Annotated in this window: 56 protein-coding genes and 1 pseudogene (1 of these 57 running past the window's edge); 4 read left to right on the forward strand and 53 right to left on the reverse strand. The window is 44.8% G+C overall.

From position 1 onward, the window contains the following. Window positions 1-66: 66 nt before the first annotated feature. The 3 genes from OCV69_RS04750 to greA form a co-directional block, all read right to left on the reverse strand. Window positions 67-333 (reverse strand): hypothetical protein, encoded by a 267-nt coding sequence (locus tag OCV69_RS04750; protein WP_331485638.1) that lies wholly within the window; start codon window positions 331-333, stop codon window positions 67-69. Between the two features lie 88 nt (window positions 334-421). After that, window positions 422-1,753 carry a 2-hydroxycarboxylate transporter family protein gene (locus OCV69_RS04755; RefSeq protein WP_262563006.1) on the reverse strand — a complete coding sequence of 444 codons (1,332 nt, stop codon included), beginning with the start codon at window positions 1,751-1,753 and terminating at the stop codon, window positions 422-424. A gap of 38 nt (window positions 1,754-1,791) precedes the next feature. Beyond that, complete coding sequence (greA, locus tag OCV69_RS04760; RefSeq protein ID WP_022273568.1) at window positions 1,792-2,295, reverse strand: transcription elongation factor GreA; 504 nt, start codon at window positions 2,293-2,295, stop codon at window positions 1,792-1,794. A 289-nt stretch (window positions 2,296-2,584) separates the two neighbouring features. Between greA and OCV69_RS04765 the strand changes: the two genes are divergently transcribed. Then, the gene (locus OCV69_RS04765) at window positions 2,585-3,142 is read left to right on the forward strand and encodes a hypothetical protein (protein WP_158358203.1); all 558 of its coding nucleotides are present in this window, start codon (window positions 2,585-2,587) and stop codon (window positions 3,140-3,142) included. A 410-nt stretch (window positions 3,143-3,552) separates the two neighbouring features. Here OCV69_RS04765 and OCV69_RS04770 read toward each other — a convergent pair whose 3' ends face one another. The 8 genes from OCV69_RS04770 to OCV69_RS04805 form a co-directional block, all read right to left on the reverse strand. Next, window positions 3,553-4,245 (reverse strand): hypothetical protein, encoded by a 693-nt coding sequence (locus OCV69_RS04770; RefSeq protein ID WP_262563007.1) that lies wholly within the window; start codon window positions 4,243-4,245, stop codon window positions 3,553-3,555. Continuing rightward, window positions 4,229-5,188 carry a helix-turn-helix domain-containing protein gene (locus OCV69_RS04775; protein ID WP_158358201.1) on the reverse strand — a complete coding sequence of 320 codons (960 nt, stop codon included), beginning with the start codon at window positions 5,186-5,188 and terminating at the stop codon, window positions 4,229-4,231. The genes OCV69_RS04770 and OCV69_RS04775 overlap by 17 nt, the downstream gene beginning before the upstream one ends. A gap of 391 nt (window positions 5,189-5,579) precedes the next feature. After that, window positions 5,580-6,791, reverse strand: coding sequence for a tyrosine-type recombinase/integrase (locus OCV69_RS04780; RefSeq protein ID WP_158358199.1), 1,212 nt, complete (start codon window positions 6,789-6,791; stop codon window positions 5,580-5,582). 146 nt (window positions 6,792-6,937) lie between these two features. Further along, the gene (locus OCV69_RS04785) at window positions 6,938-8,146 is read right to left on the reverse strand and encodes a tyrosine-type recombinase/integrase (protein WP_158358197.1); all 1,209 of its coding nucleotides are present in this window, start codon (window positions 8,144-8,146) and stop codon (window positions 6,938-6,940) included. A gap of 71 nt (window positions 8,147-8,217) precedes the next feature. Then, window positions 8,218-8,448, reverse strand: coding sequence for a MerR family transcriptional regulator (locus OCV69_RS04790; RefSeq protein WP_002576363.1), 231 nt, complete (start codon window positions 8,446-8,448; stop codon window positions 8,218-8,220). Further along, entirely contained in the window at window positions 8,441-8,863 is a 423-nt protein-coding gene (locus OCV69_RS04795) for a type II toxin-antitoxin system PemK/MazF family toxin (protein WP_002576364.1), read from the reverse strand. The genes OCV69_RS04790 and OCV69_RS04795 overlap by 8 nt, the downstream gene beginning before the upstream one ends. A 648-nt stretch (window positions 8,864-9,511) precedes the next feature. Beyond that, window positions 9,512-10,030 carry a hypothetical protein gene (locus tag OCV69_RS04800; protein WP_002576365.1) on the reverse strand — a complete coding sequence of 173 codons (519 nt, stop codon included), beginning with the start codon at window positions 10,028-10,030 and terminating at the stop codon, window positions 9,512-9,514. Window positions 10,031-10,042: 12 nt separating this feature from the next. Beyond that, window positions 10,043-11,194, reverse strand: a complete 1,152-nt coding sequence (locus OCV69_RS04805) for an AAA family ATPase (protein ID WP_008396556.1) — start codon at window positions 11,192-11,194, stop codon at window positions 10,043-10,045. A 145-nt stretch (window positions 11,195-11,339) separates the two neighbouring features. On the opposite strand from OCV69_RS04805, the pseudogene OCV69_RS16970 reads away from it, so the two are divergent. Then, window positions 11,340-11,522, forward strand: a pseudogene (locus OCV69_RS16970) (ATP-binding protein); the annotation flags it as partial. 277 nt (window positions 11,523-11,799) lie between these two features. Here the strand turns inward: OCV69_RS16970 and OCV69_RS04815 are convergent. From OCV69_RS04815 to OCV69_RS04830, 4 genes are all read right to left on the reverse strand, one after another. Then, window positions 11,800-12,090, reverse strand: a complete 291-nt coding sequence (locus OCV69_RS04815; RefSeq protein WP_002576367.1) for a helix-turn-helix domain-containing protein — start codon at window positions 12,088-12,090, stop codon at window positions 11,800-11,802. Between the two features lie 605 nt (window positions 12,091-12,695). After that, window positions 12,696-13,295, reverse strand: a complete 600-nt coding sequence (locus OCV69_RS04820) for an ImmA/IrrE family metallo-endopeptidase (protein WP_262563008.1) — start codon at window positions 13,293-13,295, stop codon at window positions 12,696-12,698. Continuing rightward, on the reverse strand, window positions 13,292-13,552 hold the full coding sequence (locus OCV69_RS04825; protein ID WP_008396548.1) for a hypothetical protein: 261 nt from the start codon (window positions 13,550-13,552) through the stop codon (window positions 13,292-13,294). The genes OCV69_RS04820 and OCV69_RS04825 overlap by 4 nt, the downstream gene beginning before the upstream one ends. An 81-nt stretch (window positions 13,553-13,633) precedes the next feature. Further along, complete coding sequence (locus tag OCV69_RS04830) at window positions 13,634-14,869, reverse strand: DNA polymerase Y family protein (protein ID WP_158358191.1); 1,236 nt, start codon at window positions 14,867-14,869, stop codon at window positions 13,634-13,636. A 201-nt stretch (window positions 14,870-15,070) separates the two neighbouring features. On the opposite strand from OCV69_RS04830, the gene OCV69_RS04835 reads away from it, so the two are divergent. Both OCV69_RS04835 and OCV69_RS04840 read left to right on the forward strand, forming a co-directional pair. After that, window positions 15,071-15,487: a helix-turn-helix domain-containing protein gene (locus OCV69_RS04835; RefSeq protein WP_002576372.1), complete on the forward strand. Its 417-nt coding sequence runs from the start codon at window positions 15,071-15,073 to the stop codon at window positions 15,485-15,487. 45 nt (window positions 15,488-15,532) lie between these two features. Continuing rightward, a complete protein-coding gene (locus OCV69_RS04840) occupies window positions 15,533-16,045 on the forward strand; it encodes an ImmA/IrrE family metallo-endopeptidase (RefSeq protein ID WP_257360077.1) in 513 nt (170 codons plus the stop codon). Between the two features lie 71 nt (window positions 16,046-16,116). Here OCV69_RS04840 and OCV69_RS04845 read toward each other — a convergent pair whose 3' ends face one another. From OCV69_RS04845 to OCV69_RS05035, 38 genes are all read right to left on the reverse strand, one after another. Further along, window positions 16,117-16,548: a hypothetical protein gene (locus OCV69_RS04845; RefSeq protein WP_158358187.1), complete on the reverse strand. Its 432-nt coding sequence runs from the start codon at window positions 16,546-16,548 to the stop codon at window positions 16,117-16,119. Continuing rightward, window positions 16,517-16,945: an MmcQ/YjbR family DNA-binding protein gene (locus OCV69_RS04850; protein WP_158358185.1), complete on the reverse strand. Its 429-nt coding sequence runs from the start codon at window positions 16,943-16,945 to the stop codon at window positions 16,517-16,519. The genes OCV69_RS04845 and OCV69_RS04850 overlap by 32 nt, the downstream gene beginning before the upstream one ends. 92 nt (window positions 16,946-17,037) lie before the next feature. Continuing rightward, on the reverse strand, window positions 17,038-17,376 hold the full coding sequence (locus OCV69_RS04855; RefSeq protein ID WP_158358183.1) for a hypothetical protein: 339 nt from the start codon (window positions 17,374-17,376) through the stop codon (window positions 17,038-17,040). Window positions 17,377-17,471: 95 nt separating this feature from the next. Then, the gene (locus OCV69_RS04860) at window positions 17,472-18,131 is read right to left on the reverse strand and encodes a phospholipase D-like domain-containing protein (protein ID WP_158358181.1); all 660 of its coding nucleotides are present in this window, start codon (window positions 18,129-18,131) and stop codon (window positions 17,472-17,474) included. After that, window positions 18,113-19,870: a DUF1998 domain-containing protein gene (gene drmB / locus OCV69_RS04865; RefSeq protein ID WP_158358179.1), complete on the reverse strand. Its 1,758-nt coding sequence runs from the start codon at window positions 19,868-19,870 to the stop codon at window positions 18,113-18,115. The genes OCV69_RS04860 and drmB overlap by 19 nt, the downstream gene beginning before the upstream one ends. A gap of 1 nt (window position 19,871) precedes the next feature. Beyond that, window positions 19,872-23,201: a DISARM system helicase DrmA gene (gene drmA, locus OCV69_RS04870; protein ID WP_158358177.1), complete on the reverse strand. Its 3,330-nt coding sequence runs from the start codon at window positions 23,199-23,201 to the stop codon at window positions 19,872-19,874. Between the two features lie 3 nt (window positions 23,202-23,204). Continuing rightward, a complete protein-coding gene (locus tag OCV69_RS04875; RefSeq protein ID WP_158358175.1) occupies window positions 23,205-25,862 on the reverse strand; it encodes a DEAD/DEAH box helicase in 2,658 nt (885 codons plus the stop codon). Continuing rightward, a complete protein-coding gene (locus OCV69_RS04880) occupies window positions 25,863-27,542 on the reverse strand; it encodes a site-specific DNA-methyltransferase (protein WP_158358173.1) in 1,680 nt (559 codons plus the stop codon). 19 nt (window positions 27,543-27,561) lie between these two features. Further along, window positions 27,562-30,183, reverse strand: coding sequence for a DISARM system SNF2-like helicase DrmD (drmD, locus tag OCV69_RS04885; RefSeq protein WP_158358171.1), 2,622 nt, complete (start codon window positions 30,181-30,183; stop codon window positions 27,562-27,564). 5 nt (window positions 30,184-30,188) lie between these two features. Continuing rightward, window positions 30,189-31,469 carry a DNA cytosine methyltransferase gene (locus tag OCV69_RS04890; protein ID WP_158358169.1) on the reverse strand — a complete coding sequence of 427 codons (1,281 nt, stop codon included), beginning with the start codon at window positions 31,467-31,469 and terminating at the stop codon, window positions 30,189-30,191. Window positions 31,470-31,489: 20 nt separating this feature from the next. After that, window positions 31,490-31,717, reverse strand: a complete 228-nt coding sequence (locus OCV69_RS04895) for a helix-turn-helix domain-containing protein (RefSeq protein ID WP_119297759.1) — start codon at window positions 31,715-31,717, stop codon at window positions 31,490-31,492. A 273-nt stretch (window positions 31,718-31,990) separates the two neighbouring features. After that, entirely contained in the window at window positions 31,991-33,457 is a 1,467-nt protein-coding gene (locus OCV69_RS04900) for a relaxase/mobilization nuclease domain-containing protein (RefSeq protein WP_262563009.1), read from the reverse strand. A 60-nt stretch (window positions 33,458-33,517) separates the two neighbouring features. Beyond that, the gene (locus OCV69_RS04905; RefSeq protein ID WP_008396502.1) at window positions 33,518-33,787 is read right to left on the reverse strand and encodes a hypothetical protein; all 270 of its coding nucleotides are present in this window, start codon (window positions 33,785-33,787) and stop codon (window positions 33,518-33,520) included. A 16-nt stretch (window positions 33,788-33,803) separates the two neighbouring features. Further along, entirely contained in the window at window positions 33,804-34,109 is a 306-nt protein-coding gene (locus OCV69_RS04910; RefSeq protein WP_158358165.1) for a hypothetical protein, read from the reverse strand. A gap of 155 nt (window positions 34,110-34,264) precedes the next feature. Further along, window positions 34,265-34,597 (reverse strand): plasmid mobilization protein, encoded by a 333-nt coding sequence (locus tag OCV69_RS04915; protein WP_158358163.1) that lies wholly within the window; start codon window positions 34,595-34,597, stop codon window positions 34,265-34,267. Next, window positions 34,594-40,851 carry a DEAD/DEAH box helicase family protein gene (locus OCV69_RS04920; protein ID WP_262563016.1) on the reverse strand — a complete coding sequence of 2,086 codons (6,258 nt, stop codon included), beginning with the start codon at window positions 40,849-40,851 and terminating at the stop codon, window positions 34,594-34,596. Before OCV69_RS04920 ends, OCV69_RS04915 begins: the two co-directional genes overlap by 4 nt. 5 nt (window positions 40,852-40,856) lie before the next feature. Next, entirely contained in the window at window positions 40,857-41,594 is a 738-nt protein-coding gene (locus tag OCV69_RS17175; protein ID WP_331485639.1) for a TnpV protein, read from the reverse strand. A 409-nt stretch (window positions 41,595-42,003) separates the two neighbouring features. Continuing rightward, a complete protein-coding gene (locus OCV69_RS04935; protein WP_158358159.1) occupies window positions 42,004-42,210 on the reverse strand; it encodes a transposon-transfer assisting family protein in 207 nt (68 codons plus the stop codon). Next, on the reverse strand, window positions 42,211-42,804 hold the full coding sequence (locus OCV69_RS04940; RefSeq protein ID WP_158358209.1) for a YodL domain-containing protein: 594 nt from the start codon (window positions 42,802-42,804) through the stop codon (window positions 42,211-42,213). It lies immediately after the preceding gene. After that, complete coding sequence (locus OCV69_RS04945; protein ID WP_158358157.1) at window positions 42,791-43,099, reverse strand: immunoglobulin; 309 nt, start codon at window positions 43,097-43,099, stop codon at window positions 42,791-42,793. Before OCV69_RS04945 ends, OCV69_RS04940 begins: the two co-directional genes overlap by 14 nt. Next, on the reverse strand, window positions 43,096-43,983 hold the full coding sequence (locus OCV69_RS04950) for an LPD16 domain-containing protein (RefSeq protein WP_158358155.1): 888 nt from the start codon (window positions 43,981-43,983) through the stop codon (window positions 43,096-43,098). Before OCV69_RS04950 ends, OCV69_RS04945 begins: the two co-directional genes overlap by 4 nt. Continuing rightward, window positions 43,980-44,633, reverse strand: coding sequence for a DNA topoisomerase (locus OCV69_RS04955; protein ID WP_262563012.1), 654 nt, complete (start codon window positions 44,631-44,633; stop codon window positions 43,980-43,982). Before OCV69_RS04955 ends, OCV69_RS04950 begins: the two co-directional genes overlap by 4 nt. Before the next feature lie 65 nt (window positions 44,634-44,698). Continuing rightward, window positions 44,699-44,896: a hypothetical protein gene (locus tag OCV69_RS04960; RefSeq protein ID WP_054330662.1), complete on the reverse strand. Its 198-nt coding sequence runs from the start codon at window positions 44,894-44,896 to the stop codon at window positions 44,699-44,701. Between the two features lie 248 nt (window positions 44,897-45,144). After that, window positions 45,145-46,521, reverse strand: coding sequence for a virulence-associated E family protein (locus OCV69_RS04965; protein ID WP_158358153.1), 1,377 nt, complete (start codon window positions 46,519-46,521; stop codon window positions 45,145-45,147). Continuing rightward, window positions 46,433-47,071: a CHC2 zinc finger domain-containing protein gene (locus OCV69_RS04970; protein ID WP_158358151.1), complete on the reverse strand. Its 639-nt coding sequence runs from the start codon at window positions 47,069-47,071 to the stop codon at window positions 46,433-46,435. The genes OCV69_RS04965 and OCV69_RS04970 overlap by 89 nt, the downstream gene beginning before the upstream one ends. Before the next feature lie 62 nt (window positions 47,072-47,133). After that, window positions 47,134-48,669, reverse strand: a complete 1,536-nt coding sequence (locus OCV69_RS04975; protein ID WP_262563013.1) for a serine/arginine repetitive matrix protein 2 — start codon at window positions 48,667-48,669, stop codon at window positions 47,134-47,136. Window positions 48,670-48,849: 180 nt separating this feature from the next. Beyond that, window positions 48,850-49,233, reverse strand: coding sequence for a hypothetical protein (locus tag OCV69_RS04980; protein ID WP_158358149.1), 384 nt, complete (start codon window positions 49,231-49,233; stop codon window positions 48,850-48,852). A gap of 61 nt (window positions 49,234-49,294) precedes the next feature. Next, complete coding sequence (locus tag OCV69_RS04985) at window positions 49,295-49,864, reverse strand: DUF6560 family protein (RefSeq protein ID WP_262563014.1); 570 nt, start codon at window positions 49,862-49,864, stop codon at window positions 49,295-49,297. 365 nt (window positions 49,865-50,229) lie between these two features. Continuing rightward, window positions 50,230-50,676, reverse strand: a complete 447-nt coding sequence (locus tag OCV69_RS04990; RefSeq protein WP_003023134.1) for a hypothetical protein — start codon at window positions 50,674-50,676, stop codon at window positions 50,230-50,232. Between the two features lie 28 nt (window positions 50,677-50,704). Next, complete coding sequence (locus OCV69_RS04995) at window positions 50,705-51,085, reverse strand: hypothetical protein (protein WP_003023131.1); 381 nt, start codon at window positions 51,083-51,085, stop codon at window positions 50,705-50,707. A 293-nt stretch (window positions 51,086-51,378) separates the two neighbouring features. Further along, a complete protein-coding gene (locus OCV69_RS05000) occupies window positions 51,379-51,948 on the reverse strand; it encodes a DUF6560 family protein (protein WP_035393633.1) in 570 nt (189 codons plus the stop codon). Between the two features lie 264 nt (window positions 51,949-52,212). Then, a complete protein-coding gene (locus OCV69_RS05005; protein ID WP_005930793.1) occupies window positions 52,213-52,503 on the reverse strand; it encodes a hypothetical protein in 291 nt (96 codons plus the stop codon). Next, complete coding sequence (locus OCV69_RS05010) at window positions 52,481-52,729, reverse strand: hypothetical protein (RefSeq protein WP_005930789.1); 249 nt, start codon at window positions 52,727-52,729, stop codon at window positions 52,481-52,483. Before OCV69_RS05010 ends, OCV69_RS05005 begins: the two co-directional genes overlap by 23 nt. 109 nt (window positions 52,730-52,838) lie before the next feature. Continuing rightward, entirely contained in the window at window positions 52,839-53,222 is a 384-nt protein-coding gene (locus OCV69_RS05015; protein ID WP_005930786.1) for a TnpV protein, read from the reverse strand. Further along, the gene (locus OCV69_RS05020; RefSeq protein ID WP_158358145.1) at window positions 53,219-55,141 is read right to left on the reverse strand and encodes a recombinase family protein; all 1,923 of its coding nucleotides are present in this window, start codon (window positions 55,139-55,141) and stop codon (window positions 53,219-53,221) included. The genes OCV69_RS05015 and OCV69_RS05020 overlap by 4 nt, the downstream gene beginning before the upstream one ends. Beyond that, window positions 55,138-56,601, reverse strand: coding sequence for a DNA topoisomerase (locus OCV69_RS05025; protein ID WP_158358143.1), 1,464 nt, complete (start codon window positions 56,599-56,601; stop codon window positions 55,138-55,140). Before OCV69_RS05025 ends, OCV69_RS05020 begins: the two co-directional genes overlap by 4 nt. A gap of 130 nt (window positions 56,602-56,731) precedes the next feature. Next, complete coding sequence (locus tag OCV69_RS05030) at window positions 56,732-57,184, reverse strand: VOC family protein (protein WP_158358141.1); 453 nt, start codon at window positions 57,182-57,184, stop codon at window positions 56,732-56,734. Between the two features lie 171 nt (window positions 57,185-57,355). Continuing rightward, window positions 57,356-57,671, reverse strand: the final stretch of a protein-coding gene (locus tag OCV69_RS05035; protein WP_158358139.1) for a CD1107 family mobile element protein. 848 nt of this gene lie beyond the right edge of the window; 316 of the gene's 1,164 nt are visible here — the last part of the coding sequence; the start codon falls outside the window, past its right edge; its stop codon occupies window positions 57,356-57,358.

Below are 57,671 nucleotides of genomic sequence, written 5' to 3' on the forward strand. Positions count from 1 at the left end.
CACATGCCACACGGTGTGTAGCATGTGTCCCAACTTACTGAACCTGGACGGTTTTAAATGATACCCTTATGCGGCCGGGCCCTTGATCCCGGTGGTGGCGTTCACGTTTCCCAGCATCCACTGCATGGCTCCCGCCTGGATCGTGACCGGAGACTGGCTCAGATCACAGACCAGCTGACGCTTTTTCACATTCATCTGGGCGCTGTAAAAGGCTGTGACTGCCGATGACGGAGTGATGCTGAGATCCCGCTGGTATTCGATCACCTGGAACGCCCCAAGCCTGGAAATGATCTTCACATCGTCGTTGTCTGTAAAATTAGAAATCTGATACATAGGCTCCCTCCCTTAAGAAATCTGATAACATTGTTTTTGAATTACGGATATCTTATCATATAAGGAAGTTTCTGGCAAGAAAAACGTGCTATCCCACCAGCTGCACCAGGATCCCTCCCAGGGTCAGCATCAGAGCCCCGCAGGACCTGGTAACGATCTGGGCAAATGGAAGGAGCTCCATGCGGTGGGCGCTGCTTAAAACGGCCACATTTCCAGAGCCTCCCATGTTGGTGGTGCACATACCGGCCGCAATGGCAGATTCCAGAGGATAAAATCCCGCCAGCTTTCCCAGAACTGCCGCCGTCAGCGTGATCACAGCCACCACTGCCGCCACCGCAAGCAGATAGGGAACCGTCAGCGTCTTCAGGATCGAATTCAGGTCGATCAGCGTGAATCCGATCCCCGTAAGGGCTGCCGCCGTCCAGCTGTGGATGGCAAACTGCCCCCACTCCCTGGCCGCGTCCTCCAGGGTCTCTGACAGGATCCCCGTTCCCTTCACCAGGACCACTGCCAGGATCATCCAGGCGTAGGTGGGGATCATGGGCAGAAATTTATGGAGCACCGCCCCCAGCTGGTAAAAGGCAAAGGCTATGACCATTCCCGTACACAAGGAGCCAAAGGACGGCTTCATGGGAGGCGTTTTCTTCACCGGCCGGCCGTCGTTGACCAGGATCCCGTTTCCCGTAAGCTCCGGCCGCCTCTTTCCAAGATTATTGAGCAGGCCGCCGAAAATAATGGCCACGCAGTTTCCAAGGACTGTGGCAGGAGCCATTTTCGTCAGCATGGCCGAGGAGTCGGCTCCCAGGGCCTGGGCATATATATCCGAAAGGGGAACTGTGCCCGCAGTCATGCCGCCGCTGGTCATGGGCACTCCCAGGTACAGGATCCCGCCCCAGAAGCCCTGGCCCAGAAGGATGCCAAAGAGTCCCGAAGCCAGGATCCCCACAGCCAGAGAAGCCGCCGCCACCGGAAGAAGCCGCACCGTGGCCCGCAGCAGAAGCTTCCGGTCAATGTTAAACAGGCTCCCCGTAATCAGCGCTGAAATATAAAAGATCAGGAACCCGCTGTCATTGATGAAAAAATCCATGGTCGCATACGTCTGCTCCGGCAGTAATCCCACCGCCTGGATGGCCGCCGCGCCCAGGATGCAGATCACTGAACCACCCAGATACGTTTTCACCACCGGCACCGCATTTCCAATGGCATTCAGCCCTTCCCCGAACACCATCAGCACCAGAAATGCCGGTACCAGGCTTTTGGGTACACAGCCCGTATACATACAGGCCGATGTCAGCGCCAGTACCCCCAGATACAGCCCCAGGGGCATTTCCAGGATCGTCCGGCCATGGTCCTTATGACCCGCTCCCATCCCTGCCTTGCCTTCCTGTCTTCTTTCCAAAGCTTCCCTGCACGTTTCCAAAGCCTTTTCCTCCCTCTTAAAGCCGTCCGCTGCCGTTTTTAAAAGCTCCTCAGAGCGTCGCTGCCATCGTCCACCGTTTTTTCGATCCTTTTTACGATTACATCATACCCTGCCTTATCATTGATCTGTACATGGACCCGGTCGCCCACCTTATGGCCCAGCAGCGCCTTTCCCAGAGGCGACTCGGAGCTGATCAGGTTTTTAAGGGAATTTCCCCGGACTGTGGTGACGATCTTGTACGTTTCTGTTTCGTCGTCCTCCTCAAAATACACATCCACCGTATTATAAAGCCCGATCTCATCCTCTTTTGAATCGTCGGATATCACCTTTGCGGTCCTTATCATCCGTTCCAGGTACCGGATCCGGCTCTCATTTTTGTTTTTATCCTTTTTGGCTGCGTAATACTCAAAGTTTTCGCTGAGATCTCCCTGGGCCCTGGCCTCCTTTACCGCTTCAATGGCCTCCTTACGGACCACCAGCTTCCGGTACTCGATCTCCTCCTCCATCTTTTTTATGTCATTTTTAGTCAGTTCATTATACATGTCTGTGTTCCTCCTGTCATGAAAGGCGGCCCTTTCCTCTGCCGCCGTGCTACCATCTTACCGCGGACCGGGGAAAAAATCAACCGGCAGAAGAGAGCCGGCGCAGTCCCCTGTACCGGCCCTGAAACAGCAAAGGCTTTTTATGGGTATACATGTGGAAATCTCACCCGCTTGTTCCGGACTGGTATTTATGCTACAATGTCTGCAATACCCATTCGCCGGGTGCCTTCTGGAGTTTCTTCCTTTTACATGGGATCCGGCGTAAGAATTTCCAGAAAAGGAGAACTCCATGCTGATCACGTTCACTGCCTATATCCTGATCCCCGTTTACACCCTCCTCTTTGTGGCGGGAAGCGACTGGTTTACCACAAACTTCTCCGTTCTCGGAAATATTGCGGGCCGGAACGAGGCCTTTGTCCTCTGGGGTCTTATGGTCGGGATCTATTTCTTCGTCTGTTTAAGAAAGATCTTCCGCCACATGCCGGAAAAGCCCGCGGGAACCTGGCTGGTGCCTCTGGCCCTGGTGCTCCTGGACTTTGCCGTCACCACGCCCTATCTGCCGGAAATGTTCCCCTTAAAGGCTTACCTTCACATCGTCTTCGCCTTTCTGGCCGCCGCATGTCTGATCCTCTGCGTATTCCTTACGGTCCTAAAGCTTTACCAGAGGGATCCCAGGGAATACAGGCCATATCTCTGGGGGATCGGAATCATCGTGGCCGTCTCTGCCTTTCTTTTTATCCTGGCAGGGATCGTCAGCAGCGCCCTGGAGATCTTCTTTACGGTCTCCATGACCTGGATGGTCTATGGGCTTTATAAAAATATGACAGCAGGGGACGGCGTTTCGTAACGTCCCCTGACTGTACAGACAGCCTATTCTCTGTTTCACTGGATCAATTTGCTTCCACCTGCGATATTGTCATTACAGAATATACGTTCATGGCCTACAAACATTCTTTATTAAAGCAAGAAGGTGTCGCCATCTGGCAGCACCTTCCATGTTTTTCTTTATACAATTGGTGCTTATCCGTTGGAAAACCAGAATAACTGCCTGGAAACCTCTGAATTATTATTTAAGTGTTGGCAGCATTGACGATTGCGTCAACGCTCATTTTTGTAATATCGTTTCTGATAATCTGCAACGGCATGAAGCATACCTCCCATTCGTCAGATCAATGCTCTTGTCTGTTCAAATATCTACTTAAAGTGTCTCATACATTGCTTCCAATTCTTCCAGAAGCTTCTCCTTTGTTCTGCCAACTAACCCCAATTGCTTAATATCCACGTTTTCATCCGCTGGACAAACTCTTGAATATCGGCATAAACTCCTTGGGGAGCTGCTGTCTTGACCGTGGGATCAATCAATTCCGTCAGACGGAAAACATCATTCTTATGCTTCTTAATGTTTTTGCTGTCAACGTGTTCTCCTGCGGCCTTACGATCTGTCAAATCCATCCACGCTTTTGCCTTAAATGGAATCAAATGTGCCGCATCCAAAACAGTCACTCCATCAACAGTGACTTTCCCCTGCTTCAAGAATTCATAGTAATCCTCATCCAAAAGAATCGCGGACAGACTTGAAATATCTTCATCCATCGGCAGCGGCGTTAAAACTGCATCTTCTGGAAGCTGAATAGCATCCAGTTTTCGAGTAAAAAGTTCAATCATCGCAGGATACTGATTCGTGATAGGGTGACTAAACCGATAAAACTGCGGTGCTCCCGAACTTTTGCTGCAATGCTCATATCCCGCCTGTTTTACATATTCCCAGAATTTCTTTCCAAAATTTGCATCAACTGCGTCTATGATCAGAACAAGGTCAATATCCTTTGTTGCTCGGAAATCCAAACCTTCTTCCGTCATCAGAATGTCACACGCCGTTCCTCCAATGATGACATATTGTTCTTCACTGCCCTTGAACCATTCCTTAAAGCTGTCAATCCCTGTAACCATCTATCTTCCTCCACAGTTCATTCAGCATTTCTTCTACTGCTTCTTCAACCCGTTCATCCGCATCTTCTCTCAATGCCAATGCCAAAGAAAGTTCGTCTACAGTATTTCGCGTAGACAATTTTCGTGGATTGTATCTCCACATTTCTACGGCCACTTGCACCTGCGAATCCTGCAATCTATTGGTCATAACATCTTTCCATTGAGAGATTCTTTCTGCTGCATAGCATCTGACATTCGGTGCGTTCAGCATGGAATACTCTGCCAATGCCGAATATCCGCTTTCCAGCAAATCTGTTCCCACGAATTCTTTCGGAATATAAACCGTTCGTTTTATTGGGTTCAGCAACTTATCTCCTGCTTTTTGGAACAGTTTTTTCGGAGAATCCTCAGATTGCATGATCCTCTGTACACCTACTTTCCTGATATGCAGCAATCCCATTTCTTCAAGCTGTCTCGATGCCCTTGATATAGAAGTAGGTGTCAGTTCCAAGTCCTTCGCAGCTTGACTTGTGGATAGTTCCTGTGCCCCTCCATAAATGAAATGCAGTAGAAGCATCTGCGCCGATGGAAGGATTTCTTCCCGTGACTTTTTTTCGGCACTGCACCGTTCCTGCAAATACACTGCCATAAAGGGCAAATAAATTTGCTTTCCATCTACAATAAACGGAATCTTCTCACGAATCAAATATTCTTTCTGGCGATAGCTAAGTTCTTTTAGCACCAGCACAACGGGCAAGTTCTCATTTTTCTGTATCCGAGCAATATGCTTTTTCAGTACTTCAATCTGCTCCAGTTCTGCCTTAGGATAAAGAAAAACCATCTTCTGCTCATTCATAGACACCATCTGTAAGCGATACCTTGTGACTATAAAATTGGGTAAGTGCTTAAAATCCACATCCTCATAGGTAACCTTGACTCCAAGAACTTTATTGAGATATTCCATGTCATCACCTGCAATCTTAACTCTTTTTCTGTATTATAACTTATTTTAAGTTAAGGTACAATATTTGAGTTAAGAGTAATCAAAAATCAACATTATTAAAAGTCATTTTCACACAAAAAAACGGTGCAGCATGAGCATTACACCCACACTGCACCAGACATTCACAAAAACCCTCCCGGAAGAAATCCCGGGAGGGCTGTAAAATACCGTTTGAAATTGTCTGGCCGACAGAAATTAACGCTTGCTGAACTGCGGAGCGCGACGAGCTGCCTTTAAGCCGTACTCACCTGACCTTGATCCAAAAAGACCAGTATTCATGCGGTTTTTCAGGCTTTCCTCTCTCAGTAAACCCATAGGTAAACCCACGAAATCGCGAAATTTTTGGTGCAGTTTAACGCAGCCCGAATGCAGCATTCACAACGCTGCTTAATTCCTCAGGTTTATTATACTTGACTTTCGCATAGATGTCCATAGTCGTTTTGCTGTTCTCATGGCCTGCCAGATACTGCACTGTCTTAGGATCAACACCTTTGTAAATCAGATTGGTGATGTAGGTGTGCCGCAGCATGTGCGGAGTCACCTTGAAGTCCATCGTATACACCAGTTTGGGATTATTCGGCTGATGCTCACCAAGCCTTGGCTTTATTCTATGCTTGATGGACTGTCCATTTACATAAGTGTAATAACAGCGTTCTGCAGTAGAACGGACTGTTATGTACTTCCAGACTCTCACAAACTGTGTTTCCGTCAAAACAGTTCCCTTCGAATTCGAGATCACATATTCCGATTCTGCTTTTTCCCTTTCTTCCTTGAGACAGGCTACCAGGCATTTTGGAATCGGAACATCTCGTTTTGCTGCCGGTGTCTTCAATAGCGTGTTGACTACCGGCTCACCGCCTTCCACATGCCATGCACGCCTTACCGAAATGTACGGCGTTTTTTCATCCAGGAATACGCAGTCCCATTTTAATCCAAGGATCTCTTCTCTACGCAATCCCGCGTACAAACCGATCATCACGAAGACATACGGTGGAAGCTCACGAATGCTATCCAGCAAAATGGCAGTCTGTTCATCCGTCAAAGCCTCGCGCCGTTTCGCTGGCTTTCCGCCTCTTGCGCAAATCGTTTTGGATGGATTCTCTTTAATCACCTTGCTCTCTTCTGCTGAATTAAAAATGTTCTTAATCAGCATATTGAGCTGACCATACATTCCGGAAGAACCTTTTGATAACGGAACCATCAGCAGCCGCAGGTCATCTGTGGTCACCTCGTCCATATACATCTGTCCAATCGGACCCACGATGTACCGATTCATCATCCGTGCGTATCCTTCCAACGTATTAGTTCTTACCGTTCCAGACCGCATCAGCAACCATTTTTCACAGTACTCTTCCACGGTCGGATTCTCTCTATGGAAAACCACTTCCGCGATTTTCTTCTGGGCATCTTCCACCCGGTCATACAATTCTTCGCGTGTCAGCCCATAAATCGCCACTCTCTTTCCGTCTGCATCTGTAATCCGGGTGCGGTAATACTGTACCCCTTTCATCATCACTGTTCCGTATTCCGGAAGTTCAGCAGGACGCTTTTTCCCTTTAGCCATGTGTTCTCCTCCTATCTATCTTCATACATTGCGTGTTGTCACTTTTATTATCATGGCGTACAGCACTTCCTTCAAGGATGTCGAATGTATGTAAAAAGGGCAGGGATTTTTGACCATCCCTGCCCTAATTTCTTTCTGATTTACTCTTAATCCCACAATGCAAAAGCATCTTCCAGCACTCCTGCGAGCTGCTCTGGGCGATTATATTTCACCTTGGCGTAAATATCCATGGTGATCTTGCTGCTTTCATGACCGGCAAGATACTGAACCGTCTTCGGATCAACCGAAGCATGAATCAGATTCGTAATGTAGGTGTGCCGCAGCTGATGCGGAGTCACCTCAAAGTCCAGACTGTAAACCACATTTCCATTGTGTGCTGCCTTTTCCCCCAGAACCGGCTTCACCGTATGCTTCACCCTCTTGCCATCTTCATAGCGGTAATAGCAGCGTTCCTTGGTGGTACGGGTTACGATATACTGCCATAATCTCTTGAACTGCGTATAGGACAACGGGTCTCCATCCCGGTTTGCAACCACAAAATCCGATGTCGATGTCTTCTTCGCCTCTTTCAGACATTCCAGAAGATTGTCCGGCAGAGGGACATTCCGATGCGCTGCCTTTGTTTTCAGCTCTGTCAGAATCACCGGACGATTATGCTCCGTATGCCAGGCTCTCCGAACGGTAAGGTACGGAGCCTCGCAATCAAGATACACCGAATCCCATTGAAGTCCGAGGATTTCTTCTCTCCGCAATCCTGCGTACAGCCCCAGCATCACGAACACATACGGCGGTAAGCCGTAAATGGCATCCAGCAGCTTATCCACCTGCTCATCCGTAAGCGGGAGGCGGTCCTTCTGGGGAATCCCGCCCACATTCTTCTTCAGATAGATGGTCGGATTCTCATCAATGATCTTACTCTCCATTGCTGCCGTGAAAATACACTTATATAGAACGTTCACTGATTTGTACACGGATGCCGACTTTTTCGATGCCGCCAACAGTGCCAGGCGAATGTCATCTGCTGTTACATCTCCCATATGCATATCGCCCAAAGGCTTGATGATGTAGTTCTTCACTTTCGATGTATAGTCGATCAGCGTTGTCATCCTGATCTGTGCCGACTGCATCAGCAGCCATTTCTCGCAATACTCCTCCACTGTAGGTGTACTGCGGCGATACGTCTTGTTCTCAATCTGCTGGATCGCTTCCTGTTCCTTCTGGTACAGTTCCTCTCTCGTTCTTGCATATAAGGAAACCCGCCGTCCCTGCTGATCTGTTACACGGGTTCGATAATATTGCGTTCCCTTCATACTCACCGTACCATAATCGGGAAGCATCATTCTTCTTGCCGCCATATCATTACCTCCAATCCTGTTGATGCTTTCATTATTGCGGATTCATCGTCCATACTCAACGATGTCGATTTTCACCGCCGAAAGCTTCGAGGTTTGCGATATGTCGCAGCACGTTCCATCGGTTTTGCACGGTGCGTACATTTTGCAATGTACTCCTGAATCCCCACTTCCGTGAAATAAACGCAGCCGTTTTCCACATACTGAACATAGGAGATCAAACCGTCTGTTCTTGCAGCATCCAGTGTTTTTACGCTGATTCCCAGTATACTGGCTGCTTCTTTCCTTGTAATCAGTTTATCCATCGCCTTCTTCGCCATCCTTTCGGCATTTGCCCTGCCTTTTTTTCTCTGCTTGTTCCGGAATGTAATATCCAAGTTGAATCCTTACAGCTTCATCAATCCCACGCATCTGCCCCTTACTTACCCGCCCAAGATAGCGAATCACGCATATCTTGTCGCAGGTGTCGAGCTGTTCTGCCAATACCATAGACGGTTTTGCCAGTCCCTTTGCTTTACGGAGAAAGAAATGCGTTGGCTGTTTTCGCTTCTTCTCAATTTTCGATGTCAGCGGAGCAATCGTGATCGTCGGCGCATAATAATTGCCGACATCATTCTGAAGAACCACAACAGGACGAACACCGCCCTGCTTTGATCCGACCGGAACACCGAGATTGGCGAGATATAAATCACCTCGCCGATAAACCCAGTTTTCTTTCATATGCTGTTGTCTCCAATCTCCATACACTGATATGGATAAAGCCTGCCAGGTATCATGCTGATACAGCACCCGGCAGCGCTTTCTGAAAATATGGTTTCTCTGTACTTTTTCTTATCACCCCAGAGATGTAGGATTTCTCACAGGCGGCAGTGTGCTTCACTGCTCCATTGGAATTTAACCATCCCGCCTTCCTTATGGCCGGACCGCGAATTACGGAAGTATCATTGTCCCTGTCTGGCTTTAACACCGCCGCCGGTTGCAATCCGGCATTTGCTTCTGCGAAACCGCTATCGCCCCGATGGGCTTCATGGCGTGCAGTCGAAGGCTCGACCAAACAGGAATGTACCTGAAGAATGAGTATGCAGTTTTCAAGGGACATCCGGACTTTCGTCCTTACAAAGTAAGTTTAACAAGAATCCTCCGGTTTCGCGTTGGCCTCGTAGGCGCACTTTGGTTGTCCTTGCAGGACTACATACGGTTCGTTTTGACTTTTTCAGTGTTCTATACAGCCGGATTGAGGCAAAAAAATACCCCGTTGGTTTCCCAACGAGGCATCAAAGACGATTCTATTCTATTTTCTATAAACTGGTACCCGTTTATCTCCTGGTGACCATTTGAGTCACGGCTAATGTATCAAAAAAGCAACGCTCATCTCAGCAAATCAGACAAGCTGTATTCTCCTTTGGGGATATTTGCTGTTCTGCGATACTCTTTTATGGCTTTCACCAAGAGCTGAGGATTACTGAAATACTGCTTCACAAAATCATACGACTTCACATCATGCATCCGAAGATTTATTTTACAAAATTCGCTTGGTTTTTTTCCAGAACGCTTAAACTGATCATATGCTCCTTCCGCATGAATAATCAGCATTTCAATTTCTGGAGCAGTAATGACATTTACCACGTCAATTTTCTGCTCATATGCTTTACTCAATCGAAATTCCTCTCTGCGAGAATCCAAAATCCGTATCACAGAAATCTGCTCATCGAATCCTTTCCGTAAGTATCGCTCCTCGAATCGTTTAGCACTTCTGCAACGAATGACACGTTCTTCCAACATTTCTTCTCTGTTGAAAATCAGAAGATCATTATCAACCAGTATGTCGATAATAGCTTCTTCGGCAGAGCCTTCACATATACACGCCTTGTATTTTGCTAATTCCATTCTGCCGCCTCCTTAATTGATTGAAGCAGCCAGGCTTTTCTTCAAGCGCATATACGCTTCATATGCTGGCGTTGTTCCCTCAAGGAAGCCGCTCTGGTAAGCATCACTCTTTTTAATATCATTACGTTTCAATATATAGCTCAGATTTTCTGCTGTAATGCCATTACGGTTTCTAACGATACAAATTCCGTCATTTCGGTCATATTCGTCCAGCAGTTCCGGATAATGCGTAGTGAAAATAAGCGTTCCGCCATTTTTGTTCAGTCGGCTGTCCATAAAGAAGCGCACTAAGGTCGTTACAATTTCCTTGTTGAAATGATTCTCTATTTCATCTACCAGAAGATAACCACCTGAATGAAGAACTTCCTTTACCATCGAGAATGTAATAATACCCTTAATCGTACCAGAGGACAGATACTGCTCAAGGTCTGCCGCATTATTCAGGATAATCTCTTCTTCATCCTTAAACTTCAAGTGGATAAATGTTTTTCCCTCTGTCTGCTCAAAACACAATTTCTCAATAGTCGGATCGAGAAATGCAATTACCTCCAATGGAATATCTTCGGTAAATGGAAGCACATTCACATTCGTATAGGAAAGCAGGCTGAATATTTCCACTGTATCATTCGCTTTTTTATTATGCGCAATGACAAAGCTGACATCATCAGAAAGGTATGCTTCATCGCTATTGCGCTGCTCTACAGGCTTCATTCCTGTAAAATCTGTCAGATACTTTTTCGACTTAACGGTTGCAATCGGTTTTTCCCAAAGGCTTTCAGACAGAATCGAATACACATATTCCCCTGTTTTCGACTTCTTTGCCGCAATTACAGTTTCCAAGCAGCAGACGTAGCTACGCTTATCATAAAAATATGTGCGGATTGTAACATTCTTCGCTCCGCCAAGAATGCTTTTTGCCTCCACATGATTGATGGGCTCATTTTTCACAATATTTAAGGCCAAGCTAATGACCTTTAATACCGAGGTCTTGCCAGATGCGTTAATTCCAATGAAAGCACAGGCAGAGTGGAGATAGTAGTTATCCGTCAAACGGTAAAGACTATCTTTGTCCTCTTCGCAAACACGTTGCTGCGTATAAAAGCAAATATCCAAGTCTTTTTTGAATAATGGGAGTCCTTGTGCGGTGATGCGGAGTATTTTCATAGGTAGTCCTCCTCTAAAAACGGTTTTTTTGTTTTTATTTTCTTATAATCTTATTATACGCCGCAAATCAGAAAATATCAACGGATTTTCCGTTTTTATTTTCTGATTTGTTTTTGACACTAAAAAGTATCCGTTCAATATGGCAAGCCCTGTGATTGCTGACCCGTTCCACCGCATGAAATACATGGAGCGTCATGGAAGCGGCCTACGCAAAATCGTCAGGGAAACCGAAAAGCCGCCTGGATATACAGCGGCATATAATCCGAAAATTTTCTCAACGGCAACAGATTTCAGAGTCATCTTGAAAAATGTAAATTACCAACTTAGTCAGAAAAACTTAGTCAATGACCAAGTTAGTGAGCAAGATAAATCGCCGGACATCCCACACACAGTTTTGAATCTTTGTATCCACCTTATTGCCCACGGCAGTGAGGGTGCTCAAATCACTCATGCTCACTCTATCATGGGTACAGCCAATGATAAGTCCTATGACGCAACCCATGATACAACCCATGATAACTTAGAGGATGACACCCATCAAGGTATCCACCAAGATAGCCACCATGATTCTACGCCGTCAGCAGTTATATTGCGCCTAATGCTTTTTAGATTTTCTTCGCAATCGTAGACAGCTCCGAAATAATACTAAGAAGATCATTTTTGACTTCCTCTTTGCTTGGCTCGCTGCCCATCAGAAGATAATCCGTGCTGACATGGAGGATGCAGGACAGTTCAATCAGCAAGTCAATAGAGCAGCTGCGTTCACCGTTCTCCATGCGGCTGACATGCTGCTTGCTTGCCAGGCCCAGGCGAACCGCCAGTTCCTCCTGCGTAATGCCACGGGAAGTGCGAACATCGTGAAGTCTCTTACCAAACTCTTTTGCGTCAAAATACATACGTTTCTCCTTCCGCACAGCCGGTACAGAACCGGATCGACGGAAGGTCAAAAAAAGAGCCGCATGACGGTGAAGAAAAATCCTGTGCCGATAAAACAGAACATGGGTATCCCATAATTCTGTCTCATGCGGCATTCGGAAGACTTCGCCTGTCAGCGGCTCCACAGCACAGCTATGACTTATAAAATTGTGTTAATAGGGTTATTTATTGTCATCTCAACCATTCAAAGACGAATAGTAGAGCTGCAATCTCCGTAATCTTCTCATCTCCAAAACATTGAAGACGGTCTCGCGTCCGCAGGCCTTGCATTTGGTCTGCACATGTCCTCTGGTATCCTCAAAGACGATGATTGAACTGTGTCGGCAATAAGGGCACCTGACAATCCTGGGCTTTTGCGAAGCAATCGCATCCTTTGCCCGGATGATTTTAATCTGCATTTCCGCAGATGGTTCCGATACTCTGATATTCCTGCTCATGGCCACACCTCCAATGGATCACGATATTCATAATCCTTTTTCCGGTTCAGATAGCCCAGTTGTTCCAAGCGTATAGCAGCTGCCGATTTCGAAACGCCAAAGACACCACAGAAAGTATCTATCTTCACCTAGTCTTTGTCATAAAAACGCCATCCATAACATGTCAGAGGCTTTCTGCTGTTGATGAACCACATCGCCCGATCCACTTCTGACTGGGGCATCAGGATGGCAGCTCCCAGCGAATTGGCCTGCCACTCGTTCCAATCTTCCTGCGTTCTCAGGATGCGGGAGCCATTTCCCCGCACTTCCGATCTCTTATGGCAGGCTATCTTTCGGTCATCGGCATCCAGCTGAAACAAAATCTGGTGAGCACACTCATGTGCCAGCGTAAACCTGCGTTTTCCGCAGAGTTTCCGGATATTCGCCGGTTCAATGAAGCTCTTATCCAGGACCACATCATTGGTTTTCAGAAAGATGCTTCTCTGACTTCCATCGACTTCTATCTGATATTCCGTATCCACATACGCGGTCAGACCATAGATGCTACCGTCCGAGGATAGTTTTTGAAATGACAACTTCAAGTTCAGATAATCGGATGCAAACTGGTCAATGGGTGTCGGAAGCGCAAATCTTGCCGGATCATCTGCTTCGCTGCCGAAAAAGGACTTTTGAAAATCTCTTATCACTGCAACAGCGATTTCTTCTATTTTTTTCTGTGAAAGGATCATAGGCACTGCTCCTTTGCCTCAACGAACCATTTTTCATCTTCGTTGAACAGAAAACTCTCATGCCCACCGATCATGACCGTATAACGAATTCCGCAGCCGCCCACTTTCGTTGAAGAAGCTCGGCACTTATGCTTCAATCGGTCGATCTCATACACCCGTCCGTCAATCCATCGAATTAGGCGCGGGCGGATATTCCCCTCTGCATCCACATCCAAGTTCACAGGTACATATACTTTTCTACATTTCTGTTCCGACATATTCTACGCTCCTCCTCTGTAAACCGGCGAATGTGTTGACTTCTTTTAGCAAAGAACTCACCAGATTCTACCGGTGCTGTATTAACCAATCATTCCTGTCGGCATAACCAAATCCACTTTTCGCTCTGTCGGCATCTTGCTTTTCTGAAAAAGTACCCCATTTTTAATCGCATCTTTCCCGAATCGGAATCGAATCTGCTCAATCGCTGCGTCTAGCCGTTCCTGGCGATCCAGTGATTTCACGTCGGTGAATAGGTCGTATTGTATCGGACAATCCTCTTCAAACAGGTTGATTGCCCGAACCGTCACTGAACGAATCGGATGCTCCCACTGATAGTTCTTTGCAAACAGAACAAATGCGGTTTTCGCCAGATAGGTGGGGCTTTGTGTCGGAATACCAATCCGGCACTGCCACTCTTTCGTGTAAAGCTCGTTGTTGCGGATGGAAATCGCTATTCCGCCAGCTTTCTTTTTATGTGCTCGCAGCTTGGTTCCGATCTCCTGCACCAGTTCCAGCATGACACACCAGACTTCGGCGTTATTCTCCAAATCCTGCATGGTCGTTATCCCGTGCCCAATGCTCTTTACTGGGGAGACATAATCGGAACGCATAACCGGCGAATCATCCAGTCCATTGGCATATTTCTTAATCGTCAGTCCATTCTTTCCAAGGCGGCACTTCAAGAAATCATCCGATGTTGCAGCAAGCTCTCCAATGGTATGAATCCCATAACCGGACAGAACATTCTCGGTCGCTCTGCCGACTCCAAGCAAATCAGAGGCGGGAAGACACCAAATCTTCTCCCGGAATGAATCTGCTTCGATGCAGGTAATCGCATCCGGCTTTTTCATATCCGACCCAAGCTTGGCAAAAATCTTGTTGAAACTCACTCCTGCGGAAATCGTAAGTCCCAATTCAAACTTAACCGTTCTGCGAATCTCATCTGCAATTTCAAATCCGGTTCCCATGCAGCCGCTTCCGGTCACATCCAGCCAGCATTCGTCCATCCCATACGGCTCGATCTGATCGGTATAGCGACCGTATATTTCACGAGCCAGCTTTGAAAACTTCATATATTGCTCATAGTGCGGCTCCACGATCACAAGATTCTGGCACTTCTGCTTTGCTTGCCAGATTGCCTCTCCCGTGGAAACGCCAAACGCCTTTGCTGCATAGTTCTTCGCAAGTACGATGCCATGCCGTTCCTCCACAGAACCGCACACTGCCACCGGCTTGTTCTTCAGTTCCGGGTTCAGCATACACTCGACAGAGGCATAGAAATTATTCATATCACAATGAAGAATCACTCTTTGCATCCCGTATTCCTCCTCTCCGTTCGTGAAAGCACGAACAACTTTTCACGAACGCATTGACACACAGCATTTCTTGTGATACTATAATTACACGAATTGTATTTCGTGTTTTCATCGTCATTATAGCAAGTACAGTTTTTCGTGTCAATAGTCTTTTATGAAATAGTGTTCGTGCTCGTCATCAAAAAAGAAAGAGGTATTCCTATGGTCTTCAAAGAAAGGTTGAAAGAAAAAAGAACAGAAGCCAATTTAACTCAGGTAGAACTTGCAGAGAAGGCCGGTGTAACCGCCCGCACAATTCAGAATTATGAGCTTGGCAGCCGTAAACCATCCAATATGGTCACGATCCAGAAGATTGCGGATGCGCTGAATACTACTACTGAGTACCTGCTGGGAAGCAGCGGCACCTACGTTGTAGAAGCTCATGAAAAAGGCGGCGCAAAAGCAGCGAAAGATATTGAAGAACTGGTCAGCGAAGTGACCGGTATGTTCGCTGGCGGCGAATTAAGCGAAGATGCCATCGAAGGAGCTTATAAAGCTCTGACCGATGCCTACTGGATTGCCAAAGAGAACAATAAAAAATACGCCCCGAAAACGAGGCGTAAAAAATCCGATCAGTGATATTTATCGTACACACTTTTCGCTATACTGTAAACTGGAGGTGGTATGATGAATGCGGAACAGCTTTCACGGGTCGGTGAGAAACTGGTAAAACGCTGCGGTTCCAGAGACCCTTTTGAAATTGCAAGGCAGCTTGGTATCAATGTCATGCTTTGCGAAAATTTCGGCTCCCTGAAGGGAATGTACCGGGTGATTAAACGAAATCGCTTTATTTTCCTGAATAACAGTCTGGATGAAAATATGCTGCGCATCGTGTGCGCACATGAATTAGGGCATGACCAGCTTCACCGGAATATGGCGAAAACCACCCCGATTCATGAGTTCATGCTCTATGACATGAAATCCAAACCGGAATATGAGGCCAATATCGTAGCAGCGGAGATCCTGATGGACAGCAACGAAGTCCTTCGCTACATCTATGAGTATGGATACACAGCCGAGCAGATCGCCAGCGCGATGTCCACTGACATCAATCTGGTTGCGCTGAAGGTAGCACACCTGGCCACACTTGGATATAATCTGCACGCACTGGAACATAAGAGCAACTTTTTGAAATAATGTACCTTCGAGGAGCCTGGACTGGCTCCTCTTTTTTGTTGCAAATTATGCAGGCGGTGCTTGCACAATTATCAGCCTAACATCTGCATGCGATAGAGCTTCACTTTTTCCTCAAACGGCAGTCCCGGATCAATGCCGACTTCTTCCCACATCACACCATATGGTGCGCCGCCATCTGTATATCCAGCGATAAAAGCAAAACGACCATCGCAGTCCTCATACAGTTCTGCCAGCCGCTCCCGTTCCTTCGCTTCCCGCTCCATTCTCCGCTGCCGGAGCCGCTGTTCTTCGGCCCGTTTAATCTGGTCGAGCTGCTCCTGTGTATAGTTGAGCCCCAGCTCCTGCAAATCTTTAGCAGCCGTCACTGCATCCACATGAAAGCGTTCCCGGTAATGCTTGTTCATCTTTTTCGGTGAGCCGGTATAGGTGAGCAGCCACTGCTTGCCTTTTCGGAGGCGTGTTTCCTTTCGCTCAGCCTTCGTCAGCTTCTTTTTCTTTGCCATTTGCGGAATCTCCCGGATTATTTGCTGGTAACTTTCTGTTTCGCTTTTTCGGTGCTGTCAGCTCATAGCTCAAAGAAAGCAGGTCTTTGATGGCATCATCCAGTTCTGGTTTGCCGAGCTGAATACTGAGCCATTTTTCTTTGTTCATGTGATAGGCCGGAAAATAGCCGTCCTGCCTGCGAAGAGAGCCGATCAGCAGCGGATCACTTTTCACATTAAGGACATCAATGATGCCTACTTCCGGCAGTCTCAACTTATCAGCGGATACTTCCAAAACCACACCATACCATTTATTATTGTCGTTGTGCCGCAGCACAGCATTCCAGTCATGCCAGGGGTATTCCGGCTCTGTGCCGTACTGCTGACGTATCCATGTAAATAATTCTTGTCGTGTCACTCCATCGCTTCCCCGCTGTTTTATGTGTGGTTTTGTGCAACAACCTGTTGCACAAAGTTTTGCCTCAGATAACTCTCCGCACTGCATTGATATCAGAAATCATCCAGCGCAGCATCAATCTCTTCCAGCCGATCAATCCAGCCCAGGTCAGATTTCTTCTTGGTTGCTGGTCTTTTTTTATCACCACCAACCACTTCAAACCGTTTCTCTTCTGTCCCGAACAAACTTTTAACCTGAATTCTGAAATCCGGCTTGTTGTTGGCCATTCCCTGCATGAGCTGCACATTCTTGTATCTGGGCAGGAGGATTTGACAGATAGCCTGAATGTCTTGCTCTTTAATACACGGTGCCGCCATGAACTTTTTCGTTATATAAGGCTTTATATCTGCCAGCACCTGTGACATAGAGGCTTTCTTTCGAGTATCAGCCATAATAATCCTCTCTATTAAAAATTCACTACAGATATTAAACAGTGGATTCATCAAATGCTGTTTTTATGTTATTCCGATATATCTGCATTATCGCATTAGATTTCCTGCACTATTTTATTGAAAATAAGATGTGTGAAAACATCGTCAACTTGTCTAGCAATTTTCTTTGAATCTACCAGTGTACCAAGCTCAATATTTCCTTCTTGTCCGTGATAGGATAAATTTGCAGATGTAATCAGTGTTTGTTGCTCATCAACTGAAATTACCTTTGCGTGTAAAGCAGCCATAGAATCCTTACTTCCTGCAAAATTGTATATATGTAAAAATCTTCCTTTATACCGACAAAGTTTGTCAAATCCTTTTTGGTTCTCAATATTATTCACAAAAAATTTTACATAAATACCCTTTTGGCTTTTCTCAATAAGAACATCAACAAGATCCGCAAAGTATCCAGACAATGAATATCCTGTAATCAAAACATATCGTTTTGCCCCTCGGATCATCCCTTCAACGGTATTCTTAGTGGATTTTGCTCTAACAGAAAAAGACGGAGGTGCTGTAGCTACTAATGTAGCGGTTATAGCTTTTTCTTCGGCAGAAGCCGCCGTAACTAATTGATAGATCTCTTCTGCCTGTTCCTGTGACAACGAAGGGTATCGGTTCATTATTTGTGCGATGGATTGTTTTGTATTCCCGATTCTATCCGCTTCAATTTGTCCAAGTAAAATATCTAAATTCACATTTCCAGTTGACATAATTCGCACACCAACTCCCTGAAATACGACTCTCGTTCGCGACATGCAATAGGGACTACCAAGCCACGATCAAGCATACGGTTTCCATTTTCACAAGCTGTTTCGGATATCATACAACAGGAATGGCAGGCTGCTCCGTTAAGGTTATTTCCAGCCGGAGCGTTGCTCATACATTCCGGATCATTGGTACAGAGAAGCGCCTCTTGAAATGCATCTTTCATCAAAGGAACCAATTTACCAATGTTACCAAGTTCCACCAAACCTCCCAATGACCCTTCCTTGTCTGCACTACCTGTATACAGGAGAATGCCGGTCATTTTTTCACTAAAGTAAATTCTTTCTCGTATTGCCGAAGATGAATATCCAGATGTCATCGACATTTGCTTAATTAACAAATGTGCGAAAGTGTGCATTAAAACATAGGTTGCATTTCTCTTTACATTTAATGTCCAGCCTTTGGCATTGCAGAACTCCTCATAGCACTCTTCGTATCTCCGTGAAAGTGCCTTTACTGACGGAATAGCAAGCCACTTCTCTAATGTTTCCTTATTAAACTCGATGAAAACACCTTCGCCATTGACCTCAGCCGCCGGCAACCATTTTTCATTCTTTCCTTTATTAAGATAAACAATATTAGCCTGGACATCTGCATCCGGATCAGGCGCATCTACGCGAGTAAAGCCAAGCAATACTTTCACTTCACGAAGGCGAGTTATTCTGATAACCCTACTAAAATAAGGCTTCAGATATGCTGGCAAGCTGTCCTCCTCTGCTTTGAAGTGTTTTTTATTAGAAGCATAAGCAGGATCATTATGATGAGTGATAGCATCATATTCCATCTGCTTAATTTCTTTGAACTCTGTAATATTACTCAATCTACGAGTTAAGGCTTCATCAAACTCCGTGCGCGTATAATTGTCAGCAAAATACTTGTTATATGCGGCAGTTACGCCATCATCTCCCATTACATCTTTCAAAAGTTCAATATCATGAAGATGTTCATCGATTAAATTGTATAAAGGATTAACCCACGGCGGAATAGAAATAGCACTCCTACTTACAGAAAAATAGACATTAGATGCACCTCTCTGTGATGGAATAACCTTTTTATCGCATCTTTCATTTCTTGACCTCGGACGGAAAGGATGATGCCCTGAACAGCGCAATTCGCTAAAGTTATCTTCTTGCGTAGCTCCACTCATACTTCTTTTAGCACCACACAGTTCACACTCAATCCACATATCCGCAAGCGTTGAAGTATTTCCTGTCGAGTACATTTTTAGCTTTCCCTTGCAGTTGGTCATACCACGATGAACCCACCAACTCCATGGGAAATCATCCATGTGTCCATTTTCGCATATAGTAATAAATCGAGACGGGTATGCAGGTTTGTGGCACTCCGGGCAAGTAACGCCGAATCTCAAATACCTTTCTAGGTCAAAATTATCCCGTGCATCGAAAAGACGACCACACTTCAAATTTGAACACACATGAATGGTAGGAAAAGAAATCACCGGCACATCTCCAGAATATGAAGTACGAGGCATATAAAAGCAATCAACGCCAAGATAGGAAGCCAACCTTCCGTCAATAATTTTCTTACCCTTTTCTTTCCAATAGTTAATATCAAGTACCGTTACCGAATCCTTGACAGCATCAACAATCGCACCTGGGCCGAATGTTGTAATAATTTGGTTGGGGCGCAGTTCGCCCAATTTATTGTTATCGTATCCTGCCATCTTACTCCTCCGTGTAATAGAACATATTTGCCGCGTTTTCCACTTCACGCATAGAGCTTAGTGTAGCCTTCTCAGTATCCTTACATGACTGTCCATAATAATTCATAAGGCGGTTATATTTATCAGTTCCATAAACATAGTACCGTAAAGGCTTGCCTTGTGCGGCCAGCATCTTCCACCAATCAATAAACTGGTCAATTTCATTCTCCGCATCCAGTCTTACTTCTGGTTTAACTATATTAAGCCGGTCAAGGATTAAAGCCTTTATCTCGGACATTTGTATATCAGAAAGAGCTGCAATATCAGCTGCTCTTTCATTAGATGCCATTTCTGGATATTTTAACCGAATCGCAGAAATTATAAGAGCGTGCATTACACGGTCTCTTGCTCGCGCAGAGAACGGAGTTGCTGTTGTACCTTCAACAAACCTATATAGCTGCGAATGATAACCCGTAAAATTCTCATAATGTGATAAGTCGCGTGGACGATATGGGTTATAAAGCGTAAAAACAAGTCCTGGGAAAGCACGACCAATTCGGCTTGTTGCTTGAATATATTCAGAATTTTGCTTTGGCTGTCCGGTTACAACCATTAGCCCAAGGCGGTCAACATCCATACCGACCGCTATCATATTGGTTGCAACGGCTGTATCAAGACAATCCTTTGAATCACAAGTAGCCTCCAACTGTCTTAATTTATTCGGAATCTCGTAAGAAGACATTCTGGAAGTTATCTCCACCTTCTTGTTTAGATAACGAACCTTATCCATATTGTATTTCGTTTTAATTCGATAGATTCGTTTCGGAATGTCGTCTTGTAACAAGCGTACTGCACCGCCAAGTTCTCGAATACTGTTGTAATATCCCACCAAAGAATAATACGGGTCAATCACATTCTTGTATTCATCCTGCTGAGCAAGTTGATAAGAAGTCTGAAGAATGATTGCATACATTCTTAACAGTGTCGTCTTTACGGATTGACCTGGTGCGCAGACTCCAACATACTTTCGGAAAGGATCATCTTTAGTGGATATTTCATTGATGAAGAAACTGTCACCAATTTCAAACCCGTTAGGAGGAAACTGTGCAGTTGATTGTCGTGCATAAAGGCATCTTGTCTGCTCCGATGCGTTTTTAATGGTGGCAGTTGAAACCACATACTTCGGCTTAATCCTCTTATCGCCATAAGTACACATATCCTCAATAATGGTTTCGTATGCACCATAAACCGTTCCAAGAGGCCCCGTGATCAAATGAAGCTCATCTTGAATGATTAGCTCAGGTGGAAGAAACGGTCGAATCGGAGTTAATGTTGAAGCGGGAAGCTCTTGCGTCCTGTTGTGTCGTTTATGCTCTTCACCAATGGCAACATACCCATCACGGCTGCAAACCCTATCAACTCTTCCAAACAACGCATTTGTCTTAACATCCCAAGGAAGGCGGGCAAATTTATCAACAGTAGACAAAATAATTGTCGGACATTTCGCATAAATTTCCTCATCAACAAGATACACTGGAATCCGAATACGATCCTGTTTGTACTTATAAAACATACAATTTCTATCTGCACAATAAATAGCAACAGATTTTCTATCAGGATCAATATAAAACTCATCTTCCGTAAGAGGTTTTCCGCAAAATGGGCAAGTCAACAGCTGCTTGTAAAGCAGATTTCGTTTTCTTCTTGCTTCGCCCGGCTTATCAGCTTTTTCTACTAATTCATCAAATTTGTTAGGTGTGACACCTCCACCTACCCAGAAACCAATACTAATAGGTTCTTTTCCATACTTAGGATATGTTTTTTGACGAATAAGTTCAGCAGCAACAACCATTTTCGTTATTCGATCTCTCTGCTGTGTTGTCAAAAGGCGTAACGTATAACGGAGCATTGCGGTAACTCCACCATCAGCGTTGTACTCAGATGCATCAGAAGCACGCAATCTTCGATTAGCAATCACAAACGCCATCAAACCCAAATATGCCTCAGTTTTACCGCCGCCAGTCGGGAAATACAGCAAATCGACTACATCCCGATCCTTATGCTCTGGATTAACAATTCCACTCAAATTCATCAGTATGAAAGCAATCTGGAATGGTCTCCATCCAAAATCTGTATCAGGCTTTCTTGGGTCTACGAAATCTCTAAAGTTGCACTCTATGCCAGCGCCATGCTTTTTAGAATAGCTCATGATATTTCGCTGAAGTAACATGGAGCGGTTCATAAAGCAAAATGCATCAAAAGCGACTTCATCATTTGCAATCAATTCGATACCTTCACGGATTCTATTCAACGCTTCGCTACAATGGGAAATTACCTTATCGCCAATTTTTTCTTTAAAATCAGCATTGGACATTTTATCATCCGAAATTAGTTTTTCATGAATCCATTTTCCATAAGAATCAGCCAAGACATTTAATCGCTCAAAGATACCCGCCTTGTTTTTGGTATTGGACATGAACCGCATTGAGAAAAAGAACTTATCAAACCCCTTCAAAGCAGCACTTACGCCAGGAAACTCATATTCCGGGATAAAATCCGATTTTACCCAAAAGGTTCTGCCTTCTACCGCATCATCCCATATCGCAGCACAATTCCTGCCACGGCCTAAAATGGGACGCTGTTCAAAATAGAACTCATCTTCTGCAAGTACATCACGGCAAATATTCTCTGCAAAGAATACTCTATCTTCATTTTCCGAGTATGCCTTAAGTTCAACTTGGAACATCATTGATTCAACTTCGTTTTCGGAGTTTTTCCGTCTATTCATAACATAAGCTGTTACCAAGGAATATCCCGTTTTCAAAGGAATTCTGGAAATATGGACGATGACATTTGAATCTTCCTGAAGGCGTAATTCGGTATTTTTTTCAAACGAATCGAAATCGACAACGATTGTGGATGACATTGGCTGTCGGGTATAACTGGCATGGTTATACTCTTTGCCATCTTTTCCAACTCGCTTCTCAACCGAACGAACATAGTCGCCCCATTTTACATCAATATTGATTGTTTTCGTAGAGGAAGCAATATAGAAGCTTATGCCGATTGAAGTTGGCAACTTGAAGCTGGTGGTCATTATGGGTTCATTATCATCATCCTCGCCGGCGGTATAATCCTCAGAATCCCCATAAGCGATATCAGAATCCACCTCTTGCTCTCCAGCAGTGGAAGCTTCTTTTTCTTCGGTCTGAGAAGCAAGCATTCCGATGATATATGAGCTTTTGGGGTTTTCGTCCAATATTTCATTCTCGGATTGCGGCCCCATCAAATCAGTTCTGAGTGCATTGATAATCTTTTGCCGCACTTCTGAATACTTAAATCTATCAGGCATTTTTTATCCCTCCTCGACCCTATGAGCTGTACCCAAAGTGTACTTGCAGGTGTTACCAAGTTTAATGTTGTCATCAGAAATCAAACGATACTCCCACACTTTGTGGTCCGGATCAGCCGTAGACGCAAAGTGGCACCATTTGATTCCTTCGCGAGCTTTCGCAACCACATCATCTGCCGTCACTTCGTTAGAAGCCTTTACCTCTACCATAAATTTACCGCTCGTTGTTTCTACTAAGAAGTCAGGATTGTACTGTTGACCAGCTTGCCAGAAAAGTCCCAACTGATTCAACGGCGGTTTAATCCAGCGGATTACATCTGGATCTTCTTCAAGAATGATAGAAAACAAGCGTTCAGTATCACTGTCAAAAGCATTTTCTGTGTAGTAGGCTTTTTTGTACCCTGTGAACAAATATTTCTTGATGTTCGACTTATCGGTAAACGGCTTGTCAAAACGAACACGACCATCCTTTTTAACATTCTTGACAAACTTGCGGAACAGAATCAAGTCCTTCTGAACAATATGAATGTCCTCCGTCTTCCGTTCTGTGTGTTCAAAAATCTGTTTTCTAATATCCGATACAATCAAAGAGGCATAACGACGAACGATTTTCCGTTTATCCTCTTCATCGCCTTCAATTTGAGCAAGATACTGCTCTACCACATCAATGATAAAATCCGCATCTTCATAGGACAGTTCGCTAATAGAGTCAAGAAGCATACAAGCCAGTGTATTCAGAGCATCATCAACTTCCAGAATCTGCGCGTCAACAGCAGTCAGAAGTTGCTGATTTATAGCATCAAATCTTTCGATTTTTGCCATAGCAACCTCAAAATCCGGTATTGTTCTCTTGACTACAAACCGCTTGAATTTCACTTCAGATGTCGTCTGAACCAAGATTTTCGGAACAGAGATTGCTTTACCAGAGTACTCTTTAATTTTCTGAACAAACTCATCCTTTGAAAGGGGCTTCTTTCCTTTGCTGATAGTTGAGGTTGTTTCCAGTGTCTCCGATGTTTCGTCATTCTTTTTATCAGGTTCACCAGTCTCCACATCGAAAAGCTGATCCAATGTCATCTGTTCATTTCCGTAAGAATCTGATTCTTTCTTCTTTGTAGCTCCAAATGCCTTCAGATAAGCCGCATACAGTTCCTTCTGTGTTTGAGTGTTGGTGTTGATTTCTGCGAAGGATTTTACACCTGCATCGGTTACAGCAAAATCGAAAATACTCAGCTGACCATCATCAACAGGACTGTTAATATCTACGGTATCCGAAGGCTCGACCACTGTTTTATCCAAGTCACGATATTTAAAAATGTCACTGTTTTTAATTTCATCAACCAACTCTCGGTAATGATCATGAGCAACAATGTCAAGGGTATCTATATCCTCATTACCCGTAGCACGCCCAAATGGCAGACGAAGTCCTCTTCCGATAGTTTGCATCGCTAAGATGTCACTCTTTGCTGCATTTAAAGGAATAATGGTAAAAAGGTTGTTAACGTCCCAACCTTCTTTCAACTTATAGACATGCAGGACAATCTCAACAGGATTTTGTGCGTTTTCAATCGAAAGCAGCAGTCGAATATTTTCCTCTGATTCATCACCCTTCATATTGGAATGAATCTCAATAACTTTCCCTTTATATTTACCGCCCAAGAAGCTATCACTATCAATCAATGCCCTAACTTCTTTAGCATGGTTTGTGTCACGGCAAGCAATCAAAACGATGGGTTTTACATACGGTAGTGCATTATCACCGCAGAACTGTCGAATGACACCTTTACGATGTTCATGAAGCGTCAAACCATCACGAATTTTCATCTCCTCGATGTCCTCGGAACTATAACCCGCCATGTTGGATCTTCCCATCACAACAGGCGTTTTCAGATAACCCTCTACTGCGCCTCTGGCAAGATCATAAGCATAGATTACATTATTGGCTGACTTTGGTGTTGCAGTAAATTCCAAGCCAAGCACCGGCTTCAAAAAGTTTATTGCCTTCATGGAAGCGGGCGCATAGTAACGGTGTGCTTCATCCATACAGATTACCAAGTCATCAAAGCTGGACAGTACTTCAGCAAAGGACATCCCAAGGGTTTCCTTGAATTTATGGAAATTAAACTGGGAGTCCGTTTTACTATTAAATATCTTCCCGATATTAAAGATGAACAGCTCAATCTCAGAGCTTTTTTCAAACTGAAGACTCATCTGCTCATATCTAACTGGATATGAATCATAATTCTCGCCGTCATAAACCTTGGGTCTCCCCATTTCTGCCTCTAATCCCTTGAAAATATACTTAGGGTGATTGGGGTTCGACTCTTTCCTCAGTTTTTCATAGATCGTATTTCCGGGTGCCAAAATAAAGAAATGACGATACCCCTTGGTCTTATAGAGGTAATACATGCAAGCACCCATCAGACGAGTCTTTCCAATACCCGTTGCCATGGCATAGCAGAAAGATGGGAAATCAAATTTATCATCAACCCTTATTTTCCGATGCTTCTCACAATATTCCGTTGCTACAGCTTCAATCGCTGTCTTGCTGTCCTTCTTATAATCGCAGTGAGTACTGATTACATCAAGATAGGAAAGCGCTTCCTGCTGGGGTTTACGCAGACTCATGGCGTATCCTATTTTTGTTACAATATCAGCCATTTATCGCACCTCACTTTCAAATGTACACTTGTCCAGTAAATCTTTCGGAATACGCTTAACTTCAATGTTATCCGGCAATCTCAAATCAGACTGCACCTTTGTACTATATATCAACAGCGACTGATTCTCTCCGAGGGTCGTTGCAATAGAGCGAATATACTCACCGTTCACAAATTCTTTCGTGATGTGGATGAAACGGTTTTCAGACGAATATCCGTGATATACACCATCCGGCTTGTATTTGAAGCCCTCAATCTTGCAAATAGCTTCACATAACATATCAAAGGTGTACTCCGGGTTAATCTGGTAAATCGGCAAGCGCTCGTTCTTAATTAGCAGGCTTGGCGCAAGTTCATAAAATTTATATCCGCCTCCGCCTTTCCATTCAACTTCTTTAGATATTCCTCCTTGCTCGCCTTCAATTACATTATCCAATCTCACTTTGCAATGAGTATATGCTTGTTCACCCATTTCAATTCCAATCCATTTGCGACCTAACTTATGAGCAGTAGCGGCAGTTGTTCCCGAACCCAAAAAACTGTCTAAAACCAAATCGCCTTCATCAGTTGCCATTTCAATCACTTGTTTCAAAAGACTTTCCGGTTTTTTTCCATTAGGAAACAAGACTGAACCTTCTTTTGTAACATTAATCCAACTGAATCCATCCCAATAAGTTCCCACTCTCTCTTTCTTATATATTTTCTTTTTTATCCATTCAGCCGTATCTTTCAACCAAATAACTAATACTTTTTGCTTTCCCATCAACAGCAGTTCAGTCTCTTTGCCTTTATTTTTTCCAGTCTTGGGAACATATACTGCTTTATACATATTGTTTTCGCTGTCAGTAGCATCCCAAATTCTCGTTCTGATAGAGGTTTGTGCATTCGTGGTTGTCATTATCCTTTCAAAGTATTTACTATACACTTCTGCCTCTGTGATACCTTCTAATTGCGCTACTTGTTTAACGCTTTTTATTTCATAGTCATTGACCTTATATATAGTAATATCGTCTCCTGCACCATCCTTAATGGTTTTGTAGAACTCAAATCCTTCGCATCTATACAAAACTGAAGTATATTTATAGCTTTTTCCAGCTTCTTTCATATTTTCGATGTATTTCATCAATTCCGTTCGTTTGTATATTGGTTTAAAGCCCGGAAAAGCATCCATATTTTTGCAGTATATCAGTATATACTCGATATTCTTCTTTAATTTTTTGTCTTCACCACCGCCTGATGCACCTGCGCTAACTTTTGCATTTACAGAAACCATATTCAAGAAATTTCTTCGTCCAAAAATTTCATCACATAGCACTCTTAAATAAGCCTGCTCATTGTCATCAATTTGAACAAAAATAGTACCATCATCTTTCAATAATGTCCTCAAACACTTAAGCCTTTCATTCATCATGCTCAACCACTTAGAGTGTTCTACTCCATCATCATAATGTTCAAATGCGGTCCCCGTATTATATGGGGGATCAATATAAATACATTTCACTGTTCCTGCAAAAGCTTGTTCAAGTGCTTTTAAAGCCAGCAAATTATCTCCATGAATAAGCATATTACCGTCGCTTGTACCCATTGACTTGTCTTTGATTTCCATTAAAATACGAGGTTCCAAATTGCACTCCTTGGACTTATCCGTCCAAGTTAATTCCAGTTTTCCCTTATGTTCCATTCCTGTGTCTCCTTATCTGTTAGAACTTTAGCACGACATTAACAAGCAAAATCGGCTGTATGTCAAATTGCTGGTTAAACTCAGCAATTTCTCTTTCGGCCTCTTCTTGGATGGAAGAGACTTTCTGATGGAATGATGTTTGAACCTTCTGAAGTTGTTTTTTCTTTTCATCAACTTTTTTGCGAATATCAACCTTCTCCAAAAAATCCTTTGCGGCAGTCGCCTCAGCAGACAACTCATCAATTTCTGCATTCATCTCCGCGATCTGGATGTTCAACTGTTCTCTTTGAATATCAGCCCAGTTTTCCACCTTGCGTTTGTTATAGTCCATCACCGGCTTAGATGATGCCTGATACTTAGATAACATTTCTTGAACCAGTGTGTCATAAATATTCCTGTATGAAGCCAACTCTTCATCAGTAGGTTTGAAATATCTGACATCATCATCATTCACATTTTCAAGTGCCTGAACAATATCGTTTTCCGTAAAATCAATATACCGACCTTGTTCATCACAGAGAAGAAGAACAGGGAAAAGCATCTCATTGTTAGAATTACAAAATGCACCAACAAACAATGTCCCGTGTGAACCGAAGGTTCTTTCACCCCAGTTATCGATTTTCCAGTAGTTCAGATTACCTTCGACATCCGGTTCTGCTACTTGAGTCCAAAAATCGACTTGTTGCAAATACTGATCAATATCGTTTTTTGTCTTTTCCAAAGCGGCACCCTTCGCTGCATCGCTTTCTGTCATCAAAATAGAACGGAGTTGAACAGCTTTCTTGTTGCGTTTTGCGTCAAGCTGTCTATCCAATCTGTCAAATGCTTTTTTGAATTCCGCCCTTGTTCCACAATTCTGATAAATTTCAAGAATTGTTTTTTCAAAACTTGTTCCCGATTCCAATGCACCAAGAGCAATATCGGAAGCTCCAAATACGCCATCAAATAGTTCAAACTTCTTGGATAGAATTTCATAAACCCGGCGATCTGCTTCGTTGCCTGTGTTTAAAAGGTTGATAGCAACAACATCATATTTCTGCCCGTAACGATGGCAACGGCCAATCCTCTGCTCAATTTTCTGCGGGTTCCAGGGGAGATCGTAGTTAATAACAGTATTACAAAACTGTAAGTTCAAACCTTCCGAACCGGCATCTGTTACGATGAGAATTTTGGAGTGTTCCTTGAAGTAATCGACAATGGCATGCTTATATTCAACACTACGGCCATAGTTTGTCTTGCCAAAATTCTTAACCTGCCATGCACGGTATATTTCTTTTGTCATAGCATCATTAAAGTCGCCATTAAACAACAGAATATCATCTTCCTCGAATCCGTCTTTACGCAATTCAGAGGCAATGTATTTTTGAGTTCGCTTTGATTCCGTAAATACAACAACCTTTTGCGGAATATTCTGCTTTTCTTGATATTCAAAAGCCGTATGAATTGCAGTTTTTAAAGCTTTAACCTTTGCGTTGCTTTGAATACGGCTTGCTGTCTCGATGATTGCATCAACCTCGTCTATTTCCGCCTGGATCTGTTGTTTCTGGAAGAGAGTATCCTCGTCATCTATTTCCTCAAAACCGGATTCATCAATTTCGTCCTCAACAAAATTCCAGAATAGATCGAACCCATCTTGGGCGTTAGCTGACTTTGTACCCTCATATAACTTTTGAAGTCTATTCTTCAATACCTCAAAAGTTTCAATCAGAGCATAGCTCGATGATGCAAGTAACTTGCGGATAACCAATACAATAAGACCTTTATTCGCATTAGGGATTGAGTACAGTACATCTTTTTTTAGAAAGTTATTTACCCTCATATACAGTTCAACTTCGTCGGGCGAAAGAACGAAGTCAATCGTTCTACATTCCCTCTTTTTGAAATCCATATATTTTCCAACATCCCGTCGAAGTGTTCGATATAGAACCGGTATCAGTTCTCTTTTTAATTCTGTATAATCTTGTCCCTCAATAAATCTTTTGTTAAAGACCTTCTCGCTTCCAAAAATCCGAGGATCAATAAAGGAAATCAGCCCATGAAGATCCGAAAGAGAATTTTGCAACGGCGTAGCTGTAAGCAATATTTTGGGAATGCCTTTAGAAAGCTCATACAGTCGTTTTGCTCGTTTCGTTCCGTGAAATACATTGCGTAGGTTATGAGCCTCATCAATGATAATAAAATCCCACTTAACATTAGAAAATCGTTGCATCAGTTTTGATGAATAGTCATAGGAAGTAATAACAATCCTAACCTCATCTCTATTTTCCAAACAAGCCTTCCAAAAACTCAAATTGCTCTCCACGGTAAGACGATCTAAGATTGATGCCTGGAGATTGAATTTCTCTTCGAGTTCAACTTCCCACTGTTTACGAAGGGTTGCTGGAAGTGCAATCAAAACATGTTTTGCTCCTGAATCCAAAACATACTTAAGTGTAAGACCCGCTTCTATGGTTTTTCCGAGGCCAACTTCATCAGCAAGGACAATACCTCCTGTTTTTAAAGCTTGAATTGCAGCGCAAAATGCATTGATCTGGTGAGGGTTGATCTCAATGTTCGCGTTCAACAAACATCGAAACGGAGACTCCTCCAATTCTGCTTTTTTGAATCTTCCATATTGTTCTAAAAGCAAATTTCCTCCCATCGCAATCACCCCTGTCTGTGTTCTAATTGTTCAGCTATACCCAACGCTATTCCTTTTGCCATAAGAGGAGGCACAGCATTACCAACTTGAACAAATTGTGCTGTTCTTGGTCCTTCAAAATAATAGCTATCAGGGAACGACTGAATACGAGCTGCTTCACGCACAGTAATGGAACGGTGCTGTTCTATATCGGGATGAATAAAATAGTGTCCATCCTTTGAAAGGTGTGCAAGTACCGTATGACAGCAAGACTCATCTCCCTCAACTACCTTAAAGCGATCCACAAAAGAATGTCTATTTTTGTGCGTTTTCAATTCCTCAGGTAAGTCGTTATAATTAAGGCGCTTGTGTCCATCATTCCATAGCTCTATTGCTCGTTTGTATATTTCAATATCCCGTTCTTTATTAGGACGACTCTTATGAAGCGTGAGGACATCATCCACTGTTCTAACTTCTGTCTCAGATACACACTTGCTCCATGTTTTAGTTCTGTATTCGGATGACCCAAGACCTGGCTTTAATTTAGGAAGGTCGGACAGCAAATCATTCACAGTAAATGGGCTTTCCTTTTTCAAAAACTCCGGATATGCCATCCCGCTGTTTTTTAACCAGCCAACAATTATCATTCTTCGGCGATTCTGCAAAACTCCAAAGCTCTTAGAATTTTGCTCATGCCACTCTATCTCATAACCAACTCGCCGAAGATATTTTTTCAAATTTTTAAAGGTTGTCCCCTCATTTGCAGATGAAATACCCATCACATTTTCAAAAACAAACATTCGAGGCTGATAGCGTTTCAAAACTCTCGCATACAATTTATAAAGCTCATTTCTTGGATCTTCAGACATTGGATGATCCATGTGACTACTCTGGGCACGTCCAACAAGTGAGTATGCTTGACAAGGTGGTCCTCCTATTACTACATCTACGCTTTGCATATTGCGAAGTTTCATAATCCCATCTATTGTCTTAAAAATTCCAGGAAGCGTATCATTCGACATTGTTTCACAGATTACTGTTTTTGTTATTCGATTAGGTATCTTTTCCAAAAAAGCGTCGCGTGTTATTTCCCCACGTAAATACTGATAATAAATATCTAACTGTTTAACTTGCTTCAAATAATAATAAGCACTTCTTGTAACTAATGTTTGCGCTGCGAACGAATTCATTTCTACATGAGCAATAGGATTAAACCCTGCTTGAATAAAGCCTTCAGAAAGCCCACCGGCTCCCGCAAACAAATCTATAAAATTATACTTGCCCTCGGCGGGGATTCTATTCGGCATAATGATTCTCCTACTCCATTTTATTTTTCTTGTTCAAAGGTAAGCCAACTACTTTCAATCGGTTCATAGTCGACATTATGCATTTCACAAAATTCCTTTATTTGTCGCATTGTAGAGATGTTAGGTTTGCTTCTTCCGGTTTCCCATCGACTCACGGTTGTTAAATTGACACTAAGTTCTTTCGCAAATGCCTCTTGTGAAAAAAACAGGCGTTGCCTTGTTCGCTTTATAGTCTCTGCAAATGTCATATTGGTCGTCTCCTTGTATCTAAATGCACATATCTACCGCATTATTTTAGCATCAATTAGGCGTTTGGTCAATGAGTCAAACTCTTCTGCAAGCAGGGCTTTCGTGACACGAAAGCGATTTTCTGCTTGTTGGGGAAACTCCCCAATCCCCATAGAACGCTGCCTGCGGCATCGGGCTGCGCATCCGTTCCGGATGCTTCAACGGCAGTTCCTGCCAAAGAAAAAAGCCCGGTGCAGCATGAGCATTACACCCACACTGCACCGGACTTTCCATCATCGACTACTCTGTCTATTTTCTTCTTCCTGCCGCACTTCCTGCTCATGCATCTGCTCTTTTTTCTGCTCGTCCTCTTTCAGGATTTCCTGCACAATCTTCTGTGCCACAAGCCAATCCTGCATTTCCGATTTGGTCTTGCGGTACTCTGCATAGGAGCTTTTCTTTCGTTCCAGAAGCATTGCATACTCTGCGTTCAGCTCGCTGATGCGCGGGAGCTTTTTGTCAGAACCGTTCTCTTTCTTATAGGCATCAAACGCCTTTTTTGCTGCGCTGCGCAAGGCCAGCATATCCCGATGGGCTTCATAGAACTCCCGGTCGTAGCCGGATGCTTTATACGCAGCAAAAACATCTTTTGTCTTGGCATAATTGATTAGATGCTTCCTCAGTACCGACACTTCCGACATCCGTGCCTCATCTGCTTTTACAGATTCCAGCAGCGCATCACATTTTTCAGAAATTCCATCTGCCTTTTCTTTCAGCTCTGCATAGTTCTTGATTCCATGCTCTTCCATGAACATCATAGCTTTTGCCATCTGCTTCAGATTAAAGACTTTCGCCCAACGCGCATATCCCGCGCCTTTGCCCGCCTGCATTTTGGCACGGACATCAATCAGGAACGACAGCTCTGCCTTCTGATGCACCTGTGCTGACCGTGCGTTTGTACGATTTTTCTCTGCAAATTTGCTTTTATGAACCGCATTTCCAGCAATCACTTCGCAGAGTTCTTCAACCGAATATCCTTTGCCAAGAGAGCGGAAACGAGCAAATCTGGCGTGGCCTTTTCCCCGCAGGGCAGGCTGTTTTCCATCTTTATACTCGTATCCGGCCTCCTGCAAAATTTCAATCAGTTCCCGAAAGTCTTTTGGATTTCTTGCCAATGCTGCATCAATGGCCTCGCAGATTTCATCCCGCTGCGATTTTTTCTCCGGGTATTCCGTTCTCTTCTGCCGCTCTCCATAGGGCTTCCGGATAATGACCGACAACCGGTGTTCCAGACAGACGATATCACTGAGCCTTGCCAGTGCAAGACCGGATAAGCGAAAATCTCGGAATTTTCTGGTGCTGTCTAATGTAGTCGAATTAAAAATAATGTGGTTATGAATGTGCGCACGATCAACATGGGTAGCCACGATAAAGGCATGTTTTCCCTTAGTAAAGCGCATGGCCGTCTCATATCCAACCTTGTTCGCCTCCTCCGGCGTGATTTCTCCGGGCTTAAAAGATTGCCGAATCTGATATGCAATCACATCATGCGCCTGGGTTCTACCGGTGATATGCTCATACTGCCGTTTGGAAAGCAGAAATTCTTCATCACAGGTCTTTGCGTCACAGGCATACGCGCTGATATATTTTCCATCTTCCGTCTTTGCTACATTCTCAGTATAATCAGTACGTTCAGCCAGACACTGCGCCACCGTCTTTCCTTTATTAATATGCAGCGCAATTAGTCTTGTAGCCGCCATTTTCATATTCCTCCATCTAAAAAGAGCTACCCGAAGGCAGCTCTTACCAATCTACTATTCTCATTTTAACATCCGTTCCCGGTCATAAGCTCCCTGCAAATAAACGGCCTGCTTGATGATCTCTTCCATATCGAAATAGACGCACATAATGCTTTCGTACAGCTTCCACACATTAGATTCGCTGCCGCCCACCATTTCCATCAGCTGGTCTTCCATCTTCGATTGCTCAGACTGTTTTTCCTGATAAGCAGTCTCTTCCACAAAATGATTCTCTCCATCTGTTTCCTCGTACCGTAAATCATAATAATCTTTCATAAACTGAATATCCATCTAATCTCTCCTGAACTCAAATTGTCAAAACATCCTCTACACGCTCGCACAGCCGCTCCATCAGTTCCATGATGCCGCCCGCACCAACCGCAGCTGCGAACAGCCCCATCTCAATCAGAGTCAGCAGAAACACATCCGTCCAGCTCGCCCGAACCACCGAATAGATGCCGCAGCCAAGAACGAACAGCATGACCGGCGAAAGCACCCACAGGGATAGCTGTATCAACAGATTCCAGATAAAGCACAGAAATCGCAGCAGAAACGCAACCGGCAGCAACAGAACTTTCAGCCCCAGCTTCAACAAAAAACATACGATTTTCATGGATTTCACCCCTTCGTTTTTCTTTTCATCTTCATTTTACCGTACCCGCTTGCCAAACACCACGATGTCAACAGAAAGAGCTGCAAAAAAATATGTAACGGCACAGACAGTTTCATCTGTGCCATGTGCAGTAGAAATCCCGCACATTTGCGCTGTCAGCGAATACCAGAAAGCCTCTTCAGGATCAGCTTCTGCATCTCCCAGAGTTCATCCAGCCGCTTCTGCAAATCCCGGATATCCTCCGCATAGATGCTTCCGGATTCATTGGCTCGTTTTGCGTACTGGTTCAGGTTGTTGCTGCATCGGCGAAGAAGGGTGGATACCTGCGCCACATCTGACAAATCAAGATTTACGCAGTACCCGTCCATCGCCATTTTTCTCATATAGGCACCGGTATTGCGAATCCCCAATTCCTTCTGCTTTTCACGAATCCTCGCCATCTCTTCCGGGTTTACCCGGACATTGATCCAGTGTTCCCGAACACTCATAGTGCCACCTCCTCATCATCCCGATGTGTCATCGGCGGAATGCGCCCTGCACGGTCACGCAGCTCTGCCAGGACAGACGGCTTTTCTGTTGTATTCTCACGGTCAGGATCATCATTTCCACGGTCATCCATATTCAGCAGTGCGTCCAGTTCTGCCAGTCTTGCACTCTTCTCTGCCAGTTCTGCCTCCTGGGGAAACGTTTTTCCAAGCTCGGCCTGCGCAGCTTCCTGCTGGCTCCTAAGACTGTCCAGCTGCTGTTCCGCCTTCTCCAGCCTTGCAGGAATCCCGGCAAGAGCATTATCCAAACGCTGGATATTGCCCGCAGCACTGGTGCCGATGGGCACCCGGTGGGTCATCTCGCCTTTCAGCAGCACCTGATACTCTTTCTGGAAGCTGTCATATGACAACTCCATCTTGAAACCACGGTAGCTGCCAAGCGGCACCGGCTCCAAACTCTGATTGGCTTTACAGACCGCAAGAATTACTTCACCGGCCTCGGCTTTTTCAGTAAATTGTGTGCCATTCACCTCCATACCGCAGAACCCCTCTTCCGGCAGCGGATGTGCCGCCACCGTCCGAATATCCGACTGAAAGCCCTTGATGAACCCTTGCGTTTTCTCAATCTCCGCAGGGAAATATTTCATCAATTTATCTTCCAATCGGTACTGCTGGCTCTGATGATCCGCCTTCAATACTTTCAGCCTTGCAACATCTACATCCAAATCCATCTTTTCCTTGATCTGCGGGTCTCCGGCACAAAGTGCCTTGATTTCCGCATAGGAAAGAGCCTGCTCATCCACATCATCACAGGAACGTACCGGAGATTTGCTGGTCATGATCTGACTGATAAACTTCTGCTTATTCTCCAGTGTCTGATAGAGGTAGGCATCAAAGGTTCCTTCCGTCACATACTGATAAACCTGCACTTCTTTGTTTCGGTTTCCCTGACGGATGATACGACCATTTCGCTGGGTCATGTCCGCAGGCCGCCAGCCCACATCCAGATGATGCACGGCCACCAGTCTGTCCTGCACGTTCGTGCCTGCGCCCATCTTCTGTGTCGAACCTAACAACACCCGCACCTGCCCGGTACGGACTTTAGCAAACAAATCTTTCTTTTTTGCCTCGGTATCCGCATCATGGATAAATGCGATTTCTTCTTCTGGTACGCCGGCCTGGATGAGTTTGGCGCGGATATCCTCATAGACATTGAAGGTTCCATCGTTTTTCGGTGTGCTGAGGTCGCAGAAAAGCAGCTGGGTCAGCTTATCCGACTGTCCTTCCTCATAAATCCGAAGCACATTCCGCACACAGGCGTTGAGCTTGCTGTTGGGGTCATCCGTCAGGAGAGGATTCATCAGCCGCTGATCCAGTCCCAGCTTTCTGCCGTCTGATGTGATTTTCAGCATGTTATCGACCGACGGGTCTACCACGCCGGAATGCACAGCCGCCGCCCGTTCCGAAAGCTCCGCCACCATCGCCTGCTGATGCTCCGAAGGCTGCACTACCACGGTTTCAAATTTTGCCTCCGGCACCGGCAGATGCAGCTGATCGGAAGTCTTGATATCCGCCACTTCCTTGAACATGTTCATCAGCTCCGGCAGGTTGAAGAATTTTGCAAATCTCGTTCTTGCCCGGTATCCGGTTCCTTCCGGTGCCAGCTCAATGGCCGTGGTGGTCTCGCCAAAGGTAGAAGCCCAGCTGTCGAAATGGGTCAGCCCTTTCTGCTGCAATGTGCCGTACTGGAGATACCGCATCATGGTGTAAAGCTCCGTCATGCTGTTACTGACCGGGGTGCCGGTCGCAAAAATGATGCCGCGCCCGCCTGTCAACTCGTCCATATATTGGCACTTCATAAACATATCCGAAGATTTCTGTGCTTCCGATGTGGACAAGCCTGCAACATTGCGCATTTTTGTGTAGAGGAACAGATTCTTAAAGGCATGTGCTTCGTCTACAAACAGTCGGTCTACGCCCAGCTGCTCAAAGGTAATCACATCGTCTTTTCGGTCGGTTGCCCGAAGTTTCTCCAATCTCGCCTCCAATCCTTTCCGGGTCTTTTCCATCTGTTTGATGGAGAAACGTTCGCCATTCTGGGATTTCATCTCAGCAATGGCGTTTTCGATTTCATCAATCTGGGCAGTCAAAATCCGCTCCTGCCGTTCTGCGGACACCGGAATTTTCTCAAACTGGGAATGCCCGATGATGACTGCATCGTAATCACCAGTAGCAATTCGTGCGCAGAACTTCTTTCTGCGGGCAGTTTCAAAGTCCTTTTTGCTTGCCACCAGCAATTTTGCACTCGGATACAGACGCAGAAACTCGTTTGCCCACTGAAGGGTCAAATGATTCGGAACGACAAACATGGATTTCTGGCACAGTCCCAGCCGTTTTGCCTCCATAGCAGAAGCGGCCATCTCGAAAGTCTTACCGGCACCCACTTCGTGGGCCAGCAGCGTATTGCCGCCGTACAGCACATGAGCAATGGCATTCTGCTGGTGTTCCCGCAGCCGGATTTCCGGATTCATGCCGCCAAAGCGGATATGAGAACCATCATACTCACGAGGACGGGTACTGTTGAACAGCTCGTTATACTTTTCCACAAGTTCCGCGCGGCGATAAGGGTCTTTCCACACCCAGTTCTGGAACGCATCCTTAATGGCCTGCTGTTTCTGCTGGGCGAGGGTGGTCTCCTTTTTATTCAGAACCCGCTTCTGCTTGCCGTCTGCATCCTCCACGGTATCGTAAATACGAATATCCCGCAGATTCAGCGTATCCTCCAGAATTCGGTAGGCATTGGCACGGCTGGTGCCGTAGGTCATATAGGCATGAACATCATTCCGGCTCGGTGTACTCTTGCCGGTAATCTGCCACTCTGCCGTCATGGGAGAGAATTTCACTTCAATATTTCTGCGCAGATAGAACGGCGGTTCAAAGGTTTCTTCCATAAACTGCTGGATATAATCCCGATTGACCCATGTGGCACCAAGGCGCACATCAATCTCCGACGCATCCAGGTCTTTCGGCTGTGCTTTCTTCAAATATTCCGTGTTTACCGCAAAGGCAGGGTCAGAAGCCGCAGCCAGTTCTGCCACGCGGAGTTTTTCCCGGACATTGCCGGACAGATATTCATCAGCCGTCACCCAGCCGGTTTCCTCGCCGCCCTGCGTCATCGGGTCTTTGAAAATGACACCATGCAGTTCCTGCTGGATTTTTTCAAATTCTCCCGGTGTACCTAAAAGCTCCGACATATAGGGCAAATCCACTTTGCCGCGCTCTCCGATGGAGATTGCCAGAGCCTCTGCCGGAGTATCTACGCTGGTAACAGCCCGTTCCGGTCGAATCGTCCGTTTGGTGAACATATCCGCCTTGGATTCCAGCCTGCCGTTTTCATCTACATTTTCCAGAGAGCAGAGCAGATAATAAGACGAATCTTCCGAAAAGGCCTGTGCATTTGCACGGGAATTGATAAGCCCATACTGATCGGCGAATCGGTCATAGGCTACATTCAGTTCCCGCTGTTTCTGGGCAATCGCTTTCTCCGGGTAATCGTTCAACTGATAGTCGATCAGTTCCTGCACAATGGTGCGAAGCTCCACCATGCCCTTGATCCTGCCGGTGGCTGTCGTAGAAAGGTCAGCCTTCCGCATGATGCTGTTCTCACGGAAATAAACATCCCCGTCCACCACCGCATAGGAGAAGTTCTTTACATTGGGGTCTGCCGGAATGGTTTCGCCCTGCAAGGACAACTCCTCCTCCGGTGCCAGCTCCTGTGCTTCATAATGACCGCCGATGTGCTGCACCGCCTCATGCAGCTGGTCTCCCAGATCCGCACCTGGAATCGGAATGACCGTACATTCTTCCTTGCCGTACTGGGTACTTTCCGTTGTAATCTCACCCAGCACCATTTCCTGGTGCTCAACAAAGTAGCTGTTGAGGGTAATACCCTCCGATGTCAGCCCCAGATGCACCCAATCCGGTTCGATATCAATTGGATGGTCTCTCTTTTGCAGAAAAATGATATCCGACACTACATCTGTACCGGCATTGGCACGGAATGCGTTGTTAGGAAGTCGGATGGCTCCCAGCAGTTCTGCCCGTTGCGCCAGATACTTTCGCGCGTCCGGATTCTTGGAATCCATCGTGTAGCGGCTGGTAACAAAGGCCACGATGCCACCGGGACGAACCTGATCCAATGCCTTGGCAAAGAAATAGTTGTGGATAGAAAATCCGAGTTTATCATATGGCTTATCGCTGACACGGTAGTTGCCAAAAGGCACATTGCCCACGGCCAGATCATAAAAATCACGCCGGTCGGTGGTCTCAAAGCCTGCCACCTTGATTTCTGCCTGCGGATACAGCTTTTGCGCAATACGCCCGGTGATGGAATCCAGTTCCACACCATACAGTCTGCTTCCCAGCATGGAATCCGGCAGCATACCGAAGAAGTTGCCGACACCCATCGACGGTTCCAGAATATTGCCTTTCTCAAATCCCATACCGTCCAATGCCTCATAGATTGCACGGATCACGGTAGGGCTGGTGTAATGCGCATTCAGAGTCGAAGCCCTGGCTGCGGCATATTCTTCTTCCGTAAGAGCTGCTTTCAGCTCCTTATATTCGCCTGTCCAGGCAGTTTTCTCTGCGTCAAAGGCATCTGCCAGCCCACCCCAGCCGACATAATTGGCCAGCGTTTCCTGTTCCTCCGGTGTCGCATCCCTATGCTGATTTTCTAAGGCTTTCAGCGTGTAGATGGCATCCATGTTGGCACGGAATTTCTGCTTAGGACTGCCTTCACCGAGATGAAAACTGTTGATACGGTAGTTTTCTGCATGGGTGTTCTCCGACTCTTTCTCTGAGATTACCGGCTTCTGTTCTTCGCCCAGCTTTTCTTTTCCAGGATTCAGATCAACCACCAGATTGTGCAGGTGAACATTTTTCTCATGTCCCAAAAGTCTTGCCAGATTTTCCTTGCTTTCTGAGCGGAAGATCGGATACACGGAGTCCGGGTCCCGAAGCTCCACATCAAAAAGCCCGACTTTTTCAATCGTAAATGCCTTTCCGTCCAGATACAGCGTATCGCCGACACGATAATCCGGCTGCACCGGAGCTGCCGGTTCTGGCTGCACAGTTGCAGGCTCTTTTTCAGCCTCCATGTTCCTGCCGCGAATCTTCTGCAACGCCTCGGACGCACTCACATAATCGACAAATGTCTGTACTTTTCCGTCTGAATATCCGTAATACTCTTCTTTGACATAATCCCAGATGGCAAACGCATCCTTAGAATCCGGGAAATTATCGCCGGTCATCGTGACTACAAACCGTTCATCCGGTGCATATCCAGACTCTCTGGCAAGTTCTCTGGCGTGTTCCTGCATTTCCAGCACCAGAGGATCTGTCACTGCATGAGTCGGTTCCTGTACTTCTTCAGATTCCACATCCGGGAATGGAATGTCCTGCCGCAAATTCTGCTTGCTCTGCTCAACATAGAGCCAGTCTTTTGCTTCTCGTTCCTGGATTTTTTCAATTAGCTGCTGGCGGTAGGTTTCTGCCTCCCATTCGCTGGTAAACTCCTCGCTGACACCATCCGGCTCTACATGAATGCCGTCCTGAATATCATCCCAGACCGCATAGCCAGCGTCTGTCTCCATCACGGTAAACCGCTGGGGTGCTGCCAGTTCACTCCGGGCATATACATCCGCAGCCGTATTCAGCAAGTTGTCCACATGCTCATTTCCGGTATCGTAGTGTTCCGGTGGTGTTGGCGGAAATACATGGGCGGCAGTCGGCATAGGAAGCGGTGCACCATATTCCTGCTCCAGCTTCCGATACTCTTCCATTTCCAGTGCGGTAAGATATTGACCATTTACCACAAGCCGGTCTAACCGCTTATCCACCGCCGACCATGTGAGTCGCACTTCCCGATCATGGCCATAATTGCGAAGCAGAATACCTTTTCCGTCATAATCTGCAAAACCACGACTGCCATCCATAAAGGTATAGCTGTGACCGCCAAGACCGTATTCCGCTTTCAGAAATGCAGCTCGTTCTTTCGCGTCCCCTTGCTGCTGATACAGCGCATAAATACGGATTTTTCCGCCTTCAAAATTAGAACCTGCTCGCAACATCCGGTCGATTTCATCCTCAGAAATGACAAAAGCGGAGGGCTTTTCGCTCTCCGCTTCTCTGGCTGCATTTTCTACCGCCGCATCAATTTTCTGAATCTGCTCTGCCTCGGACTGAAACAAGCTCATAAAGTTTAGCTGTTGATAAGTTCCGTCAGAATGACTTCCTCTGCCTGCGCTTTCAGCATGTTCATGTGCTGCACCCAGGCCATTTGGTTCGATTTCTTGTCCGGTGCCGGATTCGCTTTCAGAAGCTCCGCCATCATCTGCTCCATCCGTGCGGTCGCGGTCTCCTGAATCTCCCACAGGTGCGGATACAGCTTCTCGGTTAGGATCAGGTGATTGTACAGCAGCGTGTTGTTCTCCTGCAGGAACGCTCTGCGCATCCTCCCGTACTTGCCCAAGGGCTTCTGTTCCTGCACCGACAGCTGGATATCCGGAATCAGGTAATCGCCGTTCTTCGTGTAATTCAGCTCCATCATAGTTTTGGCTCCTTTCTGCCTGCTTGTCTTTTTCATGGGTTCGGATCGTGCGTTCAATTTCCCGGAAGATCTGGCTGGACATTTCGCTGACCGCAGTTCCCAGCACATTGGCGGCAGCCTGTGTATTAAAATCAAAAATATCCAGAAAATCCTCGTGCTCAAAATAGTCATCTGCATTGCCCACCGTCCGGGTAAAGACGGAATATGCGATGCTGACAGCGGCAGCTCTCTTAAAGGAAGCTCCGATGTTGAGTTCATCATATCCTTCCAGATAGGAATCTGCAACGATGTCACTGATCTGCCTGCGATTTTCCTCCCAGTAATCCCTTGCAAGGCGTTCTGCCGCTTCCATGATATGATTTTCCAGAGACCCAGCACCGGCAGGAACATCAAATGCTACATCCAGTGCGCGAATGATTGGCTGCTCATGCTCCGCATTCATTTTCCAGAGCTGTACCGGTCGGGAATTCTTCCGTTCTCCGGTATCTGCCACATCAAATACATACCGCAGTTTCGGCTGCTCGCCGCGCATGTCCAAAAGAGCAATGCCCTTGGAGCCACGCTTCACATAGCGGTTCATCCGATCATTCCAGAGATCGTACTCTGCACAGGCCGTCGCTTCTGGTCTCTGCTTATAGATCATCAGCTGCTCCGCAAAGGGATACTTATAAAGCCGCGCGGATGTGGTCAGAAACGCTGTCCACTGTTCTTTGCTGCCAGTGATCTGTGCCGCAGCTTCCTGTGCCATCTGCATATAATAAGCCGTTTTCGTCATCATCTGTCTTTTTCCTCCTCTCCCTTATTCGTCCGGATATAAATCCAGTGCCTCATATTCAGCATCCGTCATCTCTACCAGTTTCGCAAGCAGCGAGGCCGTCCACCTGCGCAGGTTTCTGTCCCTTCCGGTCAGACTTTTCTGCATCTTTTGAAGCTCTTCGATCAGCCCTGTCCTTGTGCCAGGGCTGTAAAGCATCATGAGCATCCATTCGTCATCCGTAAAACGCATTTACAACTCCTTTTCTTCGCAGCACCTGCGAGGCGGTGCAGGCAGCACCGCCTCCTGCTTTTCCTTCAGCTGATCCAGAACCGATGCTTTCTCCGCCGGTTCTTCCTTCTTTCCGTTATTGATTACGCCGTCAATCATGCCGTAATCGTCTTCCATTGCCATTTCTGCGGCTTTCAGGTAATTCTCCGGTTTCAAAAATCCGGGCAGTTCCTGGAAGCCGATGGAATCCACATAGTGACAGCTTACAACACCATTCTGCCGTAAAGCCACGATGTCAGACACAGAAAGACTATGCCCAGTAAAATCATCAGGGCGGGAAACATTGAATTTCGCATACAGTTCCTCCAACATCGTATTCTGATCCTTGTATGGAAGAAGCGGAGCCGTATACACCACCTCATAATGGTCAATATCCGGTTTCAGCCCCATCCGTTCCAGTTCGCGCATAGACGAAAAGCGTTCATATACCGTATCCTCGCTGCGGCGAAGCTGCAAAATCGCATACTGGTCAGTGGCACTGTCGAGAAATGCCATCATTCTTTCGTCCGGTGCCTGATTTCCATGCACTTCATCCCACTTTTCAATTCTTGCCATCATTCATTTCTCCCTTCTCCATAAACGGCAGTCCGTTTTCCTTTGCTTCCTGTCGCTGCTGTTCCCGACGCTTTTCACTGTAAGGCGGTCGGATACCGACGCAGCGTTTCGGAATCGTATAAGTGACCGATCCATGCTCCCGGTGCTCCAAAATAAACTGCTCCGGATACTGTTTTCGCAGTTCCCGGAGCTTCTTAATCAGCCGGCTGTCATGGGTGTAAACACTGGCCGTATCCAGTTCATTGTCAAAATTGATGACGGTTTCCTGCTCTGCCTTCGTAAGCTTATATTTCATCGCTCCGCCTCCTTCACCTTAGCAGCTTTCACCGGCGTATCCGTTCTGGAAGACAAATCCGAGAGTTTACCCAGCACAGATTCCCGTCTGCTGATTTCTGCATCCTCTGCATGATCACAAAGTTCATCATAGTCAATCCGCGTCATGGTACGTCCACCGAATCCATAATCCGAAAGGATCTGGTCTCTGGCTGCATTCATGCTGATTTCCGGGTTGTCGATCTGGCCACCGTCAATTTCCGTGAAGTCCTTATGATATAAGGTATAGTCGTAACCGTCCTCACAGGTCTGAATGGCAAGAAAGCCCTTGCTTCCCAAATCCCATGCGCTGCATTCTTCCGTAATCAGCGGCTCCGGGCGGCATGTACCGCCACCGCGTTCCAGCATTTCTGCCAGCTGACAGATGTGCAGAACATCATACCCAAGGCGCAGATGATATTCGTCCATATATTCGCAGCGAGCTGAGAACTTCCGATTCGGATACTCAATCTCCACCGCACTGCCATCCGGAATTTTGAACCGATCCTCGTAGCTGCTGGTGATAAACCGGATATTTTTAGCATTCTCCAGTTCAGGATCAGCCTTTTTCATCTGCCAAAGAACTTTTCTGCCGCCGCGCATCTGCTCCAGCATCTCCGGGGCTACCGGCGCAACGGTAAGACCGTCCAGCTGGGGAATCTCCTTGAGTGCTGCCACCCTCGCGCTTTCTTCCAGCGTAGAAAACGGCTGTTTATCCAACACATCCCAGCCAATGTGTCCCTCGGCAATCTGCACCTTGCTGTCCATATCAAAACAATGAAATTCCACGCCGTCCTGCTTTTCCTGCAAGGAAAGCAGAGCGACATTATCCACCAGATAAGCTGCATTCATCATTTTCATGCTCATTTTTTACCTCCAAACTCCAGCTTAAATGCTGCTGCACCGTCCTCGCCGGTCTCTACATGAACGGTTGTGTCATAGTAACGATTGGACTTCCTGGAATAGCAATGGGTAAGCCGTGCTTTTCCCCGATTTACCAGTTGCTTTGCCAGTTCCTCTGTCATCTGCTTTCCCAGTGTCTGAAAAAACCTGTTTTCCTTCCAGAGCGCAAATTTACAGCTCTTATCCCTGCAAAACCATCCTTTTGCCGTTTCGCAGACATCACTGCCGCAGGCGGGACAGGAACCAATGACCTTGCGTTCCGGCTGCATCAGCACATCGGCTCCTTTTACAGCCTCGTAGGTTTTAACAAGTCCGCTGACCATGCTGCTGATTTCGCCCATAAAGGCATCGCTGTCATACTCGCCGTGTTCTATTTTCAGCAGTTTTTCCTCCCAGTCTGCCGTCATGGATGGAGACTGAATCTGTTCCGGCACCACCGTCACCAGCGCATTTCCCTTGTCCGTAGAGCAAAGGTATTTCGTTTTCTTATCACCCCTACGCTCGATAAAGCCTTTCTGCACCAGTTTTTCGATGATGGCAGCGCGTGTAGCTGGTGTGCCGATACCTTTTCGCTCTACACCAGCCGGAAATTCATCCGAGCTGGCACTCTCCATCGCTGAAAGCAGAAGAGCTTCTGAAAGCTTTTGTCAAGGGGGTGCGTGGATATTTTTTATATTATTTACGCAGATTCTCTCTCTGCTTCTGCCTGAATAATGCGTTTCAATCTGTCCTCAGCAGTCAAACCGCTACTATGGTCAAAAAACACTTTGACTTTATAATTTGTTTTGCCTTGCTTAATCACAAAAACTCCATCCGGTTTGTTTTTCTCCGAATGGTTATTTTGGGTGGGTAGTGTACTGTTCATAATATTTGTCATACGATAATCCTCCTTGAATGAAAAAAGCCCGACAAGGAAAGGTCTGACAACGAAGTTCCGACAACGGACATCAGAAAACCTTTTTTCTTTATCGGGCGATACTATCTTTTTACTATTTCCTTTTTCTTTATAATATTGGTTGTCATGGTTGTCAGAAAGGGAAAAGTGCCGCAATATCAAGGCTTTCGGGATTTTTGCCCGACAACCAGACCGACAACCGGCTCGACAACCGAAGCGACAACGGACTTTTATTTTTGCTTTAACCATTCTTCCGGAAGCCCTAACTGTTCCATTTCCTCTGTCGGGATTTCCTGAAAACCATCCATGCTGTTGTCAGGCTCGTTGTCGTTCCTGATACGCTCCCAGCCCTTTTGTCTGCGGTAAGGCTCTGGAAAATATCTCGGATTGCTGAACGCCCTCCAGCCTGTGACAGCGTTATTCATAATGTCGTTGATCTCTCGCAGCTCCCATTGTTTCGGTTCGTCATAATCATGCCCCAGTGCTTCCTTGTAAAGCTGCTTAGAGCAGACTATGCTGCCGGAATAGCGTTCCAGATAGTCTAAAATCTGTCCTGCCTTTGTGTCCTCCGGCATAAAATCCTTTTGGTGGGCTTTCAGATAATCGTTCATAGCCGGACTGAATCTCAGACGGAAATTGCCGCTTCTGTAAATCTCCATAGCTTCTGCCCACATCTGATTGATATACTCTCTGGAAGCCTGTTCATCTGCCAAAATATGAACCTCAGCCCTTTCAGGATAGACCATAACCGGAACGAAGCGGCGGTTGCCTGTTCTGTCAAGGGGAAGAAAGTCAAGGGTATTAGAAGAACCTCCAAACACACATTGTCGTTTTCTGTCTGACGGATGTGTTTCATAGGGTATCTTATAGGTTTCCTTTTGGCGGCTCAGAAAGGACTTGATTTCTTCAATGCTCTTAGCGTTGGCGGTTGCAATCATTTCCGACATTTCAATAATCCAATGCCCCTGCATTTTGCGGTACACATTTTCATCATCCAGCTTTTTCAAGTCATCAGAGAACCAATCATCATTGACCGCAAGCAAACGGAAGAAAGAGGACTTTCCGGCTCCCTGACCGCCCACAAGGCAGAGCATTACCTCAAATTTGCACCCCGGCTTAAAGGCTCGTGAGATAGCTCCCAGCAGAAACAACTTCAATGCTTCATAGGTGTAATCATCTGTATCAGAACCGAGAAAACGGTGCAGACAGAAGCGTATGCGTTCCGTTCCGTCCCATTGCAGGGCATTGAGAAAATCACAGACAGGGTGGTAACGGTTTTCATTAGCAATAACCGCAACTGCGTCTATGATTTTCTTCTCTACGGTCAATCCATAGTTTTCTTCAAAATATAGGAGCAGATATTTCACATCCACATCTGTCAATGTCGGGCTGTCACGATACCAGCCGAGGGACTTCACAATGTCGATTCTTTCGGTCAGAAGATTTTTTCGGATAGCCCCTTTCAAAAGTGGGTCATATTGCAGAACACGCTTATAATTTGCGGCAGTATTATAAACCTTACCTTTCTCGCTCTGCTCTAAGCTGTTTCGGATTTCTTCTACTGTACATGGTTCTGTCTGCTGACAGTTCTGCAATTCGCTGTTCAAGTTTTAACACCTCCTTTCTCTGTTCTGCCACAAGTGCTTTTCGTTCCTCCAATGAACCATACAGAAGAATATCAAGCAGATATTCGATATAGTTCTTCCTATGCAGTGCTTCTGCAAACAGGGGATTCCATTCCTCATCCGGCTGTTTAGGAGCGTATTTCTTTTCCCATTCTCTAAGAAGATGAAAATAATCTGTCAGCACCTTGTAGCAATGATTTTCTTCTTTTTGATATTTCTGCTCCGGTGTCGGCTCACGAATACGAGGGCGGACACTGGGCTTTTGTCGGCTGTCATAGTTAAGACCAAAATCTTCAGCAAGTTTGACAGCAGCTTCCCTCAGCCCGATACCGAATAGCTTCGCTGTCAGATCAACAGCATCTCCGGTTGCTCCGCAGCCAAAACAGTAATAGCGTTCATCCAGCTTCATACTGGGGGACTTATCCGAGTGAAACGGACAACACGCCATACCTGTGCGACCCACTTTCAAGCCATAGGCTTCTGCGGCTTGTCGGGCAGTAACATTTTCTTTTACAATTTCAAATACATTCATGTGACTCCTTTCCTGAAACGAAAAAAGCACCTGTCATTTTCAAAGTGAAAACAGCAAGTGCCTTAGAGTTCCATATCCTGTTTTATGCTTTTCGCTTGATCTATCCGGCTGACTTCACGCTCTGCAATTTCTTTCTTTTTGCGGCTCAACTGCTCTATAATGGAACTTTTGGCTTTCTTCTTGATTTGCTCCGTTCCGGCTTTTTTGACCTCCGGCTTCATCAGCGTGGTTTGAATTTTCTGAATGGTTGATTTCATAGCGTTTGTGATTCTGGCAATTACTCCATCCAATCGTTTCACTGCATACTCAACTTCTTTCTTTGAAGCCTTACGCTCAGGGGAGAGAACCCACGCCTTAGACTGCTCCACCAGCTTAATATCCTCCTTGTGCGTTTCCAGTTTCACAGTATCAGCAACGACCTCAACCGCCTTGTCATAGGCAATATCGGCAACCTCGTCCACCAGAGCTTCCACATCTTCAATCTTCATCGTGAGTTCTTCTAACTTTTGCTCCTGTGCTGCCAGTTGCTCCTTTTGCTTGAAAAGAATATAGTCCTGTTTTTCCAGATAAGCACGACCACCATATTCCGGTTCTTCTTCCAGTTGTAAGCCATGCTTTTTCGCCACATCGAACAGCAGCACTCGGCAAGCTGAATCGAAAGTCATCTTGCGGTTATTTTTTCTTCCGACAGGCTTCTCCGGTTCCGGCAGTTCAAAACCCAGTGCTTCCAAAGCCTTTTCCTGTTGTGGGGCAATCTCCCCATATTGATTTTCACAGTCAAACACATGACGCTCGTGAATATGAGGGGTGCTTTCATCCAAGTGCAACGCCCAATTCAGGATATGGACATGAGAGCCGAAACGCTCATTTACGATTTCCATAAATTCTGTGACGATCTCAATGAGCAGTTCCGGCGGAACATGATTATCAAGCGTTCCAATCTGATAGACCGTTTCCTCTGGACAGGTCTTTTTGCTTTTGAGCAAATCTCCGGTTTCCTTATTTCTTTCAGGGTGTCGGTTTTTCACATTTCTTTCGTTCTGTCCGGTCACAAAATCACGATACCGCTGACGATAAAAAAGCTGTTCCACATCTTCAAAAGTGGCAGACAGCTCATTTTCCTTTTCGGGATTTTTGAAATTGCGGAAGCCATTGTAACAGTCCCAATAGAGATTTTGTTTGGCTCGTTCTTCGTCAATGTGTTCGCTGTTGGCAATGTCAAAACTGCGGTCATTGTGCTTCGGATTATAAACGCCATTCTTTCCGGCTCGTCCATTGTGCCTTGTTAATTTCACATGAGTTCCTCCTTTTCTTTTTGATTTCCCCGACAGGGGACAAGGGCAGCGAAGCTGATTCCTTGCGGCTTTCTGCGTCAAGTAATACCCAGTACTAAGTGGCGAAACGCCACTTAACTGGGCAAGGCTGCCGCCCTTGACCTGCACAGGGATATTGCATTCCCTGTACCCATGCACAAAGGGTTGCACCCTCTGTACTCCCGCCCGAACAAACTGACTTCGCCCCGCCCCAAGCTCCGTCAGTTCCTTCGGTTTTACAAAACAGTCCACCGGACTATTTTGCAAAAAGAAAAACCGACGCATGATCGCTTTACGCTCAATACATCGGTTTCTTCATCTGACCTTAACGGTCTTATTCAGTTGTGACAGATTACAAATAGTCTGCAAATGGATAAACAAAAACGACCAACTATGTAGCTGAACGTTCTTGCGTGGTTGCCTTAAAAGTAGTTGATAAACACCCTACTCTTGAAAAGCTCGTTGTCATTTACATCTATTATTTTTGAATAGAAAAATTCCTTTATAGATGATAAAAGGAATTGAACCGATTACTCCAGCAAGTGTATAAATCGGGAAAGTAACAAATCCAATTATAATTTTAGGTGCGATAGGAGTTAGCCATTTCTTAACTAAACCGCTATAAAAAATCAAACCTGTTGGTATTCCAGCAAAAAGCAATCCAAAAGAAAGAATACTTCTTGTAAATCCTAATGGTTCAGGAACAGACATATTTTGACTTTTCCAAAACGCAATGTACTCAGGGTCACTAAGCTGATTCATTTGATTAAGTGCTACAAAATAACCAAGTACACAACCAATAATTAAAAATAAACATATAAGCAATATTTGTTTCAACTCTTTTTTCATATTTCATCTTCCTTTACAGTCATATTCAGTTGTCTAACATCGTACTGTTATAAAATCTATATCATTTACGATTTTTCTTATGCTGATTTTCCCAGTAAGATTTTACAGGGATTCTTCTTCTCTCTATATCTTCCATAAATTCTTCTTTATCGATATTACTATCAATGGTAAATAGCTTTTCCCCATTTACATATACACGCACAGAACCTTTTTTTCTCTCGCAGTAGGTAATATCCTCAAAACGAAAAGTTCTCTTTTTTCCAAAAGTTGACCGCCATGTGATTTCATCTCCGTTCACTTCCAGTTTCCACATAATCATATTCAATGAGCCTATAAAAAACACAACAAATGCAATGCCAAATACCAAGGGAGCAAATATATCATCCTGTTGGATAGCACTTGCTACAGTACAACCTCCTGTAAATAAAATTCCAAAAACAAATATAATAGTCAATGTTTTCTCTGTTTTTATTGTATAATGCGTTCTAATTATTCCCTTTTTCTGTTCTTCCTCTCGTTCTTTAGCTCTCTTTTGTTGAAGATTTACAAGATATTTCAAAAGAAGAAGTACAACTAAATAGGGACCTATTTGTGTAATTATATTAAAACACATTCGTAAAAAATCATTCATTTTTGCCCTCCATAGTTCCATATATATAAAAATGATTGTTTGAAATCGAGTATTAAAAACCTCAATTTTTCATATCTCATTATACTTCATCAACTTAAAGAATGGAAGAAAAAATTTTGTGCACAGAGTTCCTGTTCAAACCTTGTAACGCACATTTCTGCAAAATCCATAGTCCCCGATACTTTCCTCACGGGTGATATACAGTCGGAATTCTGTCAGCTCATGAAATAAGAAAAACCGAAGCATGATCGCTTTACGCTCAATACATCGGTTTCTTTATCTGACCTTGACGGTCATATTCAGTTGTGGCAGATTACAGGTAATCTACAAATTTCCCAAAACAAAATAGGATATTTATTTTTATTCTATTCAACTACATACCCATATTCTGTGTGTGGTAAATACCTTACAGTTATCTTATCTCCTAAATCGCTACCTGTTCCCCAATATTTTAATGAATGTTCTTCTCCAGTTTTCTCATCTCTAATATGTATTCTTCTTTCACTATTAGAGTTTTCTCCTGACATTGCACCTTGTGTAACTTCTCCGGTAACTTCAACTAAATTGTTAGATAGTAAATAAGGTATATCCAAGCAACAAGGAACAGTTATAAATATACCGAGAATCAATAACCCAACAACTGCCATCACATTGATTATTTTTTCCCATTTTTGATATTTTATTTTTTCTTCTTCATTGACAGCCTTTCGTTTTATAAACTTCCCATTTTTCTTTCTATGCAATACATACATAATTAAGACTATAAATGATACTATAATCACTCCAAAAGTTCTAAACATCAATAATGCCATAAATTTGTACTCCTTTCAAAGCGACACGCTATTTATTAACAGCTTTATCAGCTAATCTTTTATCTCCCCATGGCGTTTTCAGCATAGGCTCATTATCAATAATTCCTGCTCTTAAAATTTCAAGGGGTTTTTCTAATTGTAAGATGTTTTTATTATCTATAATAATAGCAGTTTGAAATTCCTCAAAACTTTCAAAAACTCTGTCTTGAAATATAAAAGATATATTTTCTTTACATTCCTCTGCGTTAGCAGGTAAAACACAGGAACCCATCACATATTTTTTCTCATTATAGGAAAACTCAATAAGAGTAAAAGCCATATCATTATCATAATCAGACTTGATAATTTCCATTAGATCTTTTGCTTCAATAATGAGCGTTGGCTTTTCATTTTTCTTAAAACCAAACATGAATAACACCTCCAAGAATTAACTTTATCTTATTTTTCATTATACTTCATCAACTTAACGAATGGAAGAAAAATTTGTGTGCAGAGTTCCTGTTCAAGCCTTGTAACGCGCATTTATGCAAAATCCATAGTCACCGATACTTTCCTCACGGGTGATATACAGTCGGAATTCTGTCAGCTCATGAAATAAGAAAAACCGACGCATGATCGCTTTACGCTCAATACATCGGTTTCTTCATCTGACCTTGACGGTCATATTCAGTTGTCTAACATCGTACTGTTATAAAATCTATGTCATTTACGATTTTTCTTATGCTGATTTGCCCAGTAAGATTTTACAGGGATTCTTCTTCTTTTTATGTCCTCCATAAATTCTTCTTTGTCAATATTACTATCAATGGTAAATAATTTTTCTCCATTTACATATACACGCATAGAACCTTTCTTTCTCTCGCAATAGGTAATATCTTCAAAGTGAAAAGTTCTCTTTCTTCCAAAAGTTGAACGCCATGTGATTTCATCTCCGTTCACTTCCAGTTTCCACATAATCATGTTCAATGAGCCGATTAAAGAAACAATAAAGAAAATACTAAAACCAATTGGTGGCAATAAATCATCTTGTTGAATAGCACTGGCTACCGTAGCTCCCCCAAAAAGAAACACCGCCAATACAAAAAACATAGTAAGTACTTTTTCGGTTTTTATTATATAATGCGTCCTAATTATTCCCTTTTTCTGTTCTTCCTCTCGTTCTTTAGCTCTCTTTTGTTGAAGATTTACAAGATATTTCAAAAGAAGAAGTACAACTAAATAGGGACCTATTTGTGTAATTATATTCAAACACATTCGTAAAAAATTATTCATTTTTGCCCTCCATAGTTCCAGCTATATAAAAATGATTGTTTGAAATCGAGTATTAAAAACCTCAATTTTTCATATCTCATTATACTTCATCAACTTAAAGAATGGAAGAAAAAATTTTGTGTACAGAGTTCCTGTTCAAGCCTTGTAACGCACATTTCCGCAAAATCCATAGTCCCCGATACTTTCCTCACAGGCGATAGGCAACGGTCAAAACATCAGGTCTGCACCTGACATTTTAACCACATATCAGCCCTGATTATCACATTATCCCTGCTGGCTGTTCAGCCCATGCTTTTTCGCATATTCGCTGGCTTTCTGTCTGCGTTCCTCACTGTAAGGCGGCAGGAAACGGATAGACAGACGGGACTTTGCCAGCTCATAAGAAACACCGCCTTGAACATTGGATTTTTCCAGTCGGCAAAGGTCAGGGTACTTCTTAGCAAAAGCAGCCAACCTCTTTTTCAATCCGGCGTTGTGGGTGTAGATATTTGCCTTGTCCTCGCCCTCATTAAAGAGAACGATTGTTTCTTTCTCAATCTTCGTCAGTCTCGTCATAGCAGCCCTCCCTATGGTTTTTCAACACACGCAGCTTGCAGTAAAAGCAGCGATACCACCTTTCAACACCCTCAGCACTCAGCTTGACGGAAAGCATATAAAACAGCTTCTTCGCCACTGGATCGGGTGCAAGGGCAGCTACCATACGCAAACGCTCGACAGTTGCTTTCAGGTTCGGACAGCCAAAGGCATAAAGGGCTTCCATTTCATTCCGGTTCATCTTCATTGTGTTTTCCTCCTTAAAGTTTGATAAATGAAAAGCGACAGACACTTCATAAGGAAATACCTGTCGCTTCGTTTACGATACAAATTTGTTGGTTTTGGACTTGATAAAATCAGCAGTAAATCATTTCCTGTCTGATGATTTCTTCGGCTCGGTTACGGATAGAGTTCATGGACTGTACCCACAACATCTGATTGTCTGCTTTCATGGTTTCGGTCACGCCCTCGGCTTGTTTCATCTGCTCAATGATAAGGCTGCACCTTTCCGTTGCCTGTTCGTCCAGGTCAGCAAGGTAAGTATGCAGTTCGCCGGATAAACAGAGGGCAGAGAACCTTGTAGGGCGGTACTGCTCCAAATATGTCCTGTGCAGTCTGCCCCACATACCGATAGGGCGGTGTTCCTCCGGTAGCTTCAAGTCCGGCACATAGTAATCGCCCACAAGAACATAGTCCAGACCGTTGCTTTTGTCATGGATTCGTGATTTCAATTCTGTCATGCTATTTTTTCTCCTTTCACTTTTTGCCGATTTGATTTGCTTGTGACGTTCTGTTCAACACACACATTGCTATCAGAACTTTTTTCTTCTGCTATACGCTCATGCTCCGCAAATTCTTTTGATTTCTCACGAATCTTTTTCATATACTTACGATTGGATTCTCGTTTTCTGCGAAGTCGTTCCGCCTCTTTTTCAGCAGCAATCCTTTCTTCCTCTGTTGGTTCATGCTGCTCCACAGGTACTTGAAATTGCCCGACATAGTTAAGATATATCTCCACCTCTGTGGTGCGGTCTGCACCTTTTCCTTGTGGCTCGTGAACCAGAATTTTGTCGATAAATTCATTTATCATGGCAGGAGTAAGTTCTGTAATGTTCTCATACTTTTTGACCAGCTTTAGAAAACGCTCCACATTATTTTGACCGCCTATAATCCGTTGCATATCAGCGGTGTCAGTCTCAATAATCTTGTTCAGCTCGTTCTGCTCATTTTCATAATCAGTAAGCATACTCTGAAAAAGTCTGTCCGGCAATCTTCCAATCACATTATCTTCATAGATTTTCCTGATAAGCATATCCAGTTCGTGGACTCGCTTCTGATTTCTTTCAATGCGTTTTTTTACAGTTTCAGAAACAGCAATATCTTTCATCTCCGATTCTTCTTGCAAAGAATAGACAAACTCCTGCTCATTCAAAGAAACATAATGGCAAGTTTCCTGTATGGTTTTTAGAATGATGCTTTTAAGTGCTTTTGTTGAAATATGGTGGCAAGTACAATGCCGGTCATATTTCTGACGCCCAAGATTATATGTGGAACATTCATAACAATCTGCCGGATTGGAATAACTTGTCCTTTTTTCTCCTTTAGCAGTATAATATATTCTTTCTCGCCCTTTTCGTTCCCTGTGATTATACATTGGCGCACCACAGTCAGCACAGTAAATCTTTCCGGTTAGAACATTAGGCTCGCCCATAGGATCTGCTTTTCTTACATTCTGTCTTAACTTTTGAGCAAGCAGCCATGTTTCTTCATCGACAATAGGCTCTTGTGTATCATCAAAAACCACCCAATCTTCCTTATCTGCCCTTTTCGTCTTTTTGTCCTTATAGGAATTTTTGAATGTCCTGAAGTTGACAGTCTTTCCAATATACTCTGGTCTGGCAATCAGAGTAGTAACCTGATTTCCTCGCCACATATACGGATTTTCTTTGTCATAATTGCTTGCATGATTTCCAAGTCCCTTTTTTCCAAGATAATAAGAGGGTCTTTCAATTTTTTCTTCTGAAAGTTCTCTTGCTATCTGATAAGGTCCTTTTCCCTCAATAGTCATACGATAAATTCTGCGGACTACTTCAGCAGCTTCTTCATCAATAATCCAATGGTCGGGGTTTTCGGGGTCTTTCAAATAGCCGTATGGTGGGATATTACTTGTATGAGCGTTGCCGGAAGAACCTCTGGATTTCAGTACAGCTTTAATTTTCTTACTTGTGTCCCTGACAAACCACTCATTCATGATATTCAGAAAAGGGGCAAACTCACTGGTTTCTTGACGGTCACTGTCAATACCATTATTGATTGCTATAAATCGAACTTCCTTTTCTCTAAACAGAATGTCAGTGAAAAAACCTACTTGCAGATGATCTCTGCCAATTCTGGACATATCCTTGCAGATACAGGCAGTGATTTCTCCGTTTTTAACACCTTCAACAAGTCTGTTCCATGAAGGTCTGTCAAAAGTTGCTCCACTCCAACCATCATCGGTAAAATGAACAAGATTCGTAAAGCCATGTTTTATAGCATAATCTTCAAGCATTTGCTTTTGATGAACGATACTATTACTCTCGCCAGCATTATCGTCATCACGAGACAGTCTTTCATACAAAGCAGTAATGCCATTGCTTCTATCTTTTTTTCTTCTCATGCTGAACTCCTTTCTTCAATTCCTATCCACTCCTTACGCTCACAAAATATCACATCGGTAAATCTCTTAGGCGGGCTGGTCTTGCCCTCTTTCAGATCGACACCGGCAAGTTCCAGTGTCATGCCTTCCGAAAGTATCGGAAGTTCACCTGCCTCTGCATTCTTCTCAGCATCTTCAACTGCCTTTCCTGCATATCGCCTCCAGCCCATATCCGTGACTGTTTTGCCTTTCGTGCGGAACTTCTGACCGGCGCACTCGGCTTCTACTATGGTCTCTGCATAGCGGCAGGGAGTGCCTACCGCGCAAATCAGCCGCACCGCCAGCATGGTAAGAATCGCCTGTTCTCCACTGGGAAGAGAGGAAATGTCATAACCCGCCGCTGTTTTTGTAGGGATAATAGCATGGTGATCGGTAACTTTCTTAGAATTGATGACCTGCGCTGCATTCACCGGTGCCGGTACATCCGCCTGAATCTGAAAGCTCTGCTGGATCACAGAAACAAGTTCCGGCACCAGCGGTGCCATATCATCCGTCAGATACCGGCTGTCGGTACGGGGATATGTCACGAGTTTCTTCTCGTACAGAGCCTGTGTGTAATCCAGGGTCTGCTGGGCAGTGAATCCCAGCTGCCGGTTTGCTTCTCTCTGAAGCGATGTCAGATCAAACAAGGCCGGGGGCTTCTCTGATTTTTCTTTCTGCTCCACCTTGGTAATGATGGCACTACCCGCCTGACAGCACTCTGCCACCAGTTTTTCTGCATCTGCTTTTGCTTTCATCCGCTCACCACCCGCTTGAAAATCCCGGAATTTCAATTCTGCCGAGTAGAACGGCTCCGGCTTGAACGCCCGGATTGCTGCATCTCGCATAACCACCATCGCAAGCGTTGGTGTCATCACGCGCCCCACATTCAGGGTCTGCCCATACAGACATGAAAAAAGCCGGGTGGCGTTGATTCCGACAATCCAGTCGGCTCGCTCCCGGCATAAAGCCGCCTCATATAAGGCATCATATTCTGTTCCCGGTCTGAGCTTCTGAAAGCCTTCCCGGATAGCACTGTCCTCCATTGATGAAATCCAAAGCCGTTCCACCGGCTTTTTGCAGCCGCACTGATGGTAAACCAGTCGGAAAATCAGTTCGCCCTCACGCCCTGCATCGGTTGCACAGATCAGACTCTCCACATCTTTCCGCTGCATGAGCTTTTTCAGGATTCCGAACTGCTTTTTCGTGCTGGCGGACACCTGATACTGCCAATGTTCCGGCAAAATCGGAAGATCATCATACTTCCACTTTGCATACTTTTCATCATAGGCTTCCGGCTGGGAAAGTTCCACCAGATGCCCCACACACCAACTGACAAGGTAGCCATTGCCCTCCATATAACCGTCCCCGCGCTGATCTGCCCCGATCACTTTCGAGAGACTCATGGCAACCGAGGGCTTTTCCGCTAATACAAGCTTCATTCGATACTGCTCCTTTCGCAAAAAAATTAGCAGCCAGGCACCGAAGCGCATGACTGCTATGTAAGGAACGGTATTCTGTTTTAGGTCTACAAACTGGAAGCTGTCTCTTTCCTGTGCTTATAATTTTTCATCAAAGCGGCTGCATCATCTCAAGAATGATTCCATCCGGGTCTCTGAAATAAAACGCTCTGCTTTCCCCGAATCCATCAGCCCTGAAATCGAAATACTGTGGTTCAGACAAGCACTCCACATGATTTTCAATCAGGGTTCTGTAGACAGAATCAATGTCATCCGTATAGAAACACACTTCTGAGATAGATGTCGTAAACAAATCTGATTGCATTTGATGTACTTCATTGTCTACAAACTGAATCAGTTCGACCGGTGGTGCTTCAACAGCCTTGGAGCCATTCAAATAAGCAACTCTTGCTTTGCAATTTGCTCTACGAAACATTTTATCTGTTTCTTCGCCTTCCATAAAAATTTCTCCTTGAAACTCAAGTCCAAGGATGTCTCTGTAGAAAGCAATCGAGCGATCCAAATCAGAAACCGTTAATCCAACGTGATAAATTCTTCCAACCATATATATTCCTCCCAAGAAATTCCGAGTTGTTGAGCTGTTCTTACTTTCTATTTTATCAGATATCGCCTACAGATTCCATAGCTTCATAGCTCAAAATAGTTCACCCACCAACCATTTGGCTATGTAAAGGGGACGGCTTTTCAGCCGCCCCACCGGTCAACGCTGCGTTAATCAGACAGGTTCATCGTCTGATTCCGCTTCATAATCCTCGTTGACATCCACTTCTTCGTCCTCGTCACCATCATCCTCCGGCAGCTGGAGCGTATCTTCATCCTCATCGTGATAATCCGCATCCGGGTCCGGTTGATTTTTCTTGGACGCAGGCTTTACGCCCTTCATCTTGATATAGAGATAACCGCCGACACCGGCTGCACCGATCACAAACAGAAGCAGCATAATCATCGGAAGCGGAGACGATTTCTTCTGCTCGCTCTCTGTTTTCTGCTCTTCCGGTGCCGGTTCCGTCTCCTGCGGCTTTTCGGTTTCC

It is taken from the genome of Alitiscatomonas aceti, from assembly GCF_025567195.1.
GTDB classification, from domain to species: Bacteria; Bacillota; Clostridia; order Lachnospirales; family Lachnospiraceae; genus Alitiscatomonas; species Alitiscatomonas aceti.

Coding starts and splice junctions, on each gene's coding strand:
- OCV69_RS05020 (WP_158358145.1), bottom strand. CDS start 55,141: ATGAGAAGAAAAAAAGATAGAAGCAATGGCATTACTGCTTTGTATGAA.
- OCV69_RS04985 (WP_262563014.1), bottom strand. CDS start 49,864: ATGAATGATTTTTTACGAATGTGTTTTAATATAATTACACAAATAGGT.
- OCV69_RS05030 (WP_158358141.1), bottom strand. CDS start 57,184: ATGGTTGGAAGAATTTATCACGTTGGATTAACGGTTTCTGATTTGGAT.
- OCV69_RS04945 (WP_158358157.1), bottom strand. CDS start 43,099: ATGAAATATAAGCTTACGAAGGCAGAGCAGGAAACCGTCATCAATTTT.
- OCV69_RS04950 (WP_158358155.1), bottom strand. CDS start 43,983: ATGAGCATGAAAATGATGAATGCAGCTTATCTGGTGGATAATGTCGCT.
- OCV69_RS04835 (WP_002576372.1), top strand. CDS start 15,071: ATGGTCTTCAAAGAAAGGTTGAAAGAAAAAAGAACAGAAGCCAATTTA.
- OCV69_RS04895 (WP_119297759.1), bottom strand. CDS start 31,717: ATGACATTTGCAGAGACTATAAAGCGAACAAGGCAACGCCTGTTTTTT.
- OCV69_RS17175 (WP_331485639.1), bottom strand. CDS start 41,594: ATGTTCCTGCCGGTGCTGGGTCTCTGGAAAATCATATCATGGAAGCGG.
- OCV69_RS04880 (WP_158358173.1), bottom strand. CDS start 27,542: ATGGAACATAAGGGAAAACTGGAATTAACTTGGACGGATAAGTCCAAG.
- OCV69_RS04750 (WP_331485638.1), bottom strand. CDS start 333: ATGTATCAGATTTCTAATTTTACAGACAACGACGATGTGAAGATCATT.
- OCV69_RS04780 (WP_158358199.1), bottom strand. CDS start 6,791: ATGGCTAAAGGGAAAAAGCGTCCTGCTGAACTTCCGGAATACGGAACA.
- OCV69_RS04830 (WP_158358191.1), bottom strand. CDS start 14,869: ATGCAAAGAGTGATTCTTCATTGTGATATGAATAATTTCTATGCCTCT.
- OCV69_RS04890 (WP_158358169.1), bottom strand. CDS start 31,469: ATGCCGAATAGAATCCCCGCCGAGGGCAAGTATAATTTTATAGATTTG.
- OCV69_RS04825 (WP_008396548.1), bottom strand. CDS start 13,552: ATGTCGGAACAGAAATGTAGAAAAGTATATGTACCTGTGAACTTGGAT.
- OCV69_RS04935 (WP_158358159.1), bottom strand. CDS start 42,210: ATGCGTTTTACGGATGACGAATGGATGCTCATGATGCTTTACAGCCCT.
- OCV69_RS04920 (WP_262563016.1), bottom strand. CDS start 40,851: ATGAGCTTGTTTCAGTCCGAGGCAGAGCAGATTCAGAAAATTGATGCG.
- drmD (WP_158358171.1), bottom strand. CDS start 30,183: ATGGGAGGAAATTTGCTTTTAGAACAATATGGAAGATTCAAAAAAGCA.
- OCV69_RS05015 (WP_005930786.1), bottom strand. CDS start 53,222: ATGACAGAATTGAAATCACGAATCCATGACAAAAGCAACGGTCTGGAC.
- OCV69_RS05010 (WP_005930789.1), bottom strand. CDS start 52,729: ATGAAGATGAACCGGAATGAAATGGAAGCCCTTTATGCCTTTGGCTGT.
- OCV69_RS05025 (WP_158358143.1), bottom strand. CDS start 56,601: ATGAAGCTTGTATTAGCGGAAAAGCCCTCGGTTGCCATGAGTCTCTCG.
- OCV69_RS04795 (WP_002576364.1), bottom strand. CDS start 8,863: ATGAAAGAAAACTGGGTTTATCGGCGAGGTGATTTATATCTCGCCAAT.
- OCV69_RS04855 (WP_158358183.1), bottom strand. CDS start 17,376: ATGGCTGATACTCGAAAGAAAGCCTCTATGTCACAGGTGCTGGCAGAT.
- OCV69_RS04905 (WP_008396502.1), bottom strand. CDS start 33,787: ATGGATATTCAGTTTATGAAAGATTATTATGATTTACGGTACGAGGAA.
- OCV69_RS04875 (WP_158358175.1), bottom strand. CDS start 25,862: ATGGCTGATATTGTAACAAAAATAGGATACGCCATGAGTCTGCGTAAA.
- OCV69_RS04940 (WP_158358209.1), bottom strand. CDS start 42,804: ATGGCAAGAATTGAAAAGTGGGATGAAGTGCATGGAAATCAGGCACCG.
- greA (WP_022273568.1), bottom strand. CDS start 2,295: ATGTATAATGAACTGACTAAAAATGACATAAAAAAGATGGAGGAGGAG.
- OCV69_RS04800 (WP_002576365.1), bottom strand. CDS start 10,030: ATGGAATTAGCAAAATACAAGGCGTGTATATGTGAAGGCTCTGCCGAA.
- OCV69_RS04915 (WP_158358163.1), bottom strand. CDS start 34,597: ATGAGTGTTCGGGAACACTGGATCAATGTCCGGGTAAACCCGGAAGAG.
- drmA (WP_158358177.1), bottom strand. CDS start 23,201: ATGCCTGATAGATTTAAGTATTCAGAAGTGCGGCAAAAGATTATCAAT.
- OCV69_RS04980 (WP_158358149.1), bottom strand. CDS start 49,233: ATGAAAAAAGAGTTGAAACAAATATTGCTTATATGTTTATTTTTAATT.
- OCV69_RS04990 (WP_003023134.1), bottom strand. CDS start 50,676: ATGGCATTATTGATGTTTAGAACTTTTGGAGTGATTATAGTATCATTT.
- OCV69_RS04910 (WP_158358165.1), bottom strand. CDS start 34,109: ATGAAAATCGTATGTTTTTTGTTGAAGCTGGGGCTGAAAGTTCTGTTG.
- OCV69_RS04955 (WP_262563012.1), bottom strand. CDS start 44,633: ATGGAGAGTGCCAGCTCGGATGAATTTCCGGCTGGTGTAGAGCGAAAA.
- OCV69_RS04845 (WP_158358187.1), bottom strand. CDS start 16,548: ATGGCAAAGAAAAAGAAGCTGACGAAGGCTGAGCGAAAGGAAACACGC.
- OCV69_RS04960 (WP_054330662.1), bottom strand. CDS start 44,896: ATGACAAATATTATGAACAGTACACTACCCACCCAAAATAACCATTCG.
- OCV69_RS04790 (WP_002576363.1), bottom strand. CDS start 8,448: ATGGATAAACTGATTACAAGGAAAGAAGCAGCCAGTATACTGGGAATC.
- OCV69_RS05000 (WP_035393633.1), bottom strand. CDS start 51,948: ATGAATAATTTTTTACGAATGTGTTTGAATATAATTACACAAATAGGT.
- OCV69_RS04995 (WP_003023131.1), bottom strand. CDS start 51,085: ATGTTTGGTTTTAAGAAAAATGAAAAGCCAACGCTCATTATTGAAGCA.
- OCV69_RS04820 (WP_262563008.1), bottom strand. CDS start 13,295: ATGATCCTTTCACAGAAAAAAATAGAAGAAATCGCTGTTGCAGTGATA.
- OCV69_RS04805 (WP_008396556.1), bottom strand. CDS start 11,194: ATGAAAATACTCCGCATCACCGCACAAGGACTCCCATTATTCAAAAAA.
- OCV69_RS04900 (WP_262563009.1), bottom strand. CDS start 33,457: ATGGCGGCTACAAGACTAATTGCGCTGCATATTAATAAAGGAAAGACG.
- OCV69_RS04840 (WP_257360077.1), top strand. CDS start 15,533: ATGATGAATGCGGAACAGCTTTCACGGGTCGGTGAGAAACTGGTAAAA.
- OCV69_RS04970 (WP_158358151.1), bottom strand. CDS start 47,071: ATGAATGTATTTGAAATTGTAAAAGAAAATGTTACTGCCCGACAAGCC.
- OCV69_RS04765 (WP_158358203.1), top strand. CDS start 2,585: ATGCTGATCACGTTCACTGCCTATATCCTGATCCCCGTTTACACCCTC.
- drmB (WP_158358179.1), bottom strand. CDS start 19,870: ATGGCAGGATACGATAACAATAAATTGGGCGAACTGCGCCCCAACCAA.
- OCV69_RS04975 (WP_262563013.1), bottom strand. CDS start 48,669: ATGCGTCGGTTTTTCTTTTTGCAAAATAGTCCGGTGGACTGTTTTGTA.
- OCV69_RS04860 (WP_158358181.1), bottom strand. CDS start 18,131: ATGTCAACTGGAAATGTGAATTTAGATATTTTACTTGGACAAATTGAA.
- OCV69_RS04770 (WP_262563007.1), bottom strand. CDS start 4,245: ATGGTTACAGGGATTGACAGCTTTAAGGAATGGTTCAAGGGCAGTGAA.
- OCV69_RS04785 (WP_158358197.1), bottom strand. CDS start 8,146: ATGGCGGCAAGAAGAATGATGCTTCCCGATTATGGTACGGTGAGTATG.
- OCV69_RS05005 (WP_005930793.1), bottom strand. CDS start 52,503: ATGACGAGACTGACGAAGATTGAGAAAGAAACAATCGTTCTCTTTAAT.
- OCV69_RS04775 (WP_158358201.1), bottom strand. CDS start 5,188: ATGGAATATCTCAATAAAGTTCTTGGAGTCAAGGTTACCTATGAGGAT.
- OCV69_RS04815 (WP_002576367.1), bottom strand. CDS start 12,090: ATGTATTTTGACGCAAAAGAGTTTGGTAAGAGACTTCACGATGTTCGC.